The organism is Bacillus sp. RC251 (genome assembly GCF_044908765.1).
GTDB lineage: Bacteria > Bacillota > Bacilli > Bacillales > Bacillaceae_G > Bacillus_A > Bacillus_A wiedmannii.
On the sequence record NZ_JBIYDP010000002.1, the window covers coordinates 345225 to 401984 of the forward strand.

64 protein-coding genes, 1 riboswitch and 1 other annotated feature (2 of these 66 running past the window's edge) are annotated in these 56760 nt (G+C 36.1%); of the genes, 40 read left to right on the forward strand and 24 right to left on the reverse strand.

Features of this window, described 5'->3' with window-relative positions; translation table 11 throughout:
- Together sdaAB and sdaAA are read left to right on the forward strand one after the other, a co-directional pair.
- Nucleotides 1-312 carry the end of an L-serine ammonia-lyase, iron-sulfur-dependent subunit beta gene (gene sdaAB, locus ABH961_RS11735; protein ID WP_000877441.1) on the forward strand. Its footprint begins 348 nt before the window's first position, so only the last 312 of its 660 coding nucleotides appear in the window; its start codon lies beyond the left edge, outside the window; its stop codon occupies nucleotides 310-312.
- Nucleotides 313-330: 18 nt separating this feature from the next.
- A complete protein-coding gene (sdaAA, locus tag ABH961_RS11740) occupies nucleotides 331-1209 on the forward strand; it encodes an L-serine ammonia-lyase, iron-sulfur-dependent, subunit alpha (RefSeq protein ID WP_000489470.1) in 879 nt (292 codons plus the stop codon).
- A 52-nt stretch (nucleotides 1210-1261) separates the two neighbouring features.
- Here the strand turns inward: sdaAA and proI are convergent, their stop codons facing one another.
- Nucleotides 1262-2101, reverse strand: a complete 840-nt coding sequence (proI, locus tag ABH961_RS11745) for a pyrroline-5-carboxylate reductase ProI (protein WP_000027261.1) — start codon at nucleotides 2099-2101, stop codon at nucleotides 1262-1264.
- Between the two features lie 165 nt (nucleotides 2102-2266).
- On the opposite strand from proI, the gene ABH961_RS11750 reads away from it, so the two are divergent.
- Together ABH961_RS11750 and ABH961_RS11755 are read left to right on the forward strand one after the other, a co-directional pair.
- Nucleotides 2267-3220 (forward strand): MBL fold metallo-hydrolase, encoded by a 954-nt coding sequence (locus ABH961_RS11750; protein WP_064474854.1) that lies wholly within the window; start codon nucleotides 2267-2269, stop codon nucleotides 3218-3220.
- A 9-nt stretch (nucleotides 3221-3229) separates the two neighbouring features.
- Entirely contained in the window at nucleotides 3230-4024 is a 795-nt protein-coding gene (locus ABH961_RS11755; protein WP_098076634.1) for an SDR family NAD(P)-dependent oxidoreductase, read from the forward strand.
- A 29-nt stretch (nucleotides 4025-4053) separates the two neighbouring features.
- Here ABH961_RS11755 and ABH961_RS11760 read toward each other — a convergent pair whose 3' ends face one another.
- On the reverse strand, nucleotides 4054-4239 hold the full coding sequence (locus tag ABH961_RS11760) for a YqzH family protein (RefSeq protein WP_001003210.1): 186 nt from the start codon (nucleotides 4237-4239) through the stop codon (nucleotides 4054-4056).
- A 224-nt stretch (nucleotides 4240-4463) separates the two neighbouring features.
- On the opposite strand from ABH961_RS11760, the gene argC reads away from it, so the two are divergent.
- The 7 genes from argC to ABH961_RS11795 all read left to right on the forward strand — a co-directional run bounded on the left by argC (nucleotide 4464) and on the right by ABH961_RS11795 (nucleotide 10638).
- Nucleotides 4464-5501, forward strand: a complete 1038-nt coding sequence (argC, locus tag ABH961_RS11765; RefSeq protein WP_098076631.1) for an N-acetyl-gamma-glutamyl-phosphate reductase — start codon at nucleotides 4464-4466, stop codon at nucleotides 5499-5501.
- Between the two features lie 10 nt (nucleotides 5502-5511).
- On the forward strand, nucleotides 5512-6735 hold the full coding sequence (gene argJ, locus ABH961_RS11770; RefSeq protein WP_404519425.1) for a bifunctional glutamate N-acetyltransferase/amino-acid acetyltransferase ArgJ: 1224 nt from the start codon (nucleotides 5512-5514) through the stop codon (nucleotides 6733-6735).
- A gap of 11 nt (nucleotides 6736-6746) precedes the next feature.
- Nucleotides 6747-7514: an acetylglutamate kinase gene (gene argB, locus ABH961_RS11775; protein ID WP_098076625.1), complete on the forward strand. Its 768-nt coding sequence runs from the start codon at nucleotides 6747-6749 to the stop codon at nucleotides 7512-7514.
- The gene (locus tag ABH961_RS11780) at nucleotides 7511-8671 is read left to right on the forward strand and encodes an acetylornithine transaminase (RefSeq protein WP_098847153.1); all 1161 of its coding nucleotides are present in this window, start codon (nucleotides 7511-7513) and stop codon (nucleotides 8669-8671) included. The genes argB and ABH961_RS11780 overlap by 4 nt, the downstream gene beginning before the upstream one ends.
- 12 nt (nucleotides 8672-8683) lie before the next feature.
- On the forward strand, nucleotides 8684-9634 hold the full coding sequence (argF, locus tag ABH961_RS11785; RefSeq protein WP_098068069.1) for an ornithine carbamoyltransferase: 951 nt from the start codon (nucleotides 8684-8686) through the stop codon (nucleotides 9632-9634).
- 178 nt (nucleotides 9635-9812) lie between these two features.
- Nucleotides 9813-10373, forward strand: coding sequence for a DUF2062 domain-containing protein (locus ABH961_RS11790; protein ID WP_098076763.1), 561 nt, complete (start codon nucleotides 9813-9815; stop codon nucleotides 10371-10373).
- A 58-nt stretch (nucleotides 10374-10431) separates the two neighbouring features.
- On the forward strand, nucleotides 10432-10638 hold the full coding sequence (locus tag ABH961_RS11795; RefSeq protein ID WP_098076620.1) for a hypothetical protein: 207 nt from the start codon (nucleotides 10432-10434) through the stop codon (nucleotides 10636-10638).
- A gap of 24 nt (nucleotides 10639-10662) precedes the next feature.
- Here the strand turns inward: ABH961_RS11795 and ABH961_RS11800 are convergent, their stop codons facing one another.
- Both ABH961_RS11800 and ABH961_RS11805 read right to left on the reverse strand, forming a co-directional pair.
- Nucleotides 10663-11109, reverse strand: coding sequence for a MarR family winged helix-turn-helix transcriptional regulator (locus ABH961_RS11800; protein ID WP_000445824.1), 447 nt, complete (start codon nucleotides 11107-11109; stop codon nucleotides 10663-10665).
- Nucleotides 11110-11181: 72 nt separating this feature from the next.
- Complete coding sequence (locus ABH961_RS11805) at nucleotides 11182-11961, reverse strand: GDSL-type esterase/lipase family protein (protein WP_048546328.1); 780 nt, start codon at nucleotides 11959-11961, stop codon at nucleotides 11182-11184.
- A 362-nt stretch (nucleotides 11962-12323) separates the two neighbouring features.
- Between ABH961_RS11805 and cpdB the strand changes: the two genes are divergently transcribed.
- Complete coding sequence (cpdB, locus tag ABH961_RS11810) at nucleotides 12324-14669, forward strand: bifunctional 2',3'-cyclic-nucleotide 2'-phosphodiesterase/3'-nucleotidase (protein ID WP_098847152.1); 2346 nt, start codon at nucleotides 12324-12326, stop codon at nucleotides 14667-14669.
- 50 nt (nucleotides 14670-14719) lie between these two features.
- Here cpdB and nhaC read toward each other — a convergent pair whose 3' ends face one another.
- Nucleotides 14720-16093 carry a Na+/H+ antiporter NhaC gene (nhaC, locus tag ABH961_RS11815; protein ID WP_048546316.1) on the reverse strand — a complete coding sequence of 458 codons (1374 nt, stop codon included), beginning with the start codon at nucleotides 16091-16093 and terminating at the stop codon, nucleotides 14720-14722.
- A gap of 277 nt (nucleotides 16094-16370) precedes the next feature.
- Nucleotides 16371-16591 (reverse strand) — a binding site (T-box leader).
- A 142-nt stretch (nucleotides 16592-16733) separates the two neighbouring features.
- Between nhaC and ABH961_RS11820 the strand changes: the two genes are divergently transcribed.
- The 8 genes from ABH961_RS11820 (at nucleotide 16734) to ABH961_RS11855 (ending at nucleotide 23496) form a co-directional block, all read left to right on the forward strand.
- Nucleotides 16734-17090, forward strand: coding sequence for a hypothetical protein (locus ABH961_RS11820; protein ID WP_404519426.1), 357 nt, complete (start codon nucleotides 16734-16736; stop codon nucleotides 17088-17090).
- Between the two features lie 122 nt (nucleotides 17091-17212).
- Nucleotides 17213-18601 carry an adenosylmethionine--8-amino-7-oxononanoate transaminase gene (gene bioA, locus ABH961_RS11825; RefSeq protein WP_098047911.1) on the forward strand — a complete coding sequence of 463 codons (1389 nt, stop codon included), beginning with the start codon at nucleotides 17213-17215 and terminating at the stop codon, nucleotides 18599-18601.
- Nucleotides 18601-19329 (forward strand): dethiobiotin synthase, encoded by a 729-nt coding sequence (bioD, locus tag ABH961_RS11830; RefSeq protein ID WP_097907239.1) that lies wholly within the window; start codon nucleotides 18601-18603, stop codon nucleotides 19327-19329. Before bioA ends, bioD begins: the two co-directional genes overlap by 1 nt.
- A complete protein-coding gene (bioF, locus tag ABH961_RS11835) occupies nucleotides 19295-20482 on the forward strand; it encodes an 8-amino-7-oxononanoate synthase (protein WP_404519427.1) in 1188 nt (395 codons plus the stop codon). Before bioD ends, bioF begins: the two co-directional genes overlap by 35 nt.
- Nucleotides 20479-21219, forward strand: a complete 741-nt coding sequence (locus tag ABH961_RS11840; RefSeq protein ID WP_404519429.1) for an alpha/beta fold hydrolase — start codon at nucleotides 20479-20481, stop codon at nucleotides 21217-21219. The genes bioF and ABH961_RS11840 overlap by 4 nt, the downstream gene beginning before the upstream one ends.
- The gene (gene bioC, locus ABH961_RS11845) at nucleotides 21185-21994 is read left to right on the forward strand and encodes a malonyl-ACP O-methyltransferase BioC (RefSeq protein ID WP_098076612.1); all 810 of its coding nucleotides are present in this window, start codon (nucleotides 21185-21187) and stop codon (nucleotides 21992-21994) included. The genes ABH961_RS11840 and bioC overlap by 35 nt, the downstream gene beginning before the upstream one ends.
- A gap of 1 nt (nucleotide 21995) precedes the next feature.
- Nucleotides 21996-22994 carry a biotin synthase gene (gene bioB / locus ABH961_RS11850; RefSeq protein WP_098076609.1) on the forward strand — a complete coding sequence of 333 codons (999 nt, stop codon included), beginning with the start codon at nucleotides 21996-21998 and terminating at the stop codon, nucleotides 22992-22994.
- A 181-nt stretch (nucleotides 22995-23175) separates the two neighbouring features.
- A complete protein-coding gene (locus ABH961_RS11855; protein ID WP_000549778.1) occupies nucleotides 23176-23496 on the forward strand; it encodes a hypothetical protein in 321 nt (106 codons plus the stop codon).
- A 29-nt stretch (nucleotides 23497-23525) separates the two neighbouring features.
- On the opposite strand, the gene ribH is transcribed toward ABH961_RS11855, so the two are convergent.
- The 5 genes from ribH to ABH961_RS11880 all read right to left on the reverse strand — a co-directional run bounded on the left by ribH (nucleotide 23526) and on the right by ABH961_RS11880 (nucleotide 27799).
- Nucleotides 23526-23987, reverse strand: coding sequence for a 6,7-dimethyl-8-ribityllumazine synthase (gene ribH / locus ABH961_RS11860; protein WP_098076606.1), 462 nt, complete (start codon nucleotides 23985-23987; stop codon nucleotides 23526-23528).
- Nucleotides 23988-24005: 18 nt separating this feature from the next.
- Complete coding sequence (gene ribBA, locus ABH961_RS11865) at nucleotides 24006-25199, reverse strand: bifunctional 3,4-dihydroxy-2-butanone 4-phosphate synthase/GTP cyclohydrolase II (RefSeq protein WP_046956394.1); 1194 nt, start codon at nucleotides 25197-25199, stop codon at nucleotides 24006-24008.
- A gap of 12 nt (nucleotides 25200-25211) precedes the next feature.
- A complete protein-coding gene (gene ribE / locus ABH961_RS11870) occupies nucleotides 25212-25856 on the reverse strand; it encodes a riboflavin synthase (RefSeq protein WP_098047905.1) in 645 nt (214 codons plus the stop codon).
- The gene (gene ribD, locus ABH961_RS11875; RefSeq protein WP_098076603.1) at nucleotides 25838-26950 is read right to left on the reverse strand and encodes a bifunctional diaminohydroxyphosphoribosylaminopyrimidine deaminase/5-amino-6-(5-phosphoribosylamino)uracil reductase RibD; all 1113 of its coding nucleotides are present in this window, start codon (nucleotides 26948-26950) and stop codon (nucleotides 25838-25840) included. The genes ribE and ribD overlap by 19 nt, the downstream gene beginning before the upstream one ends.
- A 310-nt stretch (nucleotides 26951-27260) precedes the next feature.
- Nucleotides 27261-27404, reverse strand: a riboswitch (FMN riboswitch).
- Nucleotides 27405-27592: 188 nt separating this feature from the next.
- Nucleotides 27593-27799: a CDGSH iron-sulfur domain-containing protein gene (locus ABH961_RS11880; RefSeq protein ID WP_001151582.1), complete on the reverse strand. Its 207-nt coding sequence runs from the start codon at nucleotides 27797-27799 to the stop codon at nucleotides 27593-27595.
- Between the two features lie 289 nt (nucleotides 27800-28088).
- Here ABH961_RS11880 and ABH961_RS11885 point away from each other — a divergent pair, with 289 nt between their 5' ends.
- Nucleotides 28089-28334, forward strand: a complete 246-nt coding sequence (locus ABH961_RS11885) for a DUF2552 family protein (RefSeq protein WP_000360793.1) — start codon at nucleotides 28089-28091, stop codon at nucleotides 28332-28334.
- Nucleotides 28335-28343: 9 nt separating this feature from the next.
- On the opposite strand, the gene ABH961_RS11890 is transcribed toward ABH961_RS11885, so the two are convergent.
- Nucleotides 28344-29267 (reverse strand): alpha/beta hydrolase, encoded by a 924-nt coding sequence (locus tag ABH961_RS11890; protein ID WP_048546291.1) that lies wholly within the window; start codon nucleotides 29265-29267, stop codon nucleotides 28344-28346.
- Between the two features lie 81 nt (nucleotides 29268-29348).
- Here ABH961_RS11890 and ABH961_RS11895 point away from each other — a divergent pair, with 81 nt between their 5' ends.
- Together ABH961_RS11895 and ABH961_RS11900 are read left to right on the forward strand one after the other, a co-directional pair.
- Nucleotides 29349-29828, forward strand: coding sequence for a GNAT family N-acetyltransferase (locus ABH961_RS11895; protein ID WP_048546290.1), 480 nt, complete (start codon nucleotides 29349-29351; stop codon nucleotides 29826-29828).
- 102 nt (nucleotides 29829-29930) lie between these two features.
- Nucleotides 29931-30794: a LacI family DNA-binding transcriptional regulator gene (locus ABH961_RS11900; RefSeq protein WP_048546289.1), complete on the forward strand. Its 864-nt coding sequence runs from the start codon at nucleotides 29931-29933 to the stop codon at nucleotides 30792-30794.
- Between the two features lie 23 nt (nucleotides 30795-30817).
- Here ABH961_RS11900 and ABH961_RS11905 read toward each other — a convergent pair whose 3' ends face one another.
- Nucleotides 30818-32137, reverse strand: a complete 1320-nt coding sequence (locus ABH961_RS11905; RefSeq protein WP_048546287.1) for a Na+/H+ antiporter family protein — start codon at nucleotides 32135-32137, stop codon at nucleotides 30818-30820.
- 131 nt (nucleotides 32138-32268) lie between these two features.
- On the reverse strand, nucleotides 32269-33267 hold the full coding sequence (locus ABH961_RS11910) for an alpha/beta fold hydrolase (RefSeq protein ID WP_048546285.1): 999 nt from the start codon (nucleotides 33265-33267) through the stop codon (nucleotides 32269-32271).
- Nucleotides 33268-33388: 121 nt separating this feature from the next.
- Between ABH961_RS11910 and ABH961_RS11915 the strand changes: the two genes are divergently transcribed.
- Nucleotides 33389-33865, forward strand: coding sequence for a ribbon-helix-helix domain-containing protein (locus ABH961_RS11915; protein WP_000151916.1), 477 nt, complete (start codon nucleotides 33389-33391; stop codon nucleotides 33863-33865).
- A gap of 122 nt (nucleotides 33866-33987) precedes the next feature.
- Here the strand turns inward: ABH961_RS11915 and ABH961_RS11920 are convergent, their stop codons facing one another.
- Complete coding sequence (locus tag ABH961_RS11920) at nucleotides 33988-35577, reverse strand: bifunctional metallophosphatase/5'-nucleotidase (RefSeq protein WP_048546282.1); 1590 nt, start codon at nucleotides 35575-35577, stop codon at nucleotides 33988-33990.
- A gap of 202 nt (nucleotides 35578-35779) precedes the next feature.
- On the opposite strand from ABH961_RS11920, the gene ABH961_RS11925 reads away from it, so the two are divergent.
- The 3 genes from ABH961_RS11925 (at nucleotide 35780) to ABH961_RS11935 (ending at nucleotide 37587) form a co-directional block, all read left to right on the forward strand.
- Nucleotides 35780-36043: a YqkE family protein gene (locus tag ABH961_RS11925; RefSeq protein ID WP_000727565.1), complete on the forward strand. Its 264-nt coding sequence runs from the start codon at nucleotides 35780-35782 to the stop codon at nucleotides 36041-36043.
- 70 nt (nucleotides 36044-36113) lie between these two features.
- Nucleotides 36114-36638, forward strand: coding sequence for a GrpB family protein (locus tag ABH961_RS11930; RefSeq protein WP_048546280.1), 525 nt, complete (start codon nucleotides 36114-36116; stop codon nucleotides 36636-36638).
- 121 nt (nucleotides 36639-36759) lie between these two features.
- Nucleotides 36760-37587 (forward strand): aldo/keto reductase, encoded by an 828-nt coding sequence (locus ABH961_RS11935; RefSeq protein ID WP_048546278.1) that lies wholly within the window; start codon nucleotides 36760-36762, stop codon nucleotides 37585-37587.
- A 29-nt stretch (nucleotides 37588-37616) separates the two neighbouring features.
- On the opposite strand, the gene lolS is transcribed toward ABH961_RS11935, so the two are convergent.
- Together lolS and mciZ are read right to left on the reverse strand one after the other, a co-directional pair.
- Entirely contained in the window at nucleotides 37617-38531 is a 915-nt protein-coding gene (lolS, locus tag ABH961_RS11940; RefSeq protein WP_098047900.1) for an aldo/keto reductase, read from the reverse strand.
- A gap of 198 nt (nucleotides 38532-38729) precedes the next feature.
- Complete coding sequence (gene mciZ / locus ABH961_RS11945; protein WP_048546274.1) at nucleotides 38730-38864, reverse strand: Z-ring formation inhibitor MciZ; 135 nt, start codon at nucleotides 38862-38864, stop codon at nucleotides 38730-38732.
- Nucleotides 38865-38938: 74 nt separating this feature from the next.
- On the opposite strand from mciZ, the gene ABH961_RS11950 reads away from it, so the two are divergent.
- A complete protein-coding gene (locus tag ABH961_RS11950) occupies nucleotides 38939-39478 on the forward strand; it encodes an NUDIX domain-containing protein (protein WP_000067040.1) in 540 nt (179 codons plus the stop codon).
- Nucleotides 39479-39501: 23 nt separating this feature from the next.
- Here ABH961_RS11950 and ABH961_RS11955 read toward each other — a convergent pair whose 3' ends face one another.
- Nucleotides 39502-40053, reverse strand: a complete 552-nt coding sequence (locus ABH961_RS11955; RefSeq protein ID WP_000803489.1) for a GNAT family N-acetyltransferase — start codon at nucleotides 40051-40053, stop codon at nucleotides 39502-39504.
- 155 nt (nucleotides 40054-40208) lie between these two features.
- Between ABH961_RS11955 and spoIIM the strand changes: the two genes are divergently transcribed.
- The 9 genes from spoIIM (at nucleotide 40209) to corA (ending at nucleotide 48304) form a co-directional block, all read left to right on the forward strand.
- Nucleotides 40209-40826, forward strand: a complete 618-nt coding sequence (spoIIM, locus tag ABH961_RS11960; protein WP_223261357.1) for a stage II sporulation protein M — start codon at nucleotides 40209-40211, stop codon at nucleotides 40824-40826.
- Between the two features lie 106 nt (nucleotides 40827-40932).
- Nucleotides 40933-41388 carry a ferric iron uptake transcriptional regulator gene (fur, locus tag ABH961_RS11965; protein ID WP_000392655.1) on the forward strand — a complete coding sequence of 152 codons (456 nt, stop codon included), beginning with the start codon at nucleotides 40933-40935 and terminating at the stop codon, nucleotides 41386-41388.
- A gap of 103 nt (nucleotides 41389-41491) precedes the next feature.
- A complete protein-coding gene (locus ABH961_RS11970) occupies nucleotides 41492-41722 on the forward strand; it encodes a YqzK family protein (protein WP_001255255.1) in 231 nt (76 codons plus the stop codon).
- Nucleotides 41723-41728: 6 nt separating this feature from the next.
- Nucleotides 41729-42619: a site-specific tyrosine recombinase XerD gene (gene xerD / locus ABH961_RS11975; protein WP_000390083.1), complete on the forward strand. Its 891-nt coding sequence runs from the start codon at nucleotides 41729-41731 to the stop codon at nucleotides 42617-42619.
- Between the two features lie 143 nt (nucleotides 42620-42762).
- Nucleotides 42763-43506, forward strand: coding sequence for a FixH family protein (locus tag ABH961_RS11980; protein WP_053078532.1), 744 nt, complete (start codon nucleotides 42763-42765; stop codon nucleotides 43504-43506).
- 442 nt (nucleotides 43507-43948) lie between these two features.
- Nucleotides 43949-45133 carry a phosphopentomutase gene (gene deoB / locus ABH961_RS11985; RefSeq protein ID WP_048546267.1) on the forward strand — a complete coding sequence of 395 codons (1185 nt, stop codon included), beginning with the start codon at nucleotides 43949-43951 and terminating at the stop codon, nucleotides 45131-45133.
- Between the two features lie 12 nt (nucleotides 45134-45145).
- Nucleotides 45146-45967 carry a purine-nucleoside phosphorylase gene (locus tag ABH961_RS11990; RefSeq protein ID WP_001078444.1) on the forward strand — a complete coding sequence of 274 codons (822 nt, stop codon included), beginning with the start codon at nucleotides 45146-45148 and terminating at the stop codon, nucleotides 45965-45967.
- A gap of 7 nt (nucleotides 45968-45974) precedes the next feature.
- Nucleotides 45975-47279 carry a pyrimidine-nucleoside phosphorylase gene (locus ABH961_RS11995; protein ID WP_001243077.1) on the forward strand — a complete coding sequence of 435 codons (1305 nt, stop codon included), beginning with the start codon at nucleotides 45975-45977 and terminating at the stop codon, nucleotides 47277-47279.
- Nucleotides 47280-47341: 62 nt separating this feature from the next.
- Complete coding sequence (gene corA, locus ABH961_RS12000) at nucleotides 47342-48304, forward strand: magnesium/cobalt transporter CorA (RefSeq protein WP_002008459.1); 963 nt, start codon at nucleotides 47342-47344, stop codon at nucleotides 48302-48304.
- A gap of 34 nt (nucleotides 48305-48338) precedes the next feature.
- Here the strand turns inward: corA and ABH961_RS12005 are convergent, their stop codons facing one another.
- Both ABH961_RS12005 and ABH961_RS12010 read right to left on the reverse strand, forming a co-directional pair.
- Nucleotides 48339-49628 (reverse strand): NCS2 family permease, encoded by a 1290-nt coding sequence (locus ABH961_RS12005; protein WP_404519434.1) that lies wholly within the window; start codon nucleotides 49626-49628, stop codon nucleotides 48339-48341.
- Nucleotides 49629-49762: 134 nt separating this feature from the next.
- The gene (locus ABH961_RS12010) at nucleotides 49763-50434 is read right to left on the reverse strand and encodes an SIMPL domain-containing protein (protein ID WP_404519436.1); all 672 of its coding nucleotides are present in this window, start codon (nucleotides 50432-50434) and stop codon (nucleotides 49763-49765) included.
- A 159-nt stretch (nucleotides 50435-50593) separates the two neighbouring features.
- Here ABH961_RS12010 and ABH961_RS12015 point away from each other — a divergent pair, with 159 nt between their 5' ends.
- Together ABH961_RS12015 and ABH961_RS12020 are read left to right on the forward strand one after the other, a co-directional pair.
- Complete coding sequence (locus tag ABH961_RS12015) at nucleotides 50594-51013, forward strand: MarR family winged helix-turn-helix transcriptional regulator (RefSeq protein ID WP_001003311.1); 420 nt, start codon at nucleotides 50594-50596, stop codon at nucleotides 51011-51013.
- Between the two features lie 102 nt (nucleotides 51014-51115).
- On the forward strand, nucleotides 51116-51661 hold the full coding sequence (locus ABH961_RS12020; protein ID WP_098076574.1) for a hypothetical protein: 546 nt from the start codon (nucleotides 51116-51118) through the stop codon (nucleotides 51659-51661).
- A 17-nt stretch (nucleotides 51662-51678) separates the two neighbouring features.
- On the opposite strand, the gene ABH961_RS12025 is transcribed toward ABH961_RS12020, so the two are convergent.
- From ABH961_RS12025 to ABH961_RS12045, 5 genes are read right to left on the reverse strand one after another with little or no spacing between them, the layout of a single operon-like run.
- A complete protein-coding gene (locus ABH961_RS12025) occupies nucleotides 51679-52743 on the reverse strand; it encodes an ABC-2 transporter permease (RefSeq protein WP_404519438.1) in 1065 nt (354 codons plus the stop codon).
- Nucleotides 52744-52781: 38 nt separating this feature from the next.
- The gene (locus ABH961_RS12030) at nucleotides 52782-53846 is read right to left on the reverse strand and encodes an ABC transporter permease subunit (RefSeq protein ID WP_048546258.1); all 1065 of its coding nucleotides are present in this window, start codon (nucleotides 53844-53846) and stop codon (nucleotides 52782-52784) included.
- Between the two features lie 12 nt (nucleotides 53847-53858).
- On the reverse strand, nucleotides 53859-54923 hold the full coding sequence (locus ABH961_RS12035) for an ABC transporter permease (protein WP_048546256.1): 1065 nt from the start codon (nucleotides 54921-54923) through the stop codon (nucleotides 53859-53861).
- A complete protein-coding gene (locus tag ABH961_RS12040; protein ID WP_048546251.1) occupies nucleotides 54913-55794 on the reverse strand; it encodes an ABC transporter ATP-binding protein in 882 nt (293 codons plus the stop codon). The genes ABH961_RS12035 and ABH961_RS12040 overlap by 11 nt, the downstream gene beginning before the upstream one ends.
- Nucleotides 55760-56179, reverse strand: coding sequence for a GntR family transcriptional regulator (locus ABH961_RS12045; RefSeq protein ID WP_000548033.1), 420 nt, complete (start codon nucleotides 56177-56179; stop codon nucleotides 55760-55762). Before ABH961_RS12045 ends, ABH961_RS12040 begins: the two co-directional genes overlap by 35 nt.
- Nucleotides 56180-56345: 166 nt before the next feature.
- On the opposite strand from ABH961_RS12045, the gene dacF reads away from it, so the two are divergent.
- A protein-coding gene (gene dacF, locus ABH961_RS12050; RefSeq protein ID WP_000831992.1) for a serine-type D-Ala-D-Ala carboxypeptidase DacF crosses the window boundary here: on the forward strand, nucleotides 56346-56760 show its start. It continues 776 nt past the right edge of the window; only the first 415 of its 1191 coding nucleotides appear in the window; the start codon lies at nucleotides 56346-56348; the stop codon falls past the right edge of the window.

Sequence of the window (56760 nt, forward strand, 5' to 3'; positions counted from 1 at the left end):
GAAATTGAAGTTGTTGCTTGCTCAATTGGTGGCGGTAAAATTGAAGTTGTAGAATTAAACGGATTCGATCTTCAATTAACAGGCACGAGTCCAGCACTGCTTATTGTAAATAACGATCGCTTCGGTGCTATTGCAGCAGTAGCTTCAATCCTTGCGAAACATGAAATTAACATTAGTACAATGAGTGTTTCTCGTAAAGAAAAAGGAAGAAGAGCGCTTATGGTTATCGAAACAGATGAATTATTAGCAGATGAAGTGATTGAAGAAATAAACGCGCAACAAAATATTTGTCAAGTAACTATTATGGAATAATTGCAGGGGGGACACACCATGTTTCGGAACGCAGCGGAACTAGTGGCGCAAGCTAAAGAACAAAATGTAAAAATCGCAGAAATTATGATTCAATGTGAAATGAAAACAAGAAGTATTTCACGTGAAGAAGTAATTGCTGGTATGGAAAAGAACTTAGTCGTGATGGAGCAAGCAGTAGAACGTGGTATTCGCGGAGTGAAATCACCAACTGGTTTAACTGGCGGAGATGCTGTAAAAGTTCAGGCGTATATGAATAGCGGAAAAGGCTTATCTGGAGATACGATTTTGGACGCGGTGAGTAAAGCTGTTGCAACAAATGAAGTAAACGCAGCGATGGGAATTATTTGTGCAACACCAACAGCAGGGTCTGCTGGAACAGTGCCAGGTGTACTGTTTGCACTGCAAGAAAAATTACAGCCGACACGCGAAGAGATGATCGAATTTTTATTTACAGCAGGAGCTTTCGGTATGGTTGTTGCGAATAATGCTTGTATTTCCGGCGCGGCAGGAGGTTGCCAAGCTGAAGTAGGTTCAGCAAGTGGTATGGCAGCAGCAGCAGCAGTTGAGATGGCTGGTGGAACACAAGATCAAGCAGCTACAGCGATGGCGATTTCATTAAAGAATATGCTTGGTTTAGTATGTGATCCTGTTGCAGGGCTTGTAGAAGTACCTTGTGTAAAACGTAATGCAGCAGGAGCTGCGAATGCGATGATTTCAGCTGATTTAGCATTAGCTGGCGTAACGAGTACAATTCCATGTGATGAAGTGATTGAGGCGATGTTTAGAATCGGACAAACGATGCCAGTAGCACTTCGTGAAACAGCTGAAGGTGGACTTGCAGCAACACCAACTGGTCGCCGTCTGCAAGAAGAGATTTTTGGGAAGACTAATAACTAAACAATATATGTTAATAAAAAAATGGAGCTCAAGTAAAATTGAGCTCCATTTTTTATTTTTCTTTTGTTAGTTGTTCTAATGTTTTCCCAAGATTATGTGATCGTTGTGTAGCCTGTGTAATACAAGAAATAAGTGCTTGTTGAAATTTATGTTCTTGTAATACTTCAATGCCTGCTTCGGTCGTTCCGCCAGGAGAAGTAATTTCCTTTCGCAAAACAGAAGGGTGTTTTTCACTTGCTTTTAGCATTTCAGCAGCACCAATCATCGTCTGAAGAATAAGTGACTTTGCAACATCTTCTTTTAAACCAATTGTTTTTGCGGCTTCTTCCATCGCTTCCACTACGTAATAAATATAAGCAGGCCCACTTCCAGATAATGCAGTGACAGCATGCATATCTTCTTCCTCTACAACAGAGACGAGACCGATCGTTTCAAATAAAGCTATGGCAGTCTGAATATGTTCCGCTGTTGCATGTTTTGAAGGCGAGATAGCAGTAGCTGATTTTAAAATAGCTGCAGATGTATTTGGCATCGCACGAATAATCGGAACATCTTTTTGAAGTAGGTTTCTAATCGAGTGAGTAGAAACACCTGCTAATAAGGAAATAATAAGCAAGTTATTATGTATATCTTCTTTAAAAGGAGTAAGCGCTTCTGCAACATCCTTTGGTTTCATTGCTAGAAAAAGAATAGTTGTATCAGTAAGTAGCTCTTTTTTATTATGCGTACCTTTTACGCCATATTTTTTATGTAGCTCCTGCAATCTTGTCTCGTTAGAACGATTACTTACGGTAATTTGTTCGCCTTTCACAACATTTGCATGTAACAAGCCACCAATAATCGCTTCAGCAATAGAGCCTGCACCGAGAAAGGAAATGTTTTGAATAGACATGATGTTCCTCCTTTAAATTTGGTTAGAAATTCTTATAAATGTACATACATTCGTTTTTTTACAGGAAACACCTCTTTTTATCTGAAAATAATGACAAATATATATAGAAGTTGTAAACTGAAGAAGTATTCATTTTTGAACCGGAAAGAGACAGGGGGGCTAAGCATGACGGCGATTCACCGAATGGAGATTCCTGTGCCATTTGCAGTTGAAACTGTGAATGTGTTTTTAGTTGAGGGGGAGACATTAACATTAATTGATACAGGGACGAATACAGAAGAGGCAAGAAGTGCTTTAGAAAGGCAATTAGGTACATTAGGATATGCGATAGAAGATATTAAAACAGTAGTCATTACGCATCATCATGCGGATCATTGTGGGCTTTTAAATATATTTTCTGAGAAAACGAACATTATTGGACATCCTTGGAATGAGCCTTGGATCACGCAAAATCCAGAATTTTTAAAGTGGTATCATGAGTTTTTTAGAGAGACAGCTTTGCAATTTGGTGTTCCAGCGGCATTTTTGAAAGACGAGGCGTTATTGACGACGAAGACACTTAAATATTCTTGTAATAGATCGTTAACGCATACTGTGAGAGAGGGAGATCGTATTGATTCTTTACCTGGGTTTACAGTAATCGAAACACCAGGTCATGCTTCCACTCATATTTCATTATATAGAGAATCTGATGGAATATTAATTGGCGGGGATGCTCTCATTAGCCATATTTCTTCGAATCCCATATTAGAACCACCATATGAAGGACAAACAGAAAGGGCGCGCCCGTTATTACAATATAATCAAACATTAAAGCGTTTAAGTGAAATGAATATTTCGCGCATTTTATCAGGACATGGAGAAGATGTTCTAAATGTGAAACAACTTATTGAAACGAGATTACAAAAGCAAGAAACACGTGCGTTTAAAGTGCTTGAGTTATTAAAGGAAAAACCAATGACAGCATTTGAAGTATGTGTAAAACTATTTCCGGTATTATATAAGGAGCAATTGCCACTTACTATTTCAGAAACTGTTGGACAATTAGACTTTTTAGCATATAATCAACAAGTGATGATTGATGAATCTTCGCAACAATTGATTTATTATGCAAAGTAGGTGACAGCAATGACGGGACGTTTACAAAATAAAGTAATCGTCATTACAGGTGCTTCTAGTGGAATTGGAGAGCAAGTTGCAATGCAAGTTGCAGAGCAGGGGGCGACTCCAGTATTAATGGCTAGAACAGAAGAGAAATTAAAAGCGTTAGCAGAGAAAATTAAAGAAACTTATAATACGCCTTGCTATTATTATGTATTAGATGTAAGTGAAGAGATGGAAGTACAATCTGTTTTTTCAAAGGTATTACAAGAAGTGGGACGTATTGATATATTAGTAAACAATGCGGGATTTGGTATTTTTAAAACATTTGAAGATGCGTCAATGGATGAAGTGAAAGATATGTTCCAAGTAAATGTATTTGGATTAGTAGCTTGTATGAAAGCGGTACTACCCTATATGGTGAAAAGGAACGAAGGACATATTATTAATATTGCTTCACTTGCTGGGAAAATTGCAACTCCAAAATCGAGTGCGTATGCAGCGACGAAACATGCAGTATTAGGATTTACGAATAGTTTACGCATGGAGTTGTCTAGTACAAATATTTTCGTAACAGCGATTAATCCAGGTCCGATAGATACAAACTTTTTTGAAATAGCGGATCAATCCGGTACATATGTGAAAAATATGGGACGGTACATGTTAAAACCAACATATGTAGCAGAGCAGATCGTAAAATCGATGCAAACGAAAAAGCGTGAAGTAAACTTACCGAAGTGGATGGGCATTGGTCCGAAACTTTATGCACTATTCCCAGGTTTATTTGAGCGTGTTGCAGGTAAATCATTAAATAAAAAATAGGAGATTTCCATATGGAAATCTCCTATTTTTTATTTTCCAGTCACATAATCGTAAACGATATCCTCAACTGCCTCGTATACATCAATTTCAGTATTTGAATGAATTATCGTTTGAATATGTTTAATTAGCATTTCCTGATCCTCATTTGACATAGGATTACATTGATATTGTTGAAAACTTTTTATGATCATTTTCTCAATTAATTTTTCATTCATGTTTTTCCCTGCCTGTATGTACGTATGTATTGTTTTATTGTACTTGAAGTGAAATGAAAAAACTACTATACATTGTTTTTGTATAAAAATCCGGTTGTGTATATTGTTTTTCTAGTAAAATTAAGTTTTTTAAGTTTGTAAAATTTATAAATATTTAATTGACTCTATAAATATACAATATTATAATCATACTTAATTTAAAGAATCGATATGAGGAGGAGCATATGAAAGTCGTGATTATTGGAGCAACTGGGTATGGAGGTATTGAGTTAATTCGGTTATTAGAGCAACATCCATATTTTTCGATAGCATCTCTTCATTCTTTTTCGCAAGTTGGCGAGTCTATAACAAATGTATATCCGCATTTTCAAAATGTTCTTGTTCATACGTTACAAGAAATTAATGCGGAGGAAATAAAGAAGAAAGCGGAAATTGTATTTTTAGCAACCCCAGCAGGAGTATCAGCAGAGTTAACTCCAAAATTATTAGCAGTAGGTTTAAAAGTAATTGACCTATCTGGAGACTTTCGTATGAAAGATCCTTTCATATATGAACAGTGGTATAAAAGGGCAGCTGCAAAAGAAGAAGTTCTTAGTGAAGCTGTATATGGGTTAAGTGAATGGAAAAGGTCCGAGATTCAAAAGGCAAATTTAATTGCAAACCCAGGATGTTTTGCTACAGCCGCATTATTAGCGATATTGCCGTTAGTGCGTAGCGGCATGATTGAAGAAGATTCCATTATTATTGATGCGAAATCAGGAGTATCTGGAGCTGGCAAAACGCCAACAACAATGACTCACTTTCCTGAGTTATACGATAACTTGCACATTTATAAAGTAAATGAGCATCAACACGTTCCTGAGATTGAGCAAATGCTTGCAGAGTGGAATAGGAAAACGAAGCCAATCACGTTTAGTACACATTTAATACCGATATCACGGGGGATTATGGTTACCCTTTATGCGAAAGTAAAACGAGAAATGGAAATAGAAAAACTTCAAAAATTATATGAAGAAACGTATGAACAATCGGCTTTTATTCGAATTCGCACGCAAGGAGAGTTTCCAAGTCCGAAAGAAGTGAGGGGCTCAAATTATTGTGATATGGGGGTAGCTTACGATGAAAGAACAGGAAGAGTGACAGTCGTTTCTGTTATAGACAATATGATGAAAGGTGCGGCTGGGCAAGCGATTCAAAATGCAAACATAGTTGCGGGACTAGAAGAAACAACAGGCTTACAACATATGCCGCTTTATCTATAAGGGGGACATGATGATTAAAGTAGAATCTATAACAAAATTGGAAAATGGTTCAATTGTAACGCCAAAAGGCTTTTTGGCAATCGGTACTGCAAATGGTTTAAAAAAAGAACAAAGAGATTTAGGTGTGATCATTTGTGAAGTGCCAGCATCATGTGCCGCTGTCTATACAACGAATCAAATACAAGCAGCCCCGCTGCAAGTAACGAAAGACAGTATAGCAGCTGAGGGGAAATTACAAGCGATTATCGTCAATAGTGGAAATGCAAATGCTTGTACAGGAATGAAAGGCTTACAAGATGCCTACGAGATGCGTGCATTAGGGGCGGAACATTTTGGAGTGAAAGAAAATTACGTTGCAGTAGCTTCAACAGGTGTAATTGGTGTTCCTTTACCGATGGATATAATCCGAAAGGGAGTTGCAAATCTTATCCCGACGAAGGAAGTAAGTGAAGCTCATTCTTTTTCTGAAGCGATTTTAACGACGGATCTTATAACGAAAGAAACGTGCTATGAGATGATGATTGATGGGAAGAAAGTGGTGCTTGCTGGTGTTGCTAAAGGTTCAGGGATGATTCATCCGAATATGGCAACGATGCTGAGTTTTATTACGACAGACGCTCATATAGAGCATGATGTATTGCAAATAGCATTATCACAAATAACGAATCATACATTTAATCAAATTACGGTGGATGGAGATACTTCTACGAATGATATGGTCATCGTTATGGCAAGTGGATTATCAGAAACGAAACCAATCAATACGGAACATGCAGATTGGGAAACTTTCGTAGTTGCTTTACAGAAGGTATGTGAAGATTTAGCAAAAAAAATTGCACAAGATGGTGAAGGTGCTACGAAGTTAATAGAAGTAAATGTGCTAGGAGCTCGAACGAATGAAGAGGCAAAGAAAATTGCAAAGCAAATAGTCGGTTCGAGTCTTGTGAAAACAGCAATACATGGTGAAGACCCAAATTGGGGGCGAATTATTAGCAGTATGGGACAAAGTGAAGTAGCGATTAATCCAAATACAATTGATATTACTCTTCAATCTATCGCTGTGTTAAAAAATAGTGAACCTCAAATGTTTTCTGAAGAGGAAATGAAAAAGAAATTAAAAGAACATGAAATTATGATTGATGTGTATTTACATTTAGGAGAAGAAACCGGATCAGCTTGGGGCTGTGACTTAAGCTATGAATATGTGAAAATAAACGCTTGTTATCGTACATAAGGAGAGGGAAGATGAGCGATTATATTGTAGTGAAATGCGGCGGTAGTATGTTGGATCAATTAAATGATGTGTTTTTTGATTGTATAAAGAAATTGCAACAGAAGTATAAAGTAGTGATTGTCCATGGTGGCGGCCCAGAAATTGATGCGCAATTAAAAGATTGTAACATCAAAGTAGAAAAAAGAGATGGGTTACGAGTAACACCAAAAGAAGTTATGGATATTGTTCAAATGGTGCTATGCGGAAGTACGAATAAAAAATTTGTAATGAAGTTGCAAAGGCATAATTTACTTGCGGTAGGTTGTTCAGGGTGTGACGGCAATTTACTTCAAGTTCAACCTGTCAGTGAAGAAATAGGATATGTGGGAGAAGTAAGTTATGTCGAAACAGCCTTACTAAAAGGATTGATAAATTTGAATTATATTCCTGTCATTGCTCCAATCGGGATAAATGATAATGAGATTTATAACATAAATGCGGATAACGCTGCAGCTGGAATTGCGTCCGCGTTATCCGCAAAAGAACTCATTTTTATTACGGATGTAGATGGGATATTACATGAAGGAAAATTAGTAAAGAAAACGGATGAATTTGAAATTGTTACTTTAATAGAAAAAGGAGTTATTACAGGCGGGATGATTCCGAAAGTACAGGCGGCACTAGCGTCATTAAAAATGGGAGTGCAAAAGATAAGTATTGTGAACGGTACAAAAGATTTTGCTGAAGTTACGGGAGAGTGTATCGGAACGACGGTAACGAAAGGGGTAAGTATCGTATGACAAGTCATCTTTTTCAAACATATGGGAGAAGAAACATTGAGTTTGTAAAGGGAAGTGGAACGAAAGTTATTGATAAAAATGGTAAGCAATATTTAGATTTTACATCAGGAATTGGCGTATGTAATTTAGGGCATTGTCACCCTACTGTTATGAAAGCTGTACAAGAGCAACTTCATGATATATGGCATATATCTAACCTGTTTACAAACAGCTTACAAGAAGAAGTAGCGTCATTATTAACAGAAAATACAGCGTTAGATTCTGTTTTTTTCTGTAATAGCGGGGCAGAGGCGAATGAGGCTGCTTTGAAGCTGGCTCGTAAGTATACTGGAAAATCTCTCGTCGTAACATGCCAGGAGTCTTTTCACGGTAGAACATTCGCAACGATGAGTGCGACGGGGCAAAATAAAGTGAAAGAAGGATTTGGTCCACTCCTTCCGTCTTTTTTACATATCCCTTTTAACGACGTGAAGGTGTTAGAGGAAGTAATGAATGAAGAAGTAGCGGCGGTAATGGTAGAAGTTGTTCAAGGAGAGGGAGGAGTCATACCTGCTAATCTATCTTTTTTGGAAGAGATTGAAACATTATGTAATAAGTTCGGCTCCTTATTTATTATAGACGAAGTACAAACGGGGATAGGAAGAACAGGAACACTATTTGCTTACGAACAAATGGGAATAAAACCTGATATCGTTACCGTTGCAAAGGCACTAGGAAATGGTATTCCTGTTGGAGCGATGATCGGCCGTAAGGAACTCGGAACGTCGTTCACTGCAGGAACACACGGTTCAACGTTTGGCGGGAATTATATTGCAATGGCTGCAGCGAAAGAAGTATTGCAAGTAAGTAAGAATCCATCATTTTTAAAAGAGGTAAAGGAAAAGGGGGAGTACGTATTAGAGAAGTTGCGAGAGGAATTACGACATGTTGAATGTATTCAAAATATACGTGGTAAGGGACTTATGATTGGGATTGAGTGTAAGCATGAAGTTGCAAGTTTTATAGAAAAACTAGAGGAAGAAGGGCTTCTCGTATTACAAGCAGGGCCTAATGTGATAAGACTATTACCACCACTTATTGTAACGAATGAAGAGTTAGAACAGGCAGTATATATGATAAAAAAAGTAGTTTGTACAAAAAACGTATCAATCATATAAGGGGGAAATTCCATGTCAACTGTACAAGTACCGAAATTAAATACGAAAGATCTGTTAACATTAGAAGAACTGACGCAAGAAGAAATCATTTCTTTAATTGAGTTCGCTATATATTTAAAAAAGAATAAGCAAGAGCCTTTATTACAAGGAAAAATATTAGGACTTATCTTTGATAAACATTCAACTCGTACTCGCGTATCTTTTGAAGCAGGAATGGTACAGCTCGGAGGACATGGCATGTTTTTAAGTGGGAAAGAGATGCAAATTGGAAGAGGGGAGAGCGTTTCAGATACTGCGAAAGTATTATCTCATTATATTGACGGGATCATGATACGTACATTCTCACATGCCGATGTAGAAGAGCTTGCAAAAGAATCGAGCATTCCTGTTATTAATGGATTAACGGACGATCACCATCCTTGTCAAGCGTTGGCAGATTTAATGACAATATATGAAGAAGTAAATACATTTAAAGGAATAAAATTGGCTTATGTAGGTGACGGGAATAACGTATGTCATTCATTGTTGTTAGCGAGTGCGAAAGTTGGAATGAATATGACTGTTGCAACGCCTGTAGGGTATGAACCGAATGAGAAAATTGTAAAAAAAGCGTTAGCGATTGCTGAAGAAACAGGAGCTGAAATTGAAATTTTGCATAACGCTGAATTAGCAGTGAGTAAAGCAGATTTCATTTATACTGACGTTTGGATGAGCATGGGGCAAGAGGGAGAAGAAGAGAAATATACTTTATTTCAACCGTACCAAATTAATACCGAACTTGTTATGCATGCAAAGCAAACGTATCGTTTCTTACATTGTTTACCTGCCCATCGTGAAGAGGAAGTAACAGGAGAAATTATAGATGGACCGCAGTCTATCGTATTTGAGCAAGCGGGTAATCGATTGCATGCGCAAAAAGCATTATTAGTAAGTTTATTTAAAAATGTAGAAGAGCTTTCCTAAATGATGTGCACCCCAATTGTTAAGCACGAATAACAATTGGAGGTGTGCTTTTTAGATTGAAATGTCGTATGTATATTTGGTTAACCATCTCTAAATCATTTATAATAAAAAGAGTAAACTAAATTTGTTTTTCATATCATGTAGGGACATACTAGATAGAAAAAATATAGTTAAAGAGATGATGAATTTGAAAACAACTAAGAAAACATATTCCTTTTTTCAGCGGATGTGGAGAATATTAAAGTTTCAATATTATAAGTTGCTTCGGTCGCCAGAAGGAGCGAAGAAAGTATCATTAGGCTTTGCGATTGGTTTTGGTTTAGAGATGTTGGTCATATATACGGCATCGCTCGTATATATAATATTTTATCCGATTGTTCGAATAGTAAAGGGATCTTTTCCTGCTGCGGTTATTGGCAATATTATTGGAAAAATATCGTTTCTACCGGTATTTTTATTTCCGTTTGCTTATGCACTAGGAAAAATGATATATCCATTTCATGTGCAAAAAATACATCATGAACCATTTACGATATCTGATTTGTTTTCGAGTCATATTTTTACGATATTAAAGGGTTTATTGCAGAGTGAAGTGTATGTATTAATTGGAATGACGATTTTAGGAGTTGTGTTTGGTGTAGTTTCATATTTCGTTGTGCATTATTTATATGAAAAGAACCGTAAGTTACGTTTAAAGAACAGAAAGAAACGAGTGAGAGAACCACTCGTGCAAATATAAAGAGTGTCACATTCATTTTCTCCTTTGAATATGTTTAAGAAAAAGGGGGAGAGAATGAATGTATTATTATTACGTACCTCAAGTATACCCATATGTAAATTATTATCCGGTTTATGATGTGAGTAGACAATACGAATTATATCGACAACAACAATTACAGCAATTACCACAAATACCACAACAACAGCCTACGCAAGAACAGAAACCATATTTAACGACATGGCCATATTCAAATGTGTACTATGGTAATTATTACGAATCATAAAGCTGCTTCTATGTAGAAGCAGCTTTATGCGTTTGTTTTCAAAATTAAATTTTGAATGGTTTGAAGAGAGTGAATGAGCTTTTCGCGCTCTTCCTCAGATAATGTTTGGAAATTTTCTTTTAATTTGTCTAAAATGAATTGTTGATACTGATTTACTAACAATTTCCCTTCAACTGTTAGGGAAATTAAAATGACCCGTCGATCTTTTTCGCTATAATGACGCTCTATTAGTTCTTCTTGAATCAGTTTGTTTAATAGAGGTGTCATGTTAGGCCGTGAAATCGCTAGCCGCTTGCCGATTTCGGAAACTGCTAATGTGCCATTTTCATGCAGAAGCAGCAATACTTGTGTATGTGATGGCGGCATATGTCTTTGAGAAGAAAATTCTCCAGGAAGCATAAATTTGCGATAAAAAAGAGGCACTAGCGAAAGAAGATGATCAACAATACGTTCCCACTCGCGTGATTCCATATAAAGGCCCCCTTCCACTATCATTGTAACAAAAAAGACATGTTATAAAAATAGAATTGTTTCATGGAAATTTTAATATTTGTAGGCCAATACTTTTTTTGTAAATGAATCGGCAATAATTGCGTAGCCATCATCATTTGGGTGCACTTGGTCAAAGAGTAAATCTTTTTTATCATTTGATATTAATTTACGAATTGGTAAAACGATAGATGGTTGATTTGCTTTTGAAATGGAATAAACGGATTCATTCCATCCATCTAAAAACATATCTGCATAACTGGCGATGGAGTCATCGAGTTGTAACGGATTATAGAGTTCTGAGAGAATGAGTAAAGCGTTCGGATTTTGATCTCGAACTGTCTTTACGATATTTTTTATATCCGCTTCAAAATGAGCTTTTTCTTTATTTAACATTTTAATACCATCTATAACACCGACATCACGATTTAAACGGAATAAATTATTTCCTCCAATATTAATTGTAATGATATTTGCCGCTCTAATTTTTTGCTTTACATCTTCTGATTGCACTTTTTTAGCGAGACGATCTGTTGTAAGACCGTTTATCCCAAGGTTTTCTACTGTAATTGGCTTATGAATTTGTGCTTCTATTTGTCTAGAAGCTAATTCAGCAAATCCCCCTTGTGTCGATCCATATCCTTTGGCGAGTGAATCACCTAGTACGAGATGATAAAAGGAATCGTTTGTTTGCTTATCAATCCAACTTGGAGTAGATATTTTTTCTGTGTTTTCTTCGGGTTCATTTTGTTTTGTCTCATCGTTCTTTTCAAAATAAGAATAAGAAATGATTAGAAGGAGGAGACAAACAATTGTTAAGATGACTTTTTTCATATATTCATCCTCCTTGTAATTGGTAATTGTATCATATTCAGCAGTATTAACAATGTAAGGGCATATTATATATTTATGAAAAGTTTACAACAAATTTACAGAAAATTTGTAGAAGTATGTCAAAAAATATTGACGATATGAAAGTACATTATATATGATAATGTCAGATAAGGTGAAATTTTAATGAGTAGGGCTTTATTTCCCACTAATTAAAATTTCACTAATCGGGCGTTTAAGGGGACTACTCATTAGCGCAGGATGAAATGAAAATCTTGTCTCTAATAGAAGAAAAAAGGTATGTGGTTAGAGGGAAATAGAGGTTTATTTCATTATTTTTGGTAATTGTATAAGGGGGATTTTTTGTGAAAAAGTCAAAAAAAATGCTAGCTGGAGCAACTCTTGCGATTGGTGTAATGGCACCACAGGTGTTGTCAATAACAGCTCATGCGGATGAGAATACTGGGGAGAGTACAGTTAAGTTACGAATTCTAGAAACATCAGATATTCACGTTAACTTAATGAATTATGATTATTATCAAACGAAAACAGATAATAAAGTAGGTCTCGTGCAAACGGCAACACTTGTTAATAAAGCACGTGAAGAAGCGAAGAACTCTGTCCTATTTGATGATGGGGATGCATTGCAAGGGACACCACTTGGAGATTATGTAGCGAATAAAATAAATGATCCGAAGAAGCCTGTGGATCCTAGTTATACACATCCATTATATCGTTTAATGAATTTAATGAAGTATGACGTCATCTCTCTTGGGAATCATGAATTTAACTACGGTTTAGACTATTTAAACAAAGTAATTAGTAAAACAGAGTTCCCAGTTATTAACTCCAACGTCTATAAAGATGATAAAGATACTAATGAAGAGAACGACCAAAATTACTTTAAACCATATCATGTTTTTGAAAAAGAAGTAGAAGATGAATCAGGACAAAAACAAAAAGTGAAAATTGGCGTAATGGGATTTGTTCCACCTCAAGTTATGAACTGGGATAAAGCAAATTTAGAAGGAAAAGTGAAAGCGAAAGATATAGTTGAAACAGCGAAGAAAATGGTGCCAAAAATGAAAGCAGAAGGTGCAGATGTTATCGTTGCACTAGCGCATTCGGGCGTTGATAAGAGTGGGTACAACGTTGGCATGGAAAACGCTTCGTATTATTTAACAGAAGTTCCTGGTGTAGATGCAGTATTAATGGGACATGCACATACTGAAGTGAAGGATGTATTTAATGGTGTTCCAGTTGTAATGCCTGGTGTCTTTGGAAGTAACTTAGGTATTATTGATATGCAATTGAAAAAGGTAAACGGAAAATGGGAAATACAAAAAGAGCAATCGAAGCCGCAACTTCGTCCGATTGCTGATAGTAAAGGGAACCCATTAGTACAATCTGATCAAGAATTAGTTAATGAAATTAAAGATGATCATCAAGCGACAATTGATTATGTGAATACACCTGTAGGTAAAACGAAAGCACCAATTAATAGTTATTTTTCATTAGTACAAGATGATCCTTCCGTACAAATTGTGACAAATGCGCAAAAGTGGTATGTAGAGCAAGAACTTAAAAAACCAGAGTACGAAAAGATTAAAGATATTCCGGTTTTATCTGCAGGTGCACCATTTAAAGCAGGTGGCCGAAACGGTGCTGCATATTATACTGATATTCCAGCTGGAACGTTAGCAATTAAAAACGTTGCAGATTTATATGTATATCCGAATACGTTATATGCTGTAAAAGTAAACGGAGCGCAAGTGAAAGAATGGCTTGAAATGTCGGCAGGTCAGTTTAATCAAATTAATCCTAAACCAAAAGAAAAAATTGAACAGCAATTGGTGAATACAGGATATCCTACATATAACTTTGATATTATAGATGGTTTAAAATATGAAATTGATGTAACACAACCGGCGAAATACGATAAAGATGGAAAAGTTGTAAATGCAAATACGAATCGTATTGTAAATATGACATATGAAGGTAAGCCAGTAGCTGATGATCAAGAGTTTATCGTTGCTACAAATAATTATCGCGGTAGCAGTAAAACGTTCCCTGGTGTAAGTGAAGGAGAAGTTATTTACCAATCGCAAGATGAAACACGTCAAATCATAGTGAAATATATGCAAGAAACACCGGCTATTAATCCGACAGCCGATCAAAATTGGACATTTAAACCGATTGTTGCAGATAAATTAATTACAACATTTGATTCTTCACCAAAAGCAAAAGAGTATATAAAGAAAGATGGAAAGATATCATATGTTGGACCATCTGAAAATGAATTTGCTAAATATGCAATTGATATAACGAAGAAGAACGATGATGATAAGGAAACTGGTGGAGAGAATCCAACGACACCGCCAACAGGTGAAGGTAATAATGGAGGAAATCCAACGACACCACCAACAGGTGAAGGGAATAATGGAGGAAATCCAACGACACCACCAACAGATGAAGGTAGTAATGGAGAAAATCCAACGACACCACCAACAAATGAAGCAAATAATGCAGGATCTGGACAAACTACAACGGATAATCAAAACTCAAAAGAAACAACAACTGTAAGTGAAAATAAAGAAGACCGTGATTTACCGAAAACGGGTACAAGTGTTGCTTCTACAATTGGAGCAGGCTTGGCGTTTGTTGGAGCGGGATTACTTCTGTTATTTAGAAGAAAGAAAGCAAATAGATAGTCGAGAAATATAAAAAAGGATTACCGATTCAGGTAATCCTTTTTAGTATATTATGAAATTGTTACTGCTTTTTCTTTCTTCCATGAAAGACCAAATCCAGTGAAACCAACAATAATTGTTAAGACTGGGCAAGCTAAACAGAAAATTGCGAATGGAAGGTAATCGAATGTCGGAACGCCAAGGACGTTTGACAAGAATACACCACTTACTCCCCATGGTACGAGCGGGTTAATAACTGTACCTGCATCTTCTAATACACGTGATAAATTACGACGTTCTAAACCGACTTCATCGTATTTATTAGCAAATGCTTGTCCTGTTAAAACGATTGATAAGTACTGCTCACCAAGTAAGAAGTTTACACCAATTGCAGTTGAAGCCGTAGAAATAATTAAACGTGTGCTATTTTTTACGAAGCTAGAGATGATATTCATGAGCTGCGTAATAATACCCATTCCTTGTAATAATCCTCCCATACAAAGAGCCAGGAAAATAAGTGCAATCGACATCATCATACTTTGTAGACCACCGCGAGATAGTAAGCTATCAATGTCTTTAATACCAGTTTTAGAAACGTATCCGTCTTGCATAATTTTCATTAAATCAGCTAAAGAAGTGCTAGGTTTAAAAATAAAGAGAATAATAATTCCTACCACAATTCCTGCAAGTAATGTTGGAACTGCTGGAACTTTTTTAAATGCGAATAGGAACAGTAATAAAATTGGAATTAGTGTAACGATAGAAATCGTTGTATTTTTCTCTAAAGTGCTAATAAAGTTTGTGAAGTCAACGTCTCCGCTAGTACCGCCTCCTAAAATGAAAAATGCGATAAAAGCAATAATGAAAGCTGGAACTGTTGTCCAAAGCATGTTACGAATATGCTCAAATAAATCTACACCTGTTACAGCAGGAGCTAAGTTTGTTGTATCAGATAAAGGAGACATTTTATCTCCAAAGAATGCACCAGAAATAATTGCACCAGCGATTAGAGCTGGATCGTATCCGAGAGCACTACCCATACCCATAAAGGCAAGTCCTACAGTTGCGGCAGTTGTAAAGGCACTACCGATACTTGTTCCAACAATTGCACAAACAACAAAAACAGTTGGAACGAAAATCTTTGGAGATACAAGCTGGAAGCCGTATACCATTAAAGTTGGAATTGTTCCAGCAGCGATCCAAACACTAATTAATACGCCTACAAGCAAGAAAATAAAAATAGATGGAATACCAGCTGAAATACTACTGATCATCCCTTTTTCCATAGTAGACCAAGAGATTTTTTTCATAAATCCAAATGCTAATAAAAGAACGATACCAAATAAAATTGGGATGTGTGGTGAAACTTCTAATTGAATAACACTAAAGCCAATACAGAAAAAAATAAATAATGTTAAAAGAACAGATTCGATTTTTGAAACCATTGTTTTCCCCTCCTAAGTAATTTAAAATAGCTCTTTTTTATATAAAATTCGCCAATATTGTGTATTTCCTTCTAAAATTTAGAATTTTGTGACAAATTATCGGTAATTGTTGGTCCTTCAATATGATACGGAAATGATTGGATAAAAAAACGTCCCTGCATATAATTATGCAGGGACGAAGATATCGCGGTACCACCCTAGCTTGTGAAATGAATGTATCACAAAATAAAGGGTCGTATGATATGCGCTAATAAAATAAAAACGCCCCTGCAATATATGCAGGGACGAAAAATTCGCGGTACCACCCTAAATTGTGAAACAGTTTCGTTTCACCACTCTTTAGATATAACGGTCTATAACCGTCTTTCACTACTCCTTACGTTTCGCAAAAGAAGCTCCAGGGGGTAATTCATAATTCGCTCTGTACTGGTTCGCACCGACCACCAGCTCTCTGAAATCAGAAATCGAAATACTACTAAATCCTATCAATGCCGATTCATATGATGTTAGTTAAATTTTTATCACATTTTCATCTTATATGTCAATAAAAATGTTCAATATTTTTTTAGGGAAATAAAGGTTAAATGTTTTTAATGTTCTAAATTTGTACGTTATAATGAATTTGAAAGGGGAGGAAAGAGTGAAGAAAAAAATAATTCTTTTTACCACCTTACTAGTCATTGGCGGAAGTGCTGGAATTTACACAGCTTTTGCAGCTGAATCAGAGCAGGCGAAACAAAAGCAAATACAGCAGTCAGAAGTGAAGAAAGCGAAAGAAACGGAAGCGAAGAAGTCGATGGAAAAAGCAGCTGAGAAACTAGGAGTTTCTACTGAAGGGAAAACAAAAGAAGAGGTTACGAAAGAAGTAAATACTACAAGATTTGAGAAGCGCCATGATTTATTAATTGAACATGCAAAACAACTTGGAATTGATACAGAAGGAAAAAAAGATGAAGAGATTATTTTAGAAATTGGAAAGGTACAACACGGAAAGTAGAACAACTTATCGTATGATAAGTTGTTCTTTTTTAAGAACTATTTGATTTAAAAATAATTGACAGTCATTTAAATTTAATGTTAACTTTATTTATAAAATAGTTAACATTAGGGGTGACAATTGTGACTGTTAATAGTAATACGACTGAAAAATCGTCTTATACATATGAAGAATTATCGGAGAAAAATAAAGCTTATGTATGGCATCCGTTTACACAAATGAAAGATTATTTAGAAGAAGACCCTGTCATTATTGAACGTGGAGAGGGAAGAAAGCTATACGATGTAAATGGAAATGAATATTGGGATGGTGTTTCATCTATTTGGTTAAATGTTCACGGACATCAAGTACCAGAATTAGATGAAGCAATTCGTGAGCAATTAAATAAAATTGCCCATTCTACTATGTTAGGACTTGCTAACGTTCCATCTATTTTATTAGCAGAAAAAATAATTGAAGTTGTGCCAGAAGGTTTGAAGAAAGTATTTTATTCAGACTCCGGTTCTAGCGCCGTTGAAATTGCAATTAAGATGGCCTTTCAATATTGGCAGCATAAAGGAAAACCGAAGAAACAAAGATTTGTTACATTAAAAGAAGCTTATCACGGTGATACAATTGGAGCTGTTTCAGTAGGAGCGATAGACTTGTTTCACCAAGTGTATAGTTCACTTTTATTTGAGGCAATTAAAATGCCGTATCCATATACATATCGTTCTCCTTATGGAAATAATAAGGAGGAAATTGTGAAAAAACATTTAGAAGAAATGGAAGAGCTGCTGAAAGAAAAGCATGAAGAAATTGCGGCGATTATTGTAGAGCCTTTAATGCAAGGTGCTGGCGGTATGATTACAATGCCAAAAGGATACTTAAGAGGGCTCCGTAATTTATGTACAAAATATAATGTTTTATTTATTACAGATGAGGTAGCGACTGGATTTGGGCGTACGGGGAAAATGTTTGCATGTGAACATGAAAATGTAACGCCGGACATTTTAACAGCCGGAAAAGGTTTAACAGGTGGATATTTACCAGTTGCAATCACCGTAACGACAGATGAAATTTATAATGCCTTTTTAGGAGACTATGAAGAACAAAAAACATTTTTCCACGGTCATAGTTATACAGGGAATCCGTTAGGGTGTGCGGTAGCCATTGCGAATCTAGAGCTATACGAGAAAACAAATTTAATAGAAGAAGTGGCAAGTAAGACAGAATATGTAGCGATGCAATTAGAATCGCTCTTTGCGTATAAACATGTAGGCGATATTCGTCAGTGCGGGTTAATGGTTGGAATTGAACTTGTGAAGAATAAAGAAACGAAAGAAGCGTTTGAATGGACAGAGAGAGTCGGTGTTCAAGTATGTAAACGTTCAAGAGAGCTGGGCATGATTTTGCGACCACTCGGTAATACGATTGTATTTATGCCTCCTCTTGCTTCTACAATTGATGAGATTGATGATATGTTACGTATTTTGTATAAAGCAATCTCGGATGTTACGGAGGGAGAATAATGGGCGGTTTTTTTGTTACAGCAACGGATACTGAAGTGGGGAAAACTGTAGTTGCGGGTGCATTAGCAGGTGTATTTAGAGAATTGGGATATAACATCGGGGTATATAAACCGTTGCAAAGTGGACATGTTGCATCAAATCCAGAGGGAGATGCAGCAAGGTTAAAAGCATTATCGGGTGTACCAACAAAAGAAGATGAAATTTGCCCTTATTCTATTGAAGAACCTCTTGCTCCGAGACTTGCCATGAAAAGAGCTGGAAGAGTAGTACATTTAAAAGACATTATGGATCATTATAATGAACTATTGAAAGAGTTTAATAGCCTATTTGTAGAAGGGGCAGGTGGACTGGCTGTTCCATATACAGAAGACGCTTTAGTAATTGATTTCGCAAAGGAATTACAGCTTCCTCTTATTATAGTCGCACGCCCTACATTAGGAACAGTAAATCATACAGTTTTAACGATTGCTTATGCAAAGGCACAGGGCTTAACAGTAGCAGGTGTAATTTTATCCGGCTGCAAAGAATGTGAAATGGAAAGAGTACAAGAAAATAAAGAAATGATTGAAGAGCTAAGTGGGGTACCGGTTTTAGGTTTATTACCATTCTTTGAAGGGGCGTTTACAAAAGAAGAAGTCTTGGAATCTGCAAAAGAGTATATAATGATTTCAAAATTAGAGGAGTTCATCCGAAATGAATCAAACGTGGCGCACACATCTTCAATCTAAATTGCAACAATTAAATAAGCAAGGGCAGTATCGCAATTTGCATGTAACAGAACAAGCAGAAGAGACATGGCTTATTCGAGATGAAAAAAGGATGCTAAATTTAGCGTCAAATAATTATTTAGGGTTAGCTGGAGATGAGAGGTTAAAAGAAGCTGCTATTGCATGCACAAGAAAATATGGAACTGGAGCGACAGCATCAAGGCTCGTTGTAGGAAATTATTCACTGTATGAAGAGGTTGAGAGAAGTATATGCGATTGGAAAGGCACTGAAAAAGCCTTAGTTGTAAATAGTGGATATACCGCAAATGTTGGAGTCATTTCTTCATTAGCCTGTCGTCACGATATTGTGTTTAGTGACAAATTAAATCACGCAAGCATCGTTGATGGGATTATATTAAGCGGAGCAGAGCATAAAAGGTATCGTCATAATGATTTAGATCATTTAGAGAAGCTGTTGCAAGTAGCACCGCCCAAAAAGAAGAAATTAATCGTAACGGATACTGTTTTTAGTATGGATGGTGATACTGCGTATTTGAGAGAGTTAGTGGAGCTGAAAGAGAAATACGGGGCAATCATTATAGTCGATGAAGCACATGCGAGTGGAATATATGGAAGTGATGGAGCAGGGTTGTCTCATATAGAAAAAGATATTGCTCAAAAAATTGATATACATATGGGGACGTTTAGCAAAGCTCTAGGGTGTTATGGTGCGTATTTGACAGGTGATGCAATGTATATAGAGTATTTACAAAATATGATGAGAAGCTTTATTTTTACAACAGCTTTACCACCAGGAACGTTAGGAGCAGTGCAAAAAGCAATTGAAATTGTGAAAGAAGATAATGAGAGAAGAGAGAGACTTATTGAGAATGGAGCATATTTTAGGACACATTTACAAGAAGCTAGTTTTGATATTGGGAATAGCTCAACTCATATTGTACCGATTGTAGTCGGTTCAAATGAAGCAGCTTTACGGTTTAGTAGAAGGCTGCAAGAGGTAGGTATTGCAGCAATTGCAATTCGTCCACCAACGGTTCCAGTTAATAGTTCACGGGTCCGTTTTGCAGTTACGTCCCAACATACAATAGCTGATTTGAAATGGGCTATTCAGCATATTATACGCATTGGTAAAGAAGAGGGGTTTTTCGTATGAAAGAGCTAAAGGTTATTTTTATTCCTGGATGGGGAATGGAAGAAGGTGTTTGGACTTTAGTTCTGCCGTATTTTAAAGGATATTCTGTTCAATGTATCAATTGGCGTAATGTGAAAGAACAAAGTGAATTTGCGGGGCGAATAATAGATGTAGCAAAAGATGAAAATGTAATTTTAGTTGGATGGTCACTAGGAGCGTTAGCAGCAGTTCAAGCTCATAAAAAGGTTAAGGCAAAAGGTATCGTACTAATTGGTGGTACTGCCAAATTTACAAATATGAGCGATTATACGAGTGGATGGAATACTCTGCATGTAGAACGGCTGAAAAAGAATTTAGCGAGAAAGAAAGAAGATACGCTCAAGCGGTTTTATGAAAATATGTTTACAAAAGATGAGCTGAAAGAGAATAAAAGGTTTGAAAATATGATAAAACGCTTTAAAGGTGACTCTATTCAGTCTTTGCAATTAGGTTTGGAGTATTTAATAGAAGCAGATATGAGAGAAGAACTGAAAGAAATTAAAGTCCCTATACTACTTATTCACGGAGAGCAGGATGTAATTTGTCCATTGTCTGCAGCGCGTAGTATGGCTGAGAATGAGACTGCCACGCTCAAGGTAGTAAGTGAGGCTGGACATGCATTATGCGTAACGAATTTCGAATATTGCGGAAATGAGATAATTCAATTTGTAGAGGGGATACGACATGATCAACAAAACGTTACTTCAAAAACGGTTTAACGCGGCATCTGTATCCTACGATCAATATGCAAATGTACAAAAAAAGATGGCACATTCATTACTTTCTACATTGAATCGGCGATATAGTGCAAATTCATCGATACGTATTTTAGAACTTGGATGCGGAACAGGATATGTTACAGAGCAATTATCAAACTTATTTCCGAAAGCACATATTACAGCCATTGATTTTGCTGAAAGTATGATTGCAGTTGCGAAAACTAGACAAAATGTGAAAAATGTAACGTTTTACTGTGAGGATATCGAAAGATTACGACTAGAAGAAACATATGATGTTATTATTTCAAATGCCACATTTCAATGGCTAAATGATTTAAAACGAGTGATAAGAAATTTATTTCATTATTTGTCTATAGATGGGATATTACTCTTTTCAACGTTTGGACAGGAAACATTTCAAGAATTGCATGCTTCGTTCCAGCGGGCGAAAGAAGAAAAAAATATACAAAATGAAACATCGATTGGGCAACGTTTTTATTCGAAAAATCAGTTGCGCCACATGTGTGAAATAGAAACAGGGGATGTGCATGTTTCTGAAACATGTTACATAGAGAGATTTACAGAAGTTAGGGAGTTTCTACACTCTATTCGAAAAGTAGGAGCGACCAATAGTAATGAAGAATCATATTGTCAAAGTCCCTCACTCTTTCGTGCGATGCTTCGCATATACGAAAGAGACTTCACGGAAAATGAAGGGATAATGGCGACGTATCACGCTTTATTTATGCATATAACAAAAGAGGGGAAGAGATGAAATGAAACAAGTACAAACAAAAAGGGATTGGAAAAAACTTGCACATGACGTAGTAGAAGAGAAAATGATTACGAAAGAGGATGCAATTACAATATTAGAAGCTGATGATACAGAAGTGTTAGAAATTATGAATGCAGCTTACATCATTCGCCATCATCACTTTGGTAAGAAAGTAAAATTGAATATGATTATTAATACGAAATCTGGATTATGTCCTGAAGATTGCGGATATTGTTCACAGTCTATTATTTCAGAGGCGCCGATTGATAAATATGCATGGCTAACGCAGGAAAAGATTGTAGAAGGAGCACACGAAGCAATTCGCCGTAAAGCGGGTACATATTGTATTGTAGCATCTGGTCGTCGCCCGACGGATAAAGAGGTGAATCACGTAATTGGAGCAGTTAAGGAGATTCGTGAAACGACAGATTTGAAGATTTGTTGTTGTTTAGGTTTCTTAAACGAAGATCAAGCAGGACGTTTAGCAGAAGCGGGTGTACATCGTTATAACCACAACTTAAATACACATGCAAATAATTACGAAAGTATTTGCTCCACTCATACGTATGACGATCGTGTTGATACAGTTCAAAAAGCGAAACAAGCAGGCATTTCACCATGCTCTGGGGCAATTTTTGGAATGGGGGAGACAATAGAAGAACGTGCTGAAATTGCATTTGAATTACAACGTATAGATGCAGATTCAATTCCATGTAATTTCCTTGTTGCTGTAAAGGGTACGCCGCTTGAAGGACAAAAAGAATTAACGCCGATAGAATGTTTAAAAGTACTGGCGATGATGCGTTTTGTAAACCCAACGAAAGAAATTCGTATTTCAGGAGGACGTGAAATCAATTTACGCTCTGTGCAGCCAATCGGTTTATTTGCAGCAAATTCTATTTTTGTTGGAGATTACTTAACGACAGCTGGACAAGAACCGACTGCAGACTGGGGTATGATTGAAGATTTAGGGTTTGAGATTGAAGAATGTGCATTATAAGATAGATAAAAAGCAAACTTGTAAAAGAGTTTGCTTTTTTTGTAAATAAAATGTAATAAATAGTTGTGAAAGCTTGATACTATTGGTTTTTGAGCGAAAAAAAGAATTTTGGTGGACGAATTTTCCAGGCCCCAATTGTACATAGTAAATATGTAATTTATATTGGGTTGGAGGATTTTACATGCACAAATATATATTAGCGATTATGACTTGTCTAATTTTACTAAAAGCAATAAGTGCTGATCCAGTTAAGGCTGCCGAAAATCCTGAACAAAAAGAAATGCAACAACGAATTGAACAACATTTTCGAACGAAAGCTGAACATTTTGGATTGAAAACAGAAGGGAAAGATTTAAAGGAAGTGCGAAAAGAAATTACTATTATAGAAGAAGCGAAGAAAAGAGAGAATGTATGGAGAACAGCACAAACGCTTCGTATACAAACAGAAGGAAAAACAATGGATGAATTAATAAAAGATGTACGGAAAAAAGTGAAAAAATAAAAAAGAGGCCGCAGCCTCTTTTTTATTTTTTATGCCCATTGTTTTGATAAATGAGCCATTTCAATCGCAGCAACGGCGGATTCATAGCCTTTATTACCTGCTTTCGTGCCCGCGCGTTCAATCGCTTGCTCGATCGTTTCAGTCGTTAATACACCGAAAATAACTGGGATGTCTGTTTGTAGTGATAAAGATGCAACTCCTTTTGCTACTTCATTACAAACGTAATCGTAATGTGTTGTAGCACCACGAATGACAGTACCTAACGTAATTACAGCATCATACTTTCCGCTATTAGCCATCTTTTTAGCGATTAAAGGAATTTCGAATGCGCCAGGAACCCAAGCAACATCGATATCAGTTTCTTCTATACCGTGACGCTTTAATCCATCTAAAGCTCCGCCGAGTAACTTACTTGTAATAAATTCATTAAAACGTCCAACAACAACCCCAACTTTTAATCCTGTACCAACTAAATGACCTTCGAATACCATAATAAATCTCTCCCTTAATTATAAGTTTAGTAAATGTCCTAATTTGTTTACTTTTGTTTGTAAATACGTTTTATTCTCTTCTTTTGTTGGCATTTGCAATGGTACACGCTCGATTACTTCTAAATCGTAACCTTGTAAGCCAGCAATTTTTCGTGGATTATTCGTTAATAATCGTAAATGTTGTAAACCTAAATCTTTTAAAATTTGAGCGCCAATACCGTAATCACGCAAATCAGCTGGGAACCCAAGTTTTTCGTTTGCTTCTACAGTATCGAATCCTTCTTCTTGTAACTTATAAGCGCGAAGCTTATTAAGAAGGCCGATGCCTCGTCCTTCTTGTCTCATATAAAGAAGAACGCCTTTTCCTTCACGTTCAATTTGAGCAAGTGCAGCATGGAGTTGTGGTCCGCAATCACAGCGACATGAGCCAAATACATCTCCTGTTAAGCACTCTGAATGAACGCGTACAAGTACAGGCTCTCCTGTTGAAATATCACCTTTTACGAGTGCGATATGCTCTTTCGTATCTAATGAATTAGAATAGCCAATTGCATGGAAAGTACCGAAATCTGTAGGTAATGTAATTTCCACTTCTCGCGTCACTAGTGTTTCATGGTGGCGGCGATAAGCAATTAAATCTTCTATTGTAATCATTTTTATATCAAATTGTTTTGCGCACTGTAGTAAATCAGGTACGCGAGCCATCGTACCGTCCTCATTAATAATCTCACAAATGACTCCAGCTGGTTCTGCTCCGCAAAGCTGTGCTAAATCGACGGCGGCCTCTGTATGACCAGCTCGGCGTAGGACACCGCCTTCTTTCGCGATTAATGGAAAGATATGTCCAGGACGATTGAAATCAGCACCTTTTGATGCAGGGTTTAATAATTCTTGTATCGTAGTCGCCCGTTCGTGAGCGCTAATCCCTGTTGTTGTAGAAACATGATCAATACTCACTGTAAATGCAGTATGATGCGAATCTGTATTATGAGCTACCATTGGTTCTAATTGTAGACGTTCTGCGTATTCTTCCGTAATCGGTACACAAACGAGACCACGCCCATGTGTAATCATAAAGTTAATCGTTTCTGGCGTAATATACTCTGCTAAAGCGATAAAGTCGCCTTCATTTTCACGGTTTTCATCATCGCATACGATAACGACTTTTCCTTGTTTTAAATCTTCTAGAGCTTCTTCAATACGATGAAACATAATGCTTCCCCCTTATAGAAATCCATTTTCTTGTAAAAAGCTTTCGCTCATTGAACCTGTTCGTTTTACAGGTTTAGAAATAAAGCGTTCGATATATTTACCGATCATGTCACACTCAATGTTTACGATGTCACCGGCATTCTTTTCTCCGATAACAGATTCACTTACTGTGTGCGGGATGAGTGAGATTGTGATGGAAGATTCGTCTATATCAAATATTGTTAAACTCGTTCCATCAACAGCAACGGATCCTTTATGCAAACAATAGCGCAGCAATTCATCAGCAATAGCTATTTTGTAATAGACGGCATTATAGTGTTGTTTTTTGTTTAATATCGTTCCGATGCCATCAATATGTCCTGAAACGAAATGTCCACCGAATCGTCCGTTTGCAGCTATCGCCCGCTCTAAATTTACTTTAGAGTGTTGTTTAAGCATGCGAAGTGATGTTGATTGCATCGTTTCAGGCATTGCGTCCACTGTGAATGAAGTTGTTGTGAAACTCGTTACAGTTAAGCAAATACCGTTAACCGCGATACTATCACCTAAGTGAGCATCTGATAAAATATTATTTGCATGGATCGTTAACTTCATCGCTTCTCCGCTTTGTTGCATGTTTGCAATCGTTCCTAATTCTTCTACAATTCCTGTAAACATTCCGTCACCTCACTTCGGGCATTCGCAACGATTTTTATATCATCACCAATTTGTTTCATCTCTTGAATTTCCAAGGAAAGTGCATCTTGCAATGCTGCGAAACCATTTCCCCCAAATAAAGTAGGGGCATCTTTCCCGCCAATTAATTTGGGGCTTATATAAGTTACAATTTCATTGAGATGCTTTGTTTGTAAGAAGCTTGCGTGAACTGTTTGACCACCTTCAACGAATAGAGAAAGAATTTGCTTCTCTCCAAGAAAGAAAAGGAGGTCCTTGATTTCTATATGTTTTGTTTTCATTTGGAATATAGCTATATTTTCAGATTCATAAGAAGCTATTTTCTCTTTATTTACATCCTTACCGACAATAATCCATGTCGGTGCTAAACCATCTGTTATGACATGAGAAGATGGTGGCGTTCGTAAATGGGTATCTAAAATAACACGAATAGGATTTTTACCCCCGTTAGGAATTCTTGTCGTTAAATGCGGATTATCAGCTATAACTGTATTCACTCCAACGAGAATCGCATCATGTGTATGACGATATTGGTGAACATCAGCTCGTGCTTCTTCACCTGTAATCCACTTACTTTCACCCGTGACAGTTGCTGTTTTTCCATCTAAGCTCATCGCTGTTTTTATTGTTACAAATGGACGTTTCGTTCTCATGTAGTGAAAAAAGAAACGATTTAATAAGGTGGCTTCTGTTTCAAGAATACCGGTAGTTACTTCGATGCCAGCTTCTTCTAATCTCTTTTTTCCAGTACCAGAAACGAGAGGATTGCAATCAAGAGTAGCAATTACAACCCGTTTGACTCCTTTTTTGATGAGCAATTCACAACAAGGTGGTGTTTTTCCAAAATGGCTACACGGTTCAAGTGTTACATAAACGGTAGCTCCTTTTGCTTTTTCACCAGCCATATGAAGAGCGTGAACTTCTGCATGTTCTTCACCAGCACGTAAATGAGCGCCAATACCGACGATGTTTCCTTCTTTTACAACAACAGCACCAACCATAGGATTTGGACTTGTTTGTCCAGATGTCCCTTCTGCTAACTGCAGGGCAATCCTCATATATTCTTGATCTGTCATTCTCTTCACCTCTCCTGAAAAAATCAAAAAACCCCAAGGATTTTATATCCTTGGGGTTTGGGAGACGTGATTTCTAGAAATATAGTTCGAATACGAAAGTACAGGAAAGAAACCTAACGATGATTGGTATTTTTGCATAAGGAAAAAACCTAGCAAAAATATCGAATTTTTCAAACGCTAGTCGTATCTTTTTATTTCAGTATAGAAACATAAGTATACAAAATAAAACATATATAAAGATTCAAAACGAAACTTTATAAATATGCATACTGAAATAAAAGTGTATTCGCTATATAAAATTACTAGAAAACATATCCTTCTCCCATCCAGACTATACTGTCGGCCCTAGAGTTTCACTAGATCCACCGTTTTCGAGTTGAAAACGGGTCACGGACTTAGAAGTTTGCACTTCATCACCGCCGGTTGGGAATTTCACCCGACCCCGAAGGATGTTGTTTGCTCAAATTATAGCACAAAAAAAATAAAAGGCTAGAAAAAAATATTCGAATGTGAAGAATTGTGTGAAAATATATGTAAGTTGGAATGAGGACAAAAGTACGAGGAATGTTGTAAGGAAAAGGGGGACGAGAGTTAATGAAAAGAAAAAACATGCACAAAAAAATGTGCATGTCACATGTGAAATTATTCTGCCTCTGGTGCTCTAACGACAGACTCGAATTTCCCTTTATGCGAAGCATCGCAATAAGGCATATTTTTTGATAAACCACAACGGCATAAAGAAAATGCCGGTTTTGCTGGGAATACATTCCCTTGTGAATCGACTAATTCCACGTCCCCTGTAACGCGAAAAGAGCCATTATCATTTACTTTAATTTGTACTTTCGCCAACGCTATCCCTCCTTCCCAAACGCTTAATTTCATCATATAATTAAGAGAAGTACTTGACAATATAAAGTGAAACTTTAATTAGTGGGGGAGGTATCCCCCCACTAATTATTAGTTGAACCAATCGGGCTTTTAGGGGCAGTTAATCTCCCACCTAACTTCTTTGTTTTAGTTGAGTTTTGAGGTGCTCATTTTACTGCCCGCAAATAGCGGGGTAAAATGAGCACTTTCTTTGGGAGAGAAGAGAGTGTTATAATGTTTTTTATAACTGAATAGAGTAAGGTGACGAGAGATGGATAAACAATTACATACATTACGAAACATTGCAAATGAGCGCACGTGGGCATCATTTTTGAATGATAATCATCCATATAGTTTGTTACATTGGTCCATTGCAGGTGTAGGGCAAGAGGCAAAGGATGTTTGGTTACTTCAAGATGAAGTAACATTTCAAACGACAGAATTTCCAACGTTAGATGATGCAATGCAATGGATTTCTGAAAATATGGAACAAGTTACAGACGTTTTAGCGCAATAAAAAACAGGCTTATGCAAGCCTGTTTTTTGTTTCTTTTACATATGAGTTTAAAAATTGATCAACGGCTGCTTCATACTCTTCTTTATTTTCGTTATAAGAGCAAGCGTGTGCACCGCGTTCTGCAATATAAAGTTGTTTATTGTTTTCTTTTGCTTCATATAGTGCTTTCGTCATATCAGCTAAAATATAATCATCATCTTTACTATGAATAAAGAGGACGGGATTGTTAATATTCTTTATACAATCGATTGGTGAAACTTCGCGAATCGTATAACCGTCACGCACTTTTAAAAAAGCATTTGCTAAAGGTAATAAGGGCCATTTAGGTAAATGGAATTCAACCTTTAAACGGTGTTGTAATTGTCCGTAGAAATCAGAAAAAGGACAATCTGCAATATAGAAATCAGCACCATCTTCTACAAGTCCTGCGTATTGAAGAAGTGTTGCAGCTCCCATAGATTCACCATGAATACCGAGTGTTATATTTGTTCCAAAGCGACTTTTTAGCCAGTCAACTACAGATTTTAAATCATGTTTTTCATAGTATCCATAGCTTGTTGTTTTTCCGCCAGTTTTACCATGACGACGATGATCATAAATAACGACATTATACCCTCTGTTTAAAAATAACCTTGCATATTTTACAGAGTTCATTTTATTTACAGTTACGCCGTGACAAAAAATCATAAACTTATTGGAATGACCAGCAGGAATGTAATATCCGTGAAGATCATATCCGAATTGCGAGGGAATATGAATTTCTTCTTTATGAAGAGCATCAAAATCCTCTATACGAAAATGTTTTTTCGTTTCTCTTTCGAGTACTTCTTCCTCTGTTTTTTTCTTTAAGTACATCACTTTATTTGTAAAGAAAATCCCAAGGGCAGTTATCGCACCTAGTATAGTAAACAATGCTGCAAAAAAACGTTTCATACTTTACCTCATCCTCCAAATACCGTTACATGTGATACACTTACATTGTATCACAATGATAGAAAAGGGGAGAAATAGGAAATGGTGTATATACAAAAAATTACGCCAGCGATGAAAGAAACAATCCGAATGTTCATGTGTGAGAACTGGGGGAGTTCATTGATGGTTTCACGTGGGAAGGGGCATCAGTTAGAAGAGTTGCCAGGATTTATTGCGCTCTCAGATGACAGAATAATCGGAATTATAACATATGAAGTGACCGGAAATATGTGTGAAATTGTGTCGTTAGATAGCTTTGAAGAAAGAAAAGGAATAGGGACGAAACTTGTAGATTGTGTATTACAAGTTGCAGAAGAAGAACGGTGCGGGCGGGTTTGGCTCATAACAACAAATGATAATATGAATGCGTTACGATTTTACCAAAAACGTAAATTTGTGATGACTCATTTATATGTGAATGCAGTGGAAAAAGCACGAGAAATAAAGAAAGAAATTCCACGTATTGGGTATGATAATATCCTAATTCTACATGAAATTCAGTTAGAATATCGTTTAGTGTAATGATGTAACAATTTTCAGAAATATAAGTTATTAACCTTGACGAATATTGTAATTTAGGTTACCGTAAAATTGTAATCTATTACCATATTAAGGGGTGACGATGTGGCAACTATACGTGATGTTGCAAAATTAGCAGGTGTTTCAGTCGCAACCGTTTCACGAGTTATTAACGAAAAAGGATACGTTCATGAGGACACAGTTAAACAAGTAAAGGAAGCAATTGAGGAATTACGTTATAGGCCAAATAGTACAACAAAGCCATTGTTTAAAGAGAATTCAACGATAATTGCATTACTTGTAGATAATGTATATAACCCATCAAACATCACTTTGCTACATTGTATTGAGGAAATAGCATATAAAGAAGGATATCAAATCATTGTTTGTAATATAGAGAATAAAGATAGATACATACATATGTTGAAGGAAAATAACGTTGCAGGTGTTATTTTGACAAAATCTGTTTTTAAAAGTATAGGAGAAATTCCACTTCCCTTTGTTGTGATTGATGAAAAAAAATCCCATGCAAATTATTATGAAAATGGACAAAGAGCGGTTTCTTTATTAAAAGAAAAAGGCTGTCACTTCCTTGCTTATTTCAATGAGGGAGAAGATAGTGAAGAAATGGAAGATCACATATCAGGATTTTTAGACGCTGTTTGGGAGGAAGGAATCTCTTATCGAGAAGTATGTGTACAAGGGTATACGAATAAACAGTTTATTACATTCTTGCAAACTTCTCCGTATATAGATGGAATTGTAACTTCAAGTGAAAAGGTTACTTTTGAGTTAATTCAAGCAGCGAAAAATTTAAATATCCGTATACCGGATAAGTTAAAAATTATTGGACTGAACGGGAGTATAGACAGTGAGTGGACAGGTCCGTCATTCATGCAAATGGAGAGTTGTGTCGAAGAAAATGGGAAAATAGCGTTGCAACAATTAAAAGGAAAAATAAAAAAGTAAAAGGTGCGTATAAAACGCACCTTTTATAATGTAATGGCGGCAATAAAGCCAAATATGAGTAACGGTATATTATAATGCAGAAAAGTTGGTACACATGTATCCCATATATGATGGTGTTGACCATCAGCATTTAAACCGGATGTTGGTCCAAGTGTACTATCTGATGCTGGTGATCCTGCATCGCCTAGCGCTCCGGCTGTACCGATAATTGCAATTGTAGCCATTGGACTAAATCCAAGCTGTATGCAAAGAGGTACAAAAATTGTTGTTAAGATAGGGATGGTTGAAAAGGATGAACCAATTCCCATCGTAACGAGAAGCCCAATCACAAGCATAAGAAATGCAGCGAGTGGTTTATTATTTCCAATTATATGTGCACTCGTTTGCACAAGAGATTCAACATGTCCTGTTTTTCGAAGAACAGCGCCAAATCCAGCGGCAGCGATCATAACAAAACCGATAAAGGACATCATGCGCATTCCGCTTGTTAATATCGCATCTGCTTCTTTAAGAGGTAGACTACCACTTACTGATAAGACGATAATCCCTGCTAAAGCACCGAAAATCATCGATTCTGTTGCTAATTGAACAGTTAATGTGGCCATGATAGATAATAATCCGAAAGTAATACTACGTTTTGTATAGGGAACGATTTCATTGGCGGTAGTATGAACTTGTTCTATTTCATACGTACGAGGTTTCCGGTACGTAATGAATACGGCTACACATAATCCAATAATCATACCAATTGCTGGAATAGTCATTGCTTTTGGAATAAGTGCGACATCAAATGTAAGACCGCTTTGCGCAGCATTTGTTTGCAATACGTCATGATAAATTTTTCCGAACCCTGCTGGAATCCACATATAAGGAGTAATCAATCCGAATGTAATAATACATGTAACAAGTCTGCGATCCACTTTCAGCTCATTTAATACTTTTAAAAGTGCTGGAATTAAGATGGGGATGAAAGCGATATGAACAGGAATCACATTTTGTGAGAAACAAGCCATCGTTAAAATGATGAATAAAATAAGTATTTTAGAATAAACTTGTTTTTTCGTGTCTTGTTCATTGCCGATCCATTTTAGTGCAGTTTGAATCATAGCATCTGGAAGTCCTGTTTTGGAAAGGGAAATAGCGAAACCGCCAAGCATTGCATAACTTAAAGCGATTGGAGCACTGTTTCCAAGGCCAGTTGTAAAAGTATTAATAGTTTCTGAAATACCGAGTCCACCGATAATTCCGCCTGTTAAAGCTCCAACAATGATGGCGACAATGACCTGGACACGTAACAAACTAAGCAATAGCATAACTGCTACTGCGACGAGTACAGCATTCATAATAAATGTAATCTCCCTAAAATTTTATTGTGCTAAGGCAAGTAAATATGAAGCACTTTGCTATATTTATACATAGTTGCGACATATTATTATAAATTGTTTTCTATGAAATGTAAAAGAGCCTTTTGTTACTAATGTTGAAAAGCTAGCTCTTGTTTAATTGATTGTAAAGAATTGGCGAATAATTCAGGTTCTTCTAAATCAGGAGAATGTGCTGAATTTGGGAACCAAATCATTTTTTTTATGGGGGCTTCTATCACATCACAATATTCCTGAACGAGAGCATAAGGAGTTTGATAATCATAGCGACCAGAACAAAAATAAACCGGAATAGATAAGCTTGAAATAGAAGAAAAGAAATCGATTGTCAACATTTCTTCCCATAAAACGCCAGATTTTAAATTTCCTGCGAGAAACTTGAACCAATCTAATAGCGTATATTCAGGGGAAAAGAAGCCTTTTCGTATGAAAGAAAAGGAAGATCCGTTTTGGATTGCTCCACCGAATGTGCCAAGCCACTTTCTTTGAATAATAAGGCGTCTCGTATCTAAAAATGGTGGTTTGCCTAATTTTAAAAGGGACGCTAATGCTTTTTTATGATCATGTTTTTTTGCAGAACGAATTAAATGCTGATATAGCAATTCTTCGTTTTGTTTCATATGTACAATCTGCCCAATACCGATGTAAGCCTCGATATACTGTGGATATTGATGTGCTATGTTAAGCCCAATAATGCTTCCCCAAGAATGACCAGCGAGAAATAGTTTCTGTTTATTGAACTTTTTAAGTACATATTGAATCACTTCTTTTGCATCGGAAACGAATTGTTCGATTGTAAAATTTGCTCCGAAATCTTTCATTGAAAAGGATTTACCTGCCCCGCGCTGATCCCAATTAATAACGATGAAGTGTTTCTCCAATTCTTTTTGAAAATGACGAATAAATCCAATTTGTGCCATGCCAGGTCCGCCATGACAGCATAATAAAATTGGCTGCTCTATGTTTTGCCCGCGCATAAGGAGAGTTTGTTTTCGATTATGGATCATAACGCTTTCCATCGTAGCAATACTATTAGGAATGAGTTGTTTATTTTCATTATAAAACTGTGGGGTATAGCTACGAAAAAGCATATGGAAATCCTCCTTTTCTGAAATCGTATGAATCGCACAGGCTATTCGTTTTGCATATACTGTTAGAAAATCATTGTAACATACCATACTAGTGTCATTTCAACACGGGAGGAGGGAAATTGTGACGATTGGAGAAATTATAGATTGCTTAAATAGACGTGAATCCATCGCTATTATAGCAAAACGTCTTGAAATAAGCCCATATACATTATCAAAGAAATTAAGATTGATTGGATACGAATATGATGGAGAACAGAAGAAACGTATTTTTGTAGGAGATGGAGAAGAACCGCGTCACTTACAACTCCAAGAAGCGACAGCCCTTCAATATGCGAAAACGGATTATCAATTATTAATTTATGAGCAATTACAAAGTATTTATGAGTTATTAAGAAAGAGAGAAGAAGTAATTGTGCCCATTATGAGTATAAGTACAGAGAAAAAGAAACGTACCTTTTCTATTAATAAAGAAATATTAGCAAAATTAGACGTTATATCAGAAGCGAAAGGAATTCAAAAATCTAAACTTGTAGAAGAGGCGTTACAACAATTTTTACAACAATATGATTTTAACAAAACATCACATTTTGATAACTAAAGAAAAGGATACTATGTTCATTGTAAGAACGAGTATCCTTTTTAGGTTTTGCTAATATTGTGGATTAAGTATAAGTGCGTATCCTTTACAATAAAAATCTGGATCGCATATGAGGGAAATACTTAATTTATCTTTTGAATTCTTCCATCAATAACTGGCTGAATTGGTTCTTTTAATTGTTTTACATAATCGACGAGCGCTTCAAAGTCGTTTGGACCAGTTTCTGAATTCTTCCCATTTTTAAATGATACGAATCCGTCACCGCCAGAAGCTAAGAAAGCATTCGCAACTACGCTATACGTTTTAGATGGAGATAACTCTTCGCCATTTGTTAAGCGTATATTCGTAACCTTTTCACCGCTTGGTTTATTTGCATCCCACGTATATTGAATACCTGAAATTTGAAGCATTCTTGTTGTTCCTTTTTGCCATTGTTGATTTAAAATGTCGCGAATATCTTGACCTGTTAAATCTACTTTAATCAATTGGTTTCCAAAAGGCTGAACGCCATATAATTCGCCCCAAGTAATATCGCCAGCATCTAAGTCATTACGAATGCCACCAGGATTCATAAGCGCGATTTGAGCTTGCATCGTTTGACGCTGTGCGTCGGCAATTACATTCCCAAGAGTAGATTCACCAGCATCATTTTGTTTACGGTCGATAGGTGCTGTAGATTTTCCTACAACTTCATTTACAAGTGGTGCGATTGTTTCTTTATATTGATCTATTTTTTGTTTTACTTGTTTATCAGGTTCCACACCTTCATGATATGTTGTAATCACTTCAGCTTTTTTCTTTACAATATCTTTTGTTTTACGATCAATTGTTACATCTACGTCTGAGAAAGCTGTTCCATAAGAGTTCGCTTGGACGATTAGTTTATTATTTACAGTACCATTTACATACGTGTGACTATGTCCACCGAAAATAACATCAACTTCCGAGTCTGTTTCATTTGCAATTCGAGTAAGGTCTCCATTTGTCACGCCAGACTCATCAGTTGTTCCGCCGACATGGGCAAGGACGACGATGGATTTAACACCGAGACGCTTTAATTGTTGCGCTGATTTATTAATTGCTTCTACTTCGTCAGTGATCTGTACATTTTTAAGCATAGTAGGCATCACGACATTTGGCGTATCAGTTGTAACAACGCCAATGAATCCTACAGGAACACCATCTACCATTTTTACAGTAAATGGTGGTAAAAATAAGCGACCAGTTGATTTGTTATAGAAGTTAGCAGCGACATAAGGGAAGTTAGCACCTTTGAAATTACCTGTTTTCTCGTGATATCCACCGTAAATGAGGCGTTTCATTTCATCGATACCTTCATCAAATTCATGGTTTCCGATTGTACCAACATCGAATTTTAAGTCATTTAAAAATTCAATTGTTGGTTCATCTTGTAACAACGCTGAAACTGGTGGACTAGCTCCGACAATATCGCCAGCATGTACGAGAAGTGTATTAGGGTTTTGCTTTTTACGTTCTTTTAAATAAGTAGCTAAGTAATCAGCACCACCAGCTTCTTTGTTATTAATTTTTTTAACAGTATCTAGTTGTCCATGGAAATCATTAATACCAAGCATTTGTACGTCTACGTAGCGGTTTTGTTCAGCTGGAATCTGGGATGGGGGAGCGGCAAATACGCTTGAAAAAGTTATGGTGCTTAAAACGGCAACAGCAGGAATGATTTTTTTCCACATAATTCATTTCTCCTTTTTTTTATAATCTGACATCATACGACATAATTTTAATAGATTCATAGGATTATATCTATATAAAAATTTAGTTTTTTCGAAAAATTAACATATTTACAAAAGGTGAATAATAGAGTAAAGAACCTTTTTTATTGTCGAGTTCATTGTGTATCTACTATAATGGAGAAAAAAGTAAAAGGTGAGTAGCATGAAGAAAAAGAAACAAAGACAAATGCAAAGACAATCGCAAGTGAATAGACCAGAGAAAGAGTCGCTTACATTAGGCGATCAATTAAATGATTCACTCATGCAGCAATTAAAGAATAAGAAGAAAGAATTGCAAGTGAGAGAAGAGAAAAAAGAGGCAGCTGAACTGGAAAGAAAGCGCCAAGAACAAAAAGAACGTGAAAAGAATAAATCATTTGAAGAACTGTTAAGTGAAAGTAGCCTTACTTGGAAAGACTTTAAATAATATAAAAAAATGATCAGTGCATACCGCTGATCATTTTTTTGACGAGCTTGTAAGAAAAGGGGAGTTTAAAATGAGAAAAATTGTAGTCGTTCCGCATGAAGATCATTGGAACGAAAAATTTCAAATAGAGGCTGAACGATTAAAATCGGCGATGCCAGAAATGGTGAAAGTCCATCATATTGGAAGTACATCAGTGCCAGGACTGGCAGCTAAACCAATTATAGATATGATTATGGAAGTAGAGAGTATCGACAGAGTAGATCATTGGAATGAACGTTTTGAAGAGCTTGGTTACATCGTAAAAGGGGAAAATGGTATTTCAAGACGTCGTTATTTTATTCATGGAACGGAGGAAAAACGCTCGTATCACTTACACGTTTTTGAAAAAGGAAATCCTGAGATAGTAAGGCATTTAGCGTTTCGTGATTATATGATGGCTCATTGTGAAGAAGCAGAGGCATATGCAACCTTAAAGAAAGAATTAGCCGAAAAATATACATATGATGGCACGTTATATACGGAAGGAAAAAATGAGTTTGTACGTAGTGTTGATGAAAAAGCGAAAGAATGGAGAGAAGGGAATATGAATAATTGAGTTTGCGTTTTAGTGTATAAAATTATTATGTAAACTGTACATATGTTTTGACTTTTTGGTTGAATCTTGTTGAAATAAAGTGGTGGCTTATAAAAAATGTAAGAATGAGAGGGAGACGAATGTGCACATTCCAACAACTACACTTCATAATGGCGTAAAAATGCCGATGATTGGTCTAGGCGTTTATAAAGCGAAAGAAGGCGATGAAGTAAAACAAGCAGTAAAAACAGCGTTAGAGGTTGGATACCGTTCGATTGATACAGCAACTGTATATGAAAATGAAAGCGGTGTCGGAGAAGCGGTTCGTGAATCAGGAATTCCGAGAGAAGACATATTTATTACAACAAAAGTTTGGAACGATGATCAAGGATACGAGGAAACACTTGAGGCGTTTGAAAAAAGCTTAAAGAAATTACAAATGGACTATGTAGATTTATATTTAATACATTGGCCAATAAGAGGGAAGTATGTCGATACGTACCGAGCGCTAGAAAAACTGTATGAAGAAGGTAAAGTGCGCGCGATTGGTGTTTCAAATTTTCATAAACATCATTTAGAACTGTTATTACCAAATTGTAAAGTGAAGCCGATGGTCAACCAAGTGGAACTTCATCCGATGTTAGCGCAATTTGAATTGCGTAATTTCTGTCAAGGTGAGCAAATTCAAATGGAAGCATGGAGCCCATTAATGAGAGGCGGGGAAGTATTCGAGAACCCGATTATTCAGGCCATTGCTACGAAATATGAAAAAACACCTGCGCAAGTTATATTAAGATGGGATATTCAGAGCGGGGTAGTGACGATTCCTAAATCTGTTACACCATCTCGCATTAAGGAGAATTTTTCTATCTTTGATTTTTCACTAACAGAAGAAGAGATGACTCAAATTAATACGTTAAATCGTAATTTACATGTAGGAACGAATCCGGATAAATATGATACGCTATAAAAAGACGCTACCAGTATGGTAGCGTCTTTTTAACGATGTAAAGCGTAAGTATCACATTTAGCAATTTGCTGAAGTTGTATATATTGAGCTGTTGTTAACTGTGTTTGTTTACTAGCCTGGGCATTTTCTTTCAATTGCCCAATAGAGCTTGCACCAGGTATAACAGCTGCAACAGTTTCGTTATGTAAGCAATATTGAATAGCTGTTCCTGTTAAAGAGCTTTCTCCGATTATTTCTTTTACATTCGCAAGTGTCGCATATAATTCATCGTAAGAATAAGAAAGATAATTCTTTTCTTTTACTCTTTCTATCTTTCTTGCATTATTATCAGTTAAAATTCCTTTTGCAAGTGGCCCACGAGCAATAATGCTAATTTGATGTTCACTTAGAAGTGGGAACCATTCTTCAGGGCGACGATTTAAAAGGCTATATTCCATTAGCACACTAACGATATTGGAACGTTTAGCATATTCACGGATCACATTTGGACGTATAGAAGAAATACCGTAATGACGAATAATACCTTCTTTTTTTAATTCTTCAAAGGCTTCAATTGTTTCATCTATTGGATCTTCAATCGTCCCGCCGTGAAGTTGATAAAGATCAATATAATCAGTTTGAAGTCTACGTAAACTTTCTTTCACTTCAGCCTTTATGTAATTTTTAGAAGGATCCCAAGACCACCCGTTTTTTTCTTCTGTCCATCGATTTCCAACTTTTGTTGTAAGAACAATTTGGTCTCGTTTCCCTTTTAAGGCTTTTCCAACAAATTCTTCGTTTAATCCATAATCATATAAATCCGCTGTATCAAAAAAATTGATTCCTAAATCGATTGCTTCATCGATAATATGCATAGCTTCTGTTTCAGATGTACCGAGAGACATACAGCCAAGTCCCATTTCTGTCACAAACAAATCTGAGTTTCCTAATTGACGTTTTTTCATAGGTCAACCTCCTTACCTTTATTGTACGCAAGGGAAAAGAGGTTGACAAACGTTTACTTTTTACCCCGCTTTAACGGGCAGTAAGACCCCCACTTTAAAATTCGGCTCATACGAGGAAGTTAGGTGGGAGATTAACTGCCCGTAAAAGCCCGATTCGTTCAACTAATAATCAGAGGGGATGAACAAAACCCCCTCTGATTAAAGTTTCACTTTATTTGCTGCAATCCACTCTTGTACAGTTGTATACTCTTTTCCATATTGTTTTAGCTTATGGCGAATTTGCCATGCTTTTCCGACTAAAGTGACGCGATTTGGTAAAATATAAACTTTCATTTCTATCACGCTCCTTTCAATGTGGTAAAATGTATGAGGAAAGAATAGGAAATAGAACAGGGAGATGAAGTAGTATGAGTAATCTTGCAGAGAGAACAGTAAAAACTGAACCGATTTTTGATGGTAGAGTTATAAAAGTTCGTGTTGATGATGTAGTATTACCAAATGGAGCAATGAGTAAACGTGAAATTGTAAATCACCCTGGTGCAGTTGCTATTATTGCTATTACTGATGAGGGGAAAATTGTGCTTGTCGAGCAGTATCGTAAAGCGCTTGAAAAGGCGATTATAGAAATTCCGGCCGGCAAGTTAGAACCTGGTGAAAAACCTGAGGTGACAGCAGTTCGTGAATTAGAAGAGGAAACAGGATATGTATGTGAAAATATGGAGCTTATTACTTCTTTCTATACATCTCCAGGATTTGCAGATGAAATTTTATATGTATATAAAGCGACAGGTTTGACGAAAAAAGAAAATAAAGCCGAGTTAGATGAAGATGAATTCGTGGAATTGATGGAAGTATCGTTAGAAGAAGCGATTATTCTTATGAAAGATCTTCGTATTCATGATGCGAAGACGATGTTTGCAGTACAATATTTACAACTACAAAAATAAACACTCGCCAAAGGCGAGTGTTTTTAATTGATTTTTGCGTATACGCGTGCATCACGTAAGCTACCATCTGGTGCTATGAAATCATTTTCCATTGTACCTTCTAGAATAAATTCTAAACGTTCTGCTAGGTTACATGCATTTGCATTTGTTGCATCAGTACGAATTTCAATTCTTCTAGCACTTAGCTTATCAAAGGCAAATTGAATGGCACCTTTAATGGCTTCAGTCATATAGCCTTGTTTTGTATAAGCACTATGCAGCCAGAAGTGAAGTGAAAACTTTGGAATATCCCAGTTTTCAGGCTTGAGCGTTATAGCTCCGATGAATGTACCAGATACTTTATCGTATAAGTGAAAATCAAGTGTTTCACGAAGTAAAAACTGCCCGTGAGCGTTACGAACGATTTCTTCAGCACTTTCTTCTGTTTCAGCGTTAATTGGCATCCACGGTACTAAGTCTTCTAGAGAAGCTTGGATTGCTTCATACACTTCTGCACCATCACCTGGAAATGGCTTACGAACTTGTAAGCGTTCAGTTTGAAATAATGTTGGAAAATCTAATAATAATGGTTTCAAGAGAAATCCCTCCTATTCTCTACTTTTTAGTTTAGCAAAGTAGAGCGGAATTTCAATGTTAATTCGTCATACTTTTTTCTTTCTTTCATACATTTTTAATAAGAGTGTGAACGGAGGGAAGAAAAATGTGGAGAAAAACTTGGCAAGACCGTGTAATGTCTCACATACAGGAAAACTCTTCATTATATATATTTAACGCTGTTTTATTATTGATGGGAGTAATATTTGGGGCCATTCTTGTAAATAGTTTACAATTGAATCAAAAACAAGATTTATCATTTTATTTACAACGTTTTTTTGGACAAGTTTCTAAAGGAGAATTTGCTGTTGCGAGCGAAATGTTTCGAGAAAGTTACTTTTCGCAATTAAAATACATTGGATTTATTTGGATTTTGGGGATTTCAATTATTGGATTGCCACTTATTTTTATTTTATTATTTGTAAAAGGAGTAGTTGTCGGATTTACAGTAGGTTTTTTAGTAAGTCAGCATGGATGGAATGGATTATTATTAGCATTCGTTTCTGTATTGCCACAAAATCTCATTATTATTCCAGTATTTCTCGTTATGACAACAATTGCCGCAAGCTTTTCCTTACGCATGATTAGACATCAATTTATTCGGAAAATAACCGAACCGCTATTACCATTATTAATTCGTTATACATGCTTTTTTCTTGTAATCGGAGTAGTGTTAGCTCTTGCTTCTAGTGTAGAAGCTTACGCATCACCAGTTTTAATGAAAGAAGTCGTTGAGGCTATTAATAAACAATAAATACTTTTTGAGAATAATTATCAATTTGTTTTTATTGTTTTTCTTTTGACAGAAGCCCTTCTTCTGATATAATGGTGTAAGAGTGGCGAGGAGGGAGTAGTACCGAATGGAAGAAAGAATTGAACGAATTAAGAAGCAATTACATGCAGCGAGCTACAAATTAACACCGCAACGTGAAGCAACAGTTCGTGTGCTGCTAGAAAATGAAGAAGATCATTTAAGCGCAGAAGATGTTTACCTCCTTGTAAAAGAAAAGTCGCCAGAGATCGGATTAGCAACCGTCTATCGAACTTTAGAACTATTATCTGAGTTAAAAGTTGTCGATAAGATTAACTTCGGAGACGGTGTTTCACGCTATGACTTACGCCAAGAAGGTGCGCAGCGTTTCCACCATCATTTGATTTGTACACAATGTGGTGCTGTACAAGAAATACAAGAAGATTTACTTGGTGAAGTGGAAAGGAAAGTAGAACATGACTGGAGCTTTAAGGTGAAGGATCATCGTTTAACATTCCATGGGATTTGTAAAAATTGTCAAGAAAATGAAACGGATGAAAAATAACCTTTTCCTATTTAACTAGGAAGAGGTTTTTTATTTGAATAAGGTATAAATTGGTGAAAGCTTGGCATATGTTGTAATAACTTATATTTTGGAGGAATTTACAATGCGCCGAGTTTTAAAATTAACTTTTGATGGGATAAAAGTATTTTTATTATTTACAAGTTGTACGATTTTGTTTTATTTCGCTATACTATGGATAAATGAAGAATATGAAAGCTATCATCGTTATGAAAAGCCAAAAGAAGAGACTGTAGAAAAAGTATCAGGGAATGAAGAGCCGGCAAAGGATGCTTTCGTAAATAGAATGATGTTTTTCTATGAAAATGGGGAGTAGTGTAGATTGGAAGATCAATTAAAAGATTTTATTCATTATATGGTTGTCGAAAAAGGGCTAGCGAAAAATACAGTAGTATCTTATGAACGTGATTTAAAAAGTTATGTAAAGTATTTGCAAAATGTAGAACAGGCGAAAAGCTTTCATGAAGTAACACGCTTGCACATTGTTAATTTTCTGCAGCACTTAAAAGAAAACGGAAAATCTTCGAAAACATTAGCACGTCATATTGCATCGATTCGTTCGTTTCACCAATTTTTACTTCGTGAACGGGCGGTAGAGCACGACCCATCCGTACATATTGAAACGCCGCAAGGAGAACGGAAATTACCGAAAGTACTATCAATCGATGAAGTAGAGGCGTTACTTCAGACACCAAAAATGACGAGTGCTTTTGGGGTTCGTGACAAAGCGATGCTAGAGTTATTGTATGCAACAGGACTTCGTGTTTCGGAATTAATTGCCTTAAATTTAGAAGATGTACATTTAACGATGGGATTTGTTCGTTGCATAGGGAAAGGGAATAAAGAAAGAATTATTCCACTAGGAAGTTTAGCGACGGAAGCGATTCAAAAGTATATTGAAAAGGGAAGAAGAGAATTGATGGGTAAAAAAGTAGTAGATGCACTCTTTTTAAACCATCATGGGAATCGATTATCAAGACAAGGATTTTGGAAAATTTTAAAACGATTGGCGAAAGAAGCAAATATTGAAAAAGAGCTTACACCGCATACGTTGCGCCATTCTTTTGCTACGCATTTATTAGAAAATGGAGCAGACTTGCGTGCTGTGCAAGAAATGCTTGGACATGCAGATATTTCAACGACGCAAATTTATACGCATGTTTCAAAAGCTAGATTAAAAGATGTATATAAACAGTTTCATCCGAGAGCATAGTTACTATGCTCTTTTTTCATAGATTCAAAAGGCTACAGTACTTCACAAAAACTTCACAAACATTTCGTACATTGTTTTCAGCAGAAGACTAGAATATTACAATGTATTTCCTCTATACTAAATAAGGTATGAAGGAGGAAATGATGATGAAAAAACTTATTATGACTTTATTTATCGCGATGCTAGCATTGGTTGGCTGTAATACAAACAAAGAAGAACCGAAAAAAGAACAGAAACTAGAAGCTGTAAAAGTAGCAGTTCAAACAAATCCGAAAGAAATTAAACCTGGTGAAAAAACAGAAGTACAAGCACTTGTTACACAAGGAAAAGAAAAAGTAACAGATGCTGAAGATGTAAAGTTTGAAATTTGGAAAGCTGGCGACGAAAAGCACGAGATGTTAGATGGTAAGCATAAAGGAAAAGGTGTTTATGCAGTAGAGAAAACGTTCGAGACGGATGGAGTATACCATATTATCGCTCACACAAATGCACGTGAAATGCATGTTATGCCAGAAGTAAAAGTGGCTGTAGGAAATGCGAAAGTAGAAGATGCGAAAAAAGAAAATAGTGATCACGGTGCAGGGCATGGCGATCATAAAAGCGATACAATGATCCATCTTATGGCTGGTGATATAAAAGCAAATGCTGAATCGACTATGAAAGTTCATTTAAAACAAAAAGAAGAAGCGTTAACTGGTGCTGAAGTACAACTTGAGATTTGGAAAGATGGTGTTGAAAAACACGAATTTATTCCAGCGAAAGAAGGAAATAAAGGAGAGTATGAAACGAAACATACTTTCAAAGAAAATGGTTCTTACAAAGTGAAAGTTCATGTTAAAAAAGGCGAACTACATGAACATAAAGAAGAAACAGTAGAAGTAAAATAAAAAGCAGCTCTTTAGAGCTGCTTTTTATTTTTATTCCGTAAACGTCCAATTGATGAGGGCTTATAATCAGTGGAGAAGAACTAAACTCCTACTAATCAAAGTTTCACTTTATATGAAGAAATAAATCATAAAATAATTAGCACTTATTTGCATAATGGATTACAATAGAAGTGTGAAGAAAATGAGAAATTCTACGAAAATGTATTAAAAAGAAAGCGTAAACATGTTATGATATCTGTATCAGATGTCTGACATCTGACTTAGAAAAAACTAGAAATGTTTTTGAGTCGTTTCGAAGTAAACGAAATAGGTTAGAGAATCAATTAAAGAAGTACTGTTTGACAATGAGAACGAAAGAGAATTCTTATGGAGAACAGTTTCACTTTATAGCGTTTTGAACATACTACAAGAAGTAGAACTGAACTTATAGGAGGTCGCAGTTATGAATAAATATAAACGTATATTCCTAGTCGTAATGGATTCTGTTGGAATCGGTGAAGCACCAGATGCTGAGCAATTTGGTGATTTAGGATCTGACACAATTGGTCACATTGCTGAACATATGAATGGGTTACAAATGCCTAACATGGTGAAATTAGGTCTTGGTAACATTCGTGAAATGAAAGGTATCTCTAAAGTAGAAAAACCACTTGGATATTATACAAAAATGGAAGAGAAATCTACTGGTAAAGATACAATGACAGGTCACTGGGAAATTATGGGTCTTTACATTGATACACCATTCCAAGTTTTCCCTGAAGGCTTCCCGAAAGAATTACTTGATGAATTAGAAGAAAAAACAGGTCGTAAAATCATCGGTAATAAACCAGCTTCTGGAACTGAGATTCTTGATGAGCTTGGTCAAGAGCAAATGGAAACAGGATCTTTAATCGTTTACACTTCTGCTGATAGCGTATTACAAATCGCAGCACACGAAGAAGTAGTGCCGCTTGATGAGTTATATAAAATTTGTAAAATTGCACGTGAATTAACATTAGATGAGAAATACATGGTAGGTCGCGTTATCGCTCGTCCATTCGTTGGTGAGCCTGGAAACTTTACACGTACACCAAACCGTCATGATTATGCATTAAAACCATTCGGCCGTACGGTAATGAATGAATTAAAAGATAGTGACTACGATGTTATTGCTATCGGTAAAATCTCTGACATATATGATGGTGAAGGTGTAACTGAGTCACTTCGTACGAAGTCTAATATGGATGGAATGGATAAGCTTGTAGATACATTAAATATGGACTTTACAGGTCTTAGCTTCTTGAACTTAGTTGACTTTGATGCATTATTTGGACACCGCCGTGATCCACAAGGGTACGGAGAAGCTCTGCAAGAGTATGATGCTCGTCTTCCAGAAGTATTCGAAAAACTAAAAGAAGATGATTTATTATTAATTACAGCAGACCACGGTAATGATCCAGTTCACCACGGTACTGATCATACACGTGAATATGTACCGTTATTAGCATATAGCCCAAGCATGAAAGATGGCGGACAAGAATTATCAATTCGCCAAACATTTGCTGATATTGGTGCAACGGTAGCAGAAAACTTCGGCGTGAAAATGCCAGAACACGGAACAAGCTTCTTAAACGAGCTAAAGAAATAGGGGGATAAACAAATGAATCGTGAACTTATTACAAAATCAGCTTCATACTTAAAAGAGAAATTTCAAGAAACGCCACAAGTAGGACTAATCCTTGGATCTGGACTAGGTGTATTAGCAGATGAAATCGAGAACGCAGTAACAGTACCTTACAGTGAAATCCCTGAATTCCCAGTATCAACTGTAGAAGGTCATGCAGGTCAACTCGTATTCGGTACACTTCAAGGTGTAACAGTAGTAGCAATGCAAGGACGTTTCCACTTCTATGAAGGATACGACATGCAAAAAGTAACATTCCCAGTTCGTGTTATGAAAGAACTAGGTGTAGAAACAGTTGTTGTAACAAATGCAGCTGGTGGTGTAAATACATCATTTGAGCCAGGCGATCTTATGTTAATTTCAGATCACATTAACTTCATGGGTACAAATCCATTAATCGGACCGAATGATTCTGAAATGGGCGTACGTTTCCCTGATATGTCTACATCATATACGACAGAACTTCGTGAAATGGCGAAACAAGTTGCAGCGGACTTAAATATTAAAGTACAAGAAGGTGTATACGTTGGAATGACAGGTCCTGTATATGAAACACCTGCTGAAATTCGTATGCTTCGTACACTTGGCGGAGATGCAGTTGGTATGTCAACAGTACCTGAAGTAATTGTAGCGCGTCATGCTGGTATGAAAGTACTTGGTATTTCTTGTATTTCAAATATGGCAGCTGGTATTTTAGATCAGCCACTTCATCACGATGAAGTAATCGAAACGACAGAACGTGTTAAAGCTAACTTCTTAGCATTAGTAAAAGCAATCGTAAAACAAATGAAGGGGTGACCTCACAATGAGAATGGTGGACCTAATTGCAAAAAAACGTGACGGACATGCATTAACGACAGAAGAAATTAACTTTATTGTTGAAGGATATACGAATGGTGATATTCCTGATTACCAAGTAAGTTCACTTGCAATGGCAATTTTCTTCCAAGATATGAACGATCAAGAACGTGCTGATTTAACTATGGCAATGGTAAATAGCGGTGATACAATCGACTTATCAGCTATTGAAGGGGTAAAAGTAGATAAGCACTCAACAGGTGGTGTTGGTGATACAACAACACTTGTGTTAGGTCCATTAGTAGCCGCTTTAGGTGTACCGGTTGCAAAAATGTCTGGACGTGGGTTAGGACATACTGGTGGTACAATTGATAAATTAGAAGCAGTTCCAGGATTCCATGTTGAAATCGAAAATGATGAATTCATGCGACTTGTAAATGAAAACAAAATCGCAGTTATTGGTCAAAGTGGAAACTTAACACCTGCGGATAAAAAGTTATATGCACTTCGTGATGTAACGGCAACAGTAAACTCAATTCCGCTTATTGCAAGTTCGATTATGAGTAAAAAAATTGCTGCTGGTGCAGATGCAATTGTTCTTGATGTAAAAACTGGAGCAGGTGCATTTATGAAAACAGATGAAGATGCAAAACGTTTAGCAGAAGCAATGGTGCGCATTGGTAATAACGTTGGTCGTAATACGATGGCTGTTATTTCTGATATGAGTCAACCACTTGGTGAGGCGATTGGTAACGCACTTGAAGTACAAGAAGCAATTGATACATTACAAGGTAAGGGGCCGAAAGATTTAGAAGAGTTATGTTTAACACTTGGAAGTCAAATGGTATACCTTGCTGGACAAGCTTCATCTTTAGAAGATGCACGTGAGAAATTAATTGAAGTAATGAACAACGGTAAAGCGCTAGAATCATTTAAAACGTTCTTATCAGCGCAAGGCGGCGATGCTTCTGTTGTTGATGATCCTTCTAAATTACCACAAGCACAGTTTAAAATTGAAGTAGAAGCGAAGGAAGATGGTTATGTATCAGAAATCGTTGCAGATGAAATCGGAACAGCAGCAATGCTTTTAGGAGCAGGACGTGCGACGAAGGAATCTGAAATTGATTTAGCAGTTGGCTTAATGCTTCGCAAAAAAGTAGGGGACAGCGTGAAAAAAGGTGAATCCCTTGTTACAATTTACGCAAACCGTGAAAATGTGGAAGATGTAAAAGCAAAAATTTATGAGAACATGAAGATTGCTAACGAACATGTAGATGCACCAACGTTAGTGCACGGCATCGTTACTGAATAATAAAAAAGGGCCAAGGAGTATTTCTCCTTGGCTTTTTTTGCTATTTTTTGTTTATAATAATAATGGGTGAAATTATGATTAGAATTTGTGCAATAACAAAAACAGATGAAGTATTATATGATGTTTCGCTAGAAGAAACAACGAAAGACCATATTGTATGGTATTGGCTAGATTTATATAAGCCAACGAAAGAAGAGTATACATACATTTTGCAAGATCATTTTAAGTTCCATCCCCTTGCAATTGAAGACTGTATAGAATATGTACAGAGGCCAAAAGTTGATTTTTATGATGGATATAACTTTTTAGTTCTTCATGCATTTGGTGAGGATGGATTAGAACCGCACGAGATCGATTTATTTATTAGTGATCGTTTTATTGTTTCTTTCCACTTTTCTCATAACAATGCAATCGAAAGAGTATGGAAAACACTTGGAGAAAAGAAGCGTATTAAAAATAGTCCTTTACACGTAGCGCATACAATTATCGACCAAATTGTAGATGACTATTTTGCGCCTGTATATTACATTGAGGATCATTTAAATGCAATTGATGATAATTTAACGGGTGAGACAGCAGGAAGTGTATTAGAAGAAGTATTTGATATACGTGCAGATTTATCGAAGCTAAGGCGCACAATCATTCCGATGCGTGATTTATTGTATCGTATTTTAAATTCGACTCGTTTTTACGGTATAAGTGATCATGAGATTTACTTTAAAGATATACATGACCATTTGCTTAAACTAACAGAAATGATTGAGGCAAGCCGCGAGTTAACGGCAGATATTCGGGATAGCTATTTTTCATTAAACTCACATCATATGAATAACATTATGAAAACATTAACTGTATTCTCGACTATTTTCATGCCATTAACATTTATTGCGGGAGTATACGGAATGAACTTTACGCATATGCCAGAGCTTGGTGGACAATATAGTTATTTTATTTGTCTACTTCTAATGGCGCTAATTGGCGGTGGGATGATGGCTTGGTTTTATAAAAAAGGGTGGTTTAAGTAAAAAAACACCGAGGAAAATTCCTCGGTGTTTTTACTTAACCAATAGCATGTAATACAAACATGGCTAAGAATAAGCATGTAACGATATACATAGACGGTGCGACTTCTTTACGCTTTCCAAGAGCAATTTTTAAGATAGGATAAGCAATAAATCCGAACGCAATGCCATCAGCGATACTATATGTGAGCGGGATCATGACGATAATTAAGAACGCTGGAAATCCTTCTGAAAAATCGTTCAGAGGAATTTGTTGAATGCTTGTAATCATCAGGCCGCCAATAATAATTAAGATTGGTGCAATGGCACTATCAGGAATTAGTTTCACAAACGGAAGTGCAAACAGTGATGCGAAGAATAGCAACCCTGTAACGATAGACGTCAGACCTGTCTTTCCGCCTGCAGTAATACCTGCAGCACTCTCTACTGTTGATACGGTAGGGCTTGTGCCAAATAGACCACATGTCATTGCTGAAATTGCATTGGCTTGGTAAGCACGTGGGAATTTACGGTCATCTTCTAATAAACCGTGCAGAAGTCCCATGTTCTCAAAAATAAGCACCATGCTTAAGGAGAATGTTGCAATCCAAAACGGTAAGGAAGAAAGTTTGCCAAATGACATAGCTCCAAACACATCGCCGTAATTAGCGAATGAGAATGAACTATTCCCGATTTGACTTGTATCAACAAGACCAAATAGCCATGCAATACCAGTTCCTATTGCAATCGTCCATAAAAAGCTTCCACGTACGTTACGAATAAATAGTACAAGTGCAACGATAAGAGTAAGTAGTGTCGCAAGAACGACAGGGTTACTTAATTTACCCATTGCAACAGCAGTATTTGGATTCGAAACGACTAAACCACCTTTTTGCAATCCGATAAATGCTAAAAATAATCCGATGCCGACAGTAATAGCTTCCTTTAATGACTTTGGAATCGATACTGAAAGCACGCGAGCGATTGGTGTAAACGCAGCAATTGCAAAAATAATACCAGAGATGAAGACAGCTGCTAATGCTTCCTGCCAAGCTAATCCGAGCGTATGCACAGCAGTGTACGTGAAGAATGCATTTACGCCCATACCAGGGACAAGAATAGCAGGTGCATTTGCCCAAAATGCCATGACCAGACATCCGACAAATGAACTGAAAACAGTTGCTAAAATTCCAGCTTCAAGAGGAATGCCAGCATCGGATAAAATGGATGCATTTACAATCATAATATATACGATTGTGAAAAATGACGTAACCCCAGCTAAAACCTCTTGTTTTGGTGATGTTTCGTGTAAACCTAATTTAAATGTTCTTTCAAGTATTCCTTTCATGTTAAACCTTCTTTTTCATATCCCTCTCCCACCCGTGATATCTCTTTTGTAAGAGCTCACCGTCCTTTATTATATCAGAACATCATGTTTTTACAACAAGGAAAATGATAACGTTTACTTATAAATGAAATTATTTATAAATACGTAAAAATCGCCCTTATTGTAGAAATGATTTCTAATTCTCCCGATTGAATGGGAGGAGCTGCTTGTGCATGTAAAGTAGCATAGGACGCAACTTCCCGTGGTAATTGAGCAGATTCTTCAACGAATGAGAGTGGAACAGGATTAATGTTTAAATTGTATGTACTCGCAATAGCACGAGCTTTTTCTACCGCTTGTTGCAGAGCTTGAATGAGAGCTTGCTCATAATATTTATTTGGGTGAGATATTCGAAAACGTAATCCTTTTGCTACGTTTGCTCCATTTGAAACGGCTATATCATATACTTCCCCTGCTTTTTGTACATTTAAAACGGTAATTTCATACAAATGTTCCACACGATATCCTTGTAGTAATGCTTTATCATTTATATATTCGTATTGGGGAGTGATTGTATAAGAAATCGTTTCTATGTTTTTATCAGAAATACCAAGCTGTTTAAGTGCATCCAGCAATTGTTTTGATTGCACTGCATTTTCTTCTTGCGCTTGTTTCACATTTTTACTATCAGTTCGAATGCCAAGTGTTAATATAACAACATTTGGTTTTGCTTTTACAACGCCTTCACCTTGCACCGTAATGGTAGCTTCTTTACCAGTATTAGCTGTACGTATGTTGTGTAAATAAGGATTCATTCCACCTTGCATCTTCCATCACCATCCTTATTTATATGTATATGTGTGAACAAAAAAGAAATTTGTATGAAAAAGTTACATAAATGAGAATGTTAAAGGAAGAAAGCATATACAACGAGGGTATTTATAGATTATAATATGTGTAAATATGATAAAAAAGGGACGAGGCTAGTGAACGAAAAAAGAGAAACACTGATTTTAGAGTTATCCGGATCATTTCGAAAGATGATACGTTTATTACAAAATGATATTAATACACGTTTTGCAGAACATATGCCATACAATGAATTTTCTGTATTACGCGCGTTATTTTTAAACAGTCCACAGATGGCTTCGCAAATTGCGAGTGAAGTAAACGTAACCTCTAGTCATATTACAGCTGTTACTGATCGTCTCGTACGAAAAGGGTTTGTAGAAAGAAAGCGTTCAAATTCAGACCGTCGTATCGTGTACCTAGAAATTACAGAACACGGAAGAGAAGTAACTGAAAAACTTGAAGCTGTGCGTAAAGAATATTATAAAGAGAAATTTAAAGGTTGGAGCGACCAAGAAATCGAAATGGTTTTAGAGCTATTTGGCCGCGTATTATAATAAATGAGGATAGGAAGCGAAAGCTTTCCTATCCTTTTTCTTTTGAATAAAAACATTTTGAAACTCCAATACTTTAATTAAAAAGAATCGGAGTGAAAAATTATGAAACGTATTTGTACGCTTTTCATTATGATTGGAAGTTTTTTCTGCTTTCATCAATTCGTGGACGCTGCAACGCCTCTTCAAGTCGTTCAGAAAGAATTACAACATATTTCAAATAAGCAACCTGTTTTATATTCAAAACTATGGATTCGCTCTATGCAGAATGCTATTTTATTTCATCATAGTGATAATATTCGGCATGAAGATACGATAAGTAATGTAACAAAGTCTTCTCTTATAAAAGTAAAACAACTTCCACTTCAGAAAGCATCGCAGTATATCCCGAGATTATCGCAATATATTTCTAAGTTTGAATCTGAGAATGTGCAAGTGTATTATGTTGCAGCGCGTTATGAAGTGAAAAAAGAAAATCCGTATCAGTTAAATGGCATGAATTATTTTATGCAAGTGTTTATTCAACAAGGAGGAGAATGGAGAATTGCTGAAAGCATAGTTGCTCCAACAGATCAAATCGTCGCAAATGGTGACGGGTTTGGAATGAAGCAAGAAAAAGAGTATGGGAAAAGAAGAGAGAATGTGAAATAACCTCCTTTTGAAGGAGGTTATTTCGTGCGAAGTAAAAATTTTTTATTTATGAAATAGTTAAGTACTACATAGCTAAATACTCCTATTATTATGAATCCAGCGTAATAACTTAATATTGGATCATTTTTTTCACCTGTTAACCAGCCTCCTAATAGTGCGAAACATATCGTGACACACGGTATAAATAGACGTTGTAGTTTAGTGAATAATAATAGTTTACCGTTATTTTCATTTTTTGTCCGATTATAGAAAAATACTCCTAATGGTAAAAGAAAAAGAATATATAGAATCGGAGTGATAAGTTTCCGGATGGGCTGGAATTGGTGTTGCACCGTAACGGATTCTTTTAGATTGTTAATGTTTACTTCTTTTACTTTTGGATTAAATGTATAAGATATATAAGTATTATTAGTAGGTGCAAAAACTTCAATGTTCTCTACATATGATGTGTAATTCGCTTTCTTAAGGAAAAATTCAGTTGTAGATATATTTGTGTGAATCCAAGTGAAATGAAACAGCAACATGCTTAGTCCAGATGGTAATATAATAAAAACTAAGCTTAATATACTATGTGAAATGACATTACCAGCAATTGTTCCTATAAAAATTGCTATTGTAAAAATCGCAATCCATGTAATGGTAACATAACATAATAATGTAAGTATTGGCCAGAAGGATTGATATTGGTTAAACAGATTAACTGTTAGGATAAAATACATTAAGATGATATTAAGGCTCATTATGAATATAATTACAATTGTCCCGAACACCCATTTAGAAAGAAAAAGTTCTTTTCTCGTGAATGGCATTGCGAATAACAGATGATCTGTTTGATTTCGTTTTTCCCAACTTATTAATGAACAAGCGAGTAATATGAAAGTTGGAATGAAGGGGATGATAAGAGTATCCCCATTTAAACTATAGCTGAAATAGTTATCTTGGTTTGCTGAAAGACTTGTTAGTTGAATCTGTAAATCATTAAAATAGCTAATAGGTAAAAACCAAAAACTACTACAAGCAAAGAGTAAAAGAATGTACTTACTTTGCTTGTAATGATGTAACCATAAAGCCTTATAAAACATGTTATTCCTCCAATGCCCAACATGTGATTATGTTGAATTTAGTTAATATTCCAAGTAAACTTCCATTTTAATATTTTTGGCAGGAAGAAATACATAATTAAACTAGTAACTAAAAATCCGATGTAAAAGCTGCCCAATGACTGCGCGCGACTTAGTATTAAGCCTCCAACGATCCCACCAAAGAAAATAGCACAAGCCGATACTACTTTTTGTAGTTTTGGATATAATAAGTAGTTACCGTTTCGCTCATTGGCTGAACGAGCATATAAATATATACCGAGTGGTAATAAAACAATGATATGTACGATAGGTCCAATCAATGTTTTTACCGGTGGAATCTTTGTAAAGTTTGGTTCGTTATGACGTACTCCGTTTCGATCGGTATAAGCATTTTGTGGATCATAATTAAAGTGAATATTGAAATCTTCTGCTGCACTAGAAATACGTATGTTTTCCATCACATTATATATAAGGCCACTGTTCTCATGAAATTCAGTGTTTGAGTGAACAGCAATGACGCCTGAAATAAGTGTTGGAAGTAATAATGGGAACATGAATAGAGCGGCAGTGAGAACTCCTTGCGATATAACATTCCCTGCGATTGTTCCTATACATAAGGCAAGTGTATAAATAGCAATTAATACAATTAACATGTATATAAAATAACTATGAAAGGGGGAGAATACTTGATATTTATTATGAAAAGTTAACTTTTTCATAATAGCAAATAGCCCCCAGTTTAAAACGACAACAGCGGTGATGTTGCAGATTCCAAACAACCACTTTGTTATATAGAGGTGTGAACGTTTAAAGGGCATAGACCATAGCAAGTCGCTAGAGTTATCTTGTCTTTCCCATCCAATTAACGTACAAGCTAGAACGATAAGCACAATACCTAACAGCATGACAGAATCTAGAAGTGTTAAATTAAAGGTGTAATGATATACAGAGTTCCACTTTTTGTTGTCATTTAGAAATTGTTGCTGTTGAATAGAAGTCATATAGTAGTAATATGACAAAGTATAGAGACTGGCAAGCCAAAATAACCATACAACATATTTACTTTGGTGATACGTTCTTAGCCACAGTGCTTTTTGAAACATAGGATCTCTCCTTTAAAAAACTTTATAATTTGTTAAGCGTGATAATACAACATAAGTAATAATTCCAGCGAAAAACAAAGCGATATAGTAGTTAAGTAAGAAATGAAATTGGTTTAGTTTATAGCCACCTAGTAATGCAAAGTAAATGGTTGTCCCCCATATACATATTCGTAAATGCTTTTGGAAAATAAATATCTTTTGACTGTTTTCATTTGGCGATCGTTTATATAAATATGTTCCAAGTAGTAAGTAAACTATTGTATAAAAAATAGGGACTAACATCGATTTAGCTGAATAATAGTGATAAGATGCTGGATTTCTTAAAGTAGTTGAGTCATTTTCTTTTTTACGTGATTCAGGATTATAATGGTAATAAATCGTGAAGTTATATATTGGTGCAACTATATTTGTTTTTTTATTGATTTCATAAAGTTGTTGATCTAATTTATTATTTTTAGTATTGGTAGCCTCTAAATGGTTTAGCGTAAAAGTGTATACTAGTGGAATAAATGTAAGTCCCATTAATAGCCACGGAATACAAAAAACAACCTGGGAAACAATGCTTCCAGTAAAAGTACCGATGCATAGTGCAGCTGTATATACTGCAACATAAGAAACAATTGCATAAAGAAAGTATCGATGAAATGGACTAAAAGATTGATAATCAAAATGAATGGTTGTTCTATAAATAACATACATAAGGATCCAATTTATAAGTAACGAGCCCAAAATACAAAATGAACCAAAAGCCCATTTAGATAAGAAAACATCTTTTCTTTTAAACGGCATCGTCATAAGTAGTGTATTCGATTGGTTGCTACGTTCCCACCCTATCAATAAACAGGCTAAAGCAATAATAAGAACTGTTAACAAAAAACTATTACCTTCTCCCGAAGAAAAGGCATAAAAATAATAATACTGCTTCCCTTTTTCTTGTAATTCGTAATACGCATCAAGTTCTTTCTGCGCAATTCTATAGTAGCTGAAAGATAATAAGTAAAGCGAACTAAAGAAGAATAGTAACACAGCATATTTCCCGCGTTTCCAATTCCACATCCACAACGCCTTATGAAACATACCCATCCTCCTCCAGTGTCGTAACGAAGACATCTTCAAGTGACATTGTTAATTCTTCAATGAGTATAGGTTGTTCTTTATAAAACTTCTCCAGTGTTGTAGCCACATTTCCCTCAATTAAGATTGTATATACTTTTCCTGTTTGATTTAATATTTTAATATTGCTTAAGTTTTCTAGTTTTTGAGGTAATGAACGTTCGTAAGCTACTTGTATTTTTGCAAATCGTGATTTGGCATCGTCTAGTGATGTAATAGACGAGATAGTATGGCCTTTTAATATAATGATTGTATCTGCAATTTGTTCCACTTCATCTAAATGGTGAGTTGAGATGAAAATGGTAATCTCTTTTTCTGCAACTTCTCCAACGAGAAACTGTAAAATTTGCCTTTTCACGATAGGATCAAGTCCGTTTGTCGGTTCATCCAAAATGATATATTCTGCTTTTGTAGAAACGGCTAAAATGATGGCAAGCAGTGCTTTCATTCCTTTTGAATAGCTACGAATTCGTTTGTTAGGTAAGTTAAAACGTTCTAACAGTTCATAGAAATATGCTTCATCAAATGCGGTATAAACTTCTTTATAAAACTTTACAATTTCTTTTACCGTATATCCGTTCAATATGTTAGTAGAATCCGGAACATATACGATTTTTTGCTTTATTTCAGGACACTGATGAATGTTTGTCTCTTCATATGTAACAGTCCCTGCATCAGGGTCTAAAATGCCGACCATCGTTCGTAATAAAGTTGTTTTCCCCGCACCGTTTCTTCCGAGTAATCCGATGATACTTCCTCTTTGTAATGTGAAAGAAACATCATCTAAAATCGTTTGATTATCAATTGTTTTCTTCAAGTTTGTCACTTTCAGCATCCGCATTTCCTCCAATCTCTTTATAGTATGAATCTATCCAATCATGAATTTTATCTTTCGTAACACCAAGATAAGAGGCTTCTAATAGTAATTGATGAAATTGCTTTTCAACCATAGCGATTTTCCTTTCGTCTAATGTTGGGGTAATCGATTGAGATACAAATGTTCCTTTTCCTCGTAATGTTTCAATAATCCCTTGTCGTTCTAACTCTTGGTACGCTTTACTCACTGTATTTGGATTTATAACGAGTAAAGAAGCGAGTTCGCGTACAGAAGGTAGTTTGTCACTTGGAGCTAACATGTTCTTCAATACGAGTTCTTTTATATTTTGAACGATTTGTTCCCATATCGGAGTGTTGCTTCTTGGATCAAGTTGAATATGCAAGAGCAATGTCTCCTTTCTGACTTGTATTAAGTGTACTACTATATGTAATACACTTAATACAATATAGGTGATGAATATATTTGTCAACTGAAAATATTAGAAAAATATGGTATTAAAAAATAATAAATTGGAAAAAATAGGTTTGATATAGAATGGAGGGTTAGTCATGAAGCGAGTTTTTGGAATACTTGTTTGTTTCATGTTATTGCTTTCTGGTACTTCAGTTAGTTTCGCACAATCTGAGAAGACGAAGCAGGAAAAAACAGAAGAAACAACGCCGAAGTTAGCGGAACAAGCGTCATCAGCAATTGTAATTGAACAAGATACAGGTAAAGTTTTGTTTGATAAAAATCCAAATGAGAAGTTACCACCTGCTAGTATGACGAAGATTATGACAATGCTATTAATTATGGAACAAGTTGAAAAAGGAAAACTAAAACTGACCGATAAAGTTAGAGCAAGTGAGCATGCAGCTTCAATGGGTGGATCACAAATCTTTTTAGAGCCTGGAGAAGAGATGACTGTAAATGAAATGCTAAAAGGTATTGCTATTGCATCTGGAAATGATGCGTCTGTTGCAG

Excerpts from the sequence above, each read along its gene's own strand:
- sdaAA (WP_000489470.1), top strand. The coding sequence starts at position 331 with ATGTTTCGGAACGCAGCGGAACTAGTGGCGCAAGCTAAAGAACAAAAT.
- proI (WP_000027261.1), bottom strand. The coding sequence starts at position 2,101 with ATGTCTATTCAAAACATTTCCTTTCTCGGTGCAGGCTCTATTGCTGAA.
- ABH961_RS11750 (WP_064474854.1), top strand. The coding sequence starts at position 2,267 with ATGACGGCGATTCACCGAATGGAGATTCCTGTGCCATTTGCAGTTGAA.
- ABH961_RS11755 (WP_098076634.1), top strand. The coding sequence starts at position 3,230 with ATGACGGGACGTTTACAAAATAAAGTAATCGTCATTACAGGTGCTTCT.
- ABH961_RS11760 (WP_001003210.1), bottom strand. The coding sequence starts at position 4,239 with ATGAATGAAAAATTAATTGAGAAAATGATCATAAAAAGTTTTCAACAA.
- argC (WP_098076631.1), top strand. The coding sequence starts at position 4,464 with ATGAAAGTCGTGATTATTGGAGCAACTGGGTATGGAGGTATTGAGTTA.
- argJ (WP_404519425.1), top strand. The coding sequence starts at position 5,512 with ATGATTAAAGTAGAATCTATAACAAAATTGGAAAATGGTTCAATTGTA.
- argB (WP_098076625.1), top strand. The coding sequence starts at position 6,747 with ATGAGCGATTATATTGTAGTGAAATGCGGCGGTAGTATGTTGGATCAA.
- ABH961_RS11780 (WP_098847153.1), top strand. The coding sequence starts at position 7,511 with ATGACAAGTCATCTTTTTCAAACATATGGGAGAAGAAACATTGAGTTT.
- argF (WP_098068069.1), top strand. The coding sequence starts at position 8,684 with ATGTCAACTGTACAAGTACCGAAATTAAATACGAAAGATCTGTTAACA.
- ABH961_RS11790 (WP_098076763.1), top strand. The coding sequence starts at position 9,813 with ATGATGAATTTGAAAACAACTAAGAAAACATATTCCTTTTTTCAGCGG.
- ABH961_RS11795 (WP_098076620.1), top strand. The coding sequence starts at position 10,432 with ATGTATTATTATTACGTACCTCAAGTATACCCATATGTAAATTATTAT.
- ABH961_RS11800 (WP_000445824.1), bottom strand. The coding sequence starts at position 11,109 with ATGGAATCACGCGAGTGGGAACGTATTGTTGATCATCTTCTTTCGCTA.
- ABH961_RS11805 (WP_048546328.1), bottom strand. The coding sequence starts at position 11,961 with ATGAAAAAAGTCATCTTAACAATTGTTTGTCTCCTCCTTCTAATCATT.
- nhaC (WP_048546316.1), bottom strand. The coding sequence starts at position 16,093 with ATGGTTTCAAAAATCGAATCTGTTCTTTTAACATTATTTATTTTTTTC.
- bioD (WP_097907239.1), top strand. The coding sequence starts at position 18,601 with ATGGGCGGTTTTTTTGTTACAGCAACGGATACTGAAGTGGGGAAAACT.
- bioF (WP_404519427.1), top strand. The coding sequence starts at position 19,295 with ATGAATCAAACGTGGCGCACACATCTTCAATCTAAATTGCAACAATTA.
- ABH961_RS11840 (WP_404519429.1), top strand. The coding sequence starts at position 20,479 with ATGAAAGAGCTAAAGGTTATTTTTATTCCTGGATGGGGAATGGAAGAA.
- bioC (WP_098076612.1), top strand. The coding sequence starts at position 21,185 with ATGATCAACAAAACGTTACTTCAAAAACGGTTTAACGCGGCATCTGTA.
- bioB (WP_098076609.1), top strand. The coding sequence starts at position 21,996 with ATGAAACAAGTACAAACAAAAAGGGATTGGAAAAAACTTGCACATGAC.
- ABH961_RS11855 (WP_000549778.1), top strand. The coding sequence starts at position 23,176 with ATGCACAAATATATATTAGCGATTATGACTTGTCTAATTTTACTAAAA.
- ribH (WP_098076606.1), bottom strand. The coding sequence starts at position 23,987 with ATGGTATTCGAAGGTCATTTAGTTGGTACAGGATTAAAAGTTGGGGTT.
- ribBA (WP_046956394.1), bottom strand. The coding sequence starts at position 25,199 with ATGTTTCATCGTATTGAAGAAGCTCTAGAAGATTTAAAACAAGGAAAA.
- ribE (WP_098047905.1), bottom strand. The coding sequence starts at position 25,856 with ATGTTTACAGGAATTGTAGAAGAATTAGGAACGATTGCAAACATGCAA.
- ribD (WP_098076603.1), bottom strand. The coding sequence starts at position 26,950 with ATGACAGATCAAGAATATATGAGGATTGCCCTGCAGTTAGCAGAAGGG.
- ABH961_RS11885 (WP_000360793.1), top strand. The coding sequence starts at position 28,089 with ATGGATAAACAATTACATACATTACGAAACATTGCAAATGAGCGCACG.
- ABH961_RS11890 (WP_048546291.1), bottom strand. The coding sequence starts at position 29,267 with ATGAAACGTTTTTTTGCAGCATTGTTTACTATACTAGGTGCGATAACT.
- ABH961_RS11895 (WP_048546290.1), top strand. The coding sequence starts at position 29,349 with ATGGTGTATATACAAAAAATTACGCCAGCGATGAAAGAAACAATCCGA.
- ABH961_RS11905 (WP_048546287.1), bottom strand. The coding sequence starts at position 32,137 with ATGAATGCTGTACTCGTCGCAGTAGCAGTTATGCTATTGCTTAGTTTG.
- ABH961_RS11910 (WP_048546285.1), bottom strand. The coding sequence starts at position 33,267 with ATGCTTTTTCGTAGCTATACCCCACAGTTTTATAATGAAAATAAACAA.
- ABH961_RS11920 (WP_048546282.1), bottom strand. The coding sequence starts at position 35,577 with ATGTGGAAAAAAATCATTCCTGCTGTTGCCGTTTTAAGCACCATAACT.
- ABH961_RS11925 (WP_000727565.1), top strand. The coding sequence starts at position 35,780 with ATGAAGAAAAAGAAACAAAGACAAATGCAAAGACAATCGCAAGTGAAT.
- ABH961_RS11930 (WP_048546280.1), top strand. The coding sequence starts at position 36,114 with ATGAGAAAAATTGTAGTCGTTCCGCATGAAGATCATTGGAACGAAAAA.
- lolS (WP_098047900.1), bottom strand. The coding sequence starts at position 38,531 with ATGAAAAAACGTCAATTAGGAAACTCAGATTTGTTTGTGACAGAAATG.
- mciZ (WP_048546274.1), bottom strand. The coding sequence starts at position 38,864 with ATGAAAGTTTATATTTTACCAAATCGCGTCACTTTAGTCGGAAAAGCA.
- ABH961_RS11950 (WP_000067040.1), top strand. The coding sequence starts at position 38,939 with ATGAGTAATCTTGCAGAGAGAACAGTAAAAACTGAACCGATTTTTGAT.
- spoIIM (WP_223261357.1), top strand. The coding sequence starts at position 40,209 with ATGTCTCACATACAGGAAAACTCTTCATTATATATATTTAACGCTGTT.
- fur (WP_000392655.1), top strand. The coding sequence starts at position 40,933 with ATGGAAGAAAGAATTGAACGAATTAAGAAGCAATTACATGCAGCGAGC.
- ABH961_RS11970 (WP_001255255.1), top strand. The coding sequence starts at position 41,492 with ATGCGCCGAGTTTTAAAATTAACTTTTGATGGGATAAAAGTATTTTTA.
- ABH961_RS11980 (WP_053078532.1), top strand. The coding sequence starts at position 42,763 with ATGATGAAAAAACTTATTATGACTTTATTTATCGCGATGCTAGCATTG.
- deoB (WP_048546267.1), top strand. The coding sequence starts at position 43,949 with ATGAATAAATATAAACGTATATTCCTAGTCGTAATGGATTCTGTTGGA.
- ABH961_RS11990 (WP_001078444.1), top strand. The coding sequence starts at position 45,146 with ATGAATCGTGAACTTATTACAAAATCAGCTTCATACTTAAAAGAGAAA.
- ABH961_RS11995 (WP_001243077.1), top strand. The coding sequence starts at position 45,975 with ATGAGAATGGTGGACCTAATTGCAAAAAAACGTGACGGACATGCATTA.
- corA (WP_002008459.1), top strand. The coding sequence starts at position 47,342 with ATGGGTGAAATTATGATTAGAATTTGTGCAATAACAAAAACAGATGAA.
- ABH961_RS12005 (WP_404519434.1), bottom strand. The coding sequence starts at position 49,628 with ATGAAAGGAATACTTGAAAGAACATTTAAATTAGGTTTACACGAAACA.
- ABH961_RS12010 (WP_404519436.1), bottom strand. The coding sequence starts at position 50,434 with ATGCAAGGTGGAATGAATCCTTATTTACACAACATACGTACAGCTAAT.
- ABH961_RS12020 (WP_098076574.1), top strand. The coding sequence starts at position 51,116 with ATGAAACGTATTTGTACGCTTTTCATTATGATTGGAAGTTTTTTCTGC.
- ABH961_RS12025 (WP_404519438.1), bottom strand. The coding sequence starts at position 52,743 with ATGTTTTATAAGGCTTTATGGTTACATCATTACAAGCAAAGTAAGTAC.
- ABH961_RS12030 (WP_048546258.1), bottom strand. The coding sequence starts at position 53,846 with ATGTTTCAAAAAGCACTGTGGCTAAGAACGTATCACCAAAGTAAATAT.
- ABH961_RS12035 (WP_048546256.1), bottom strand. The coding sequence starts at position 54,923 with ATGTTTCATAAGGCGTTGTGGATGTGGAATTGGAAACGCGGGAAATAT.
- ABH961_RS12040 (WP_048546251.1), bottom strand. The coding sequence starts at position 55,794 with ATGCTGAAAGTGACAAACTTGAAGAAAACAATTGATAATCAAACGATT.